This window comes from Streptomyces sp. NPDC033136, from assembly GCF_055578235.1.
Genome location: NZ_JBVIPD010000018.1, coordinates 1 through 57,671, shown reverse-complemented (window position 1 = coordinate 57,671; position 57,671 = coordinate 1). Strand labels below are relative to the sequence as shown.

Annotated in this window: 38 protein-coding genes and 2 pseudogenes (1 of these 40 running past the window's edge); 22 read left to right on the top strand and 18 right to left on the bottom strand. The window is 71.3% G+C overall.

Translation table 11 applies throughout. The features are described from left to right. Window positions 1-648 carry the 3' portion of a hypothetical protein gene (locus ACZ5TL_RS28105; RefSeq protein ID WP_468593232.1) on the top strand. 54 nt of this gene lie to the left of the window's left edge, so the window shows 648 of its 702 coding nt (coding positions 55-702); its start codon lies beyond the left edge, outside the window; the stop codon is at window positions 646-648. On the opposite strand, the gene ACZ5TL_RS28100 is transcribed toward ACZ5TL_RS28105, so the two are convergent. Together ACZ5TL_RS28100 and ACZ5TL_RS28095 are read right to left on the bottom strand one after the other, a co-directional pair. Next, complete coding sequence (locus ACZ5TL_RS28100; RefSeq protein ID WP_468593351.1) at window positions 627-1,775, bottom strand: glycosyltransferase; 1,149 nt, start codon at window positions 1,773-1,775, stop codon at window positions 627-629. The genes ACZ5TL_RS28105 and ACZ5TL_RS28100 overlap by 22 nt on opposite strands. A gap of 211 nt (window positions 1,776-1,986) precedes the next feature. Continuing rightward, complete coding sequence (locus ACZ5TL_RS28095; RefSeq protein ID WP_468593231.1) at window positions 1,987-2,526, bottom strand: WcaF family extracellular polysaccharide biosynthesis acetyltransferase; 540 nt, start codon at window positions 2,524-2,526, stop codon at window positions 1,987-1,989. Window positions 2,527-2,859: 333 nt separating this feature from the next. On the opposite strand from ACZ5TL_RS28095, the gene ACZ5TL_RS28090 reads away from it, so the two are divergent. Then, a complete protein-coding gene (locus ACZ5TL_RS28090) occupies window positions 2,860-4,353 on the top strand; it encodes a hypothetical protein (RefSeq protein WP_468593350.1) in 1,494 nt (497 codons plus the stop codon). 746 nt (window positions 4,354-5,099) lie between these two features. Here the strand turns inward: ACZ5TL_RS28090 and ACZ5TL_RS28085 are convergent. Genes ACZ5TL_RS28085 through ACZ5TL_RS28075 form a run of 3 tightly spaced genes read right to left on the bottom strand, consistent with a single transcriptional unit; the run spans window position 5,100 to window position 9,438 of the window. Further along, window positions 5,100-6,359 (bottom strand): MATE family efflux transporter, encoded by a 1,260-nt coding sequence (locus ACZ5TL_RS28085; RefSeq protein ID WP_468593349.1) that lies wholly within the window; start codon window positions 6,357-6,359, stop codon window positions 5,100-5,102. Window positions 6,360-6,400: 41 nt separating this feature from the next. Continuing rightward, window positions 6,401-8,158, bottom strand: coding sequence for a lipopolysaccharide biosynthesis protein (locus ACZ5TL_RS28080; RefSeq protein ID WP_468593230.1), 1,758 nt, complete (start codon window positions 8,156-8,158; stop codon window positions 6,401-6,403). Further along, window positions 8,155-9,438 carry a glycosyltransferase gene (locus tag ACZ5TL_RS28075; RefSeq protein ID WP_468593229.1) on the bottom strand — a complete coding sequence of 428 codons (1,284 nt, stop codon included), beginning with the start codon at window positions 9,436-9,438 and terminating at the stop codon, window positions 8,155-8,157. The genes ACZ5TL_RS28080 and ACZ5TL_RS28075 overlap by 4 nt, the downstream gene beginning before the upstream one ends. Before the next feature lie 126 nt (window positions 9,439-9,564). On the opposite strand from ACZ5TL_RS28075, the gene ACZ5TL_RS28070 reads away from it, so the two are divergent. Next, complete coding sequence (locus tag ACZ5TL_RS28070; RefSeq protein WP_468593228.1) at window positions 9,565-10,071, top strand: FAD synthase family protein; 507 nt, start codon at window positions 9,565-9,567, stop codon at window positions 10,069-10,071. Between the two features lie 14 nt (window positions 10,072-10,085). Here ACZ5TL_RS28070 and ACZ5TL_RS28065 read toward each other — a convergent pair whose 3' ends face one another. From ACZ5TL_RS28065 to ACZ5TL_RS28055, 3 genes are all read right to left on the bottom strand, one after another. Beyond that, entirely contained in the window at window positions 10,086-10,865 is a 780-nt protein-coding gene (locus ACZ5TL_RS28065) for a CDP-alcohol phosphatidyltransferase family protein (RefSeq protein WP_468593227.1), read from the bottom strand. Between the two features lie 84 nt (window positions 10,866-10,949). Next, window positions 10,950-12,044 (bottom strand): LCP family protein, encoded by a 1,095-nt coding sequence (locus ACZ5TL_RS28060; RefSeq protein WP_468593348.1) that lies wholly within the window; start codon window positions 12,042-12,044, stop codon window positions 10,950-10,952. Between the two features lie 1,260 nt (window positions 12,045-13,304). Then, on the bottom strand, window positions 13,305-14,489 hold the full coding sequence (locus ACZ5TL_RS28055) for a DUF6183 family protein (protein WP_468593226.1): 1,185 nt from the start codon (window positions 14,487-14,489) through the stop codon (window positions 13,305-13,307). Between the two features lie 82 nt (window positions 14,490-14,571). On the opposite strand from ACZ5TL_RS28055, the pseudogene ACZ5TL_RS28050 reads away from it, so the two are divergent. The 5 genes and pseudogenes from ACZ5TL_RS28050 to ACZ5TL_RS28030 all read left to right on the top strand — a co-directional run. Next, a pseudogene (locus ACZ5TL_RS28050) lies at window positions 14,572-14,805 on the top strand (putative T7SS-secreted protein); the annotation flags it as partial. Window positions 14,806-14,833: 28 nt separating this feature from the next. Beyond that, window positions 14,834-15,173, top strand: a pseudogene (locus tag ACZ5TL_RS28045) (RHS repeat-associated core domain-containing protein); the annotation flags it as partial. A 448-nt stretch (window positions 15,174-15,621) separates the two neighbouring features. Further along, complete coding sequence (locus ACZ5TL_RS28040) at window positions 15,622-16,995, top strand: serine/threonine-protein kinase (RefSeq protein ID WP_468593225.1); 1,374 nt, start codon at window positions 15,622-15,624, stop codon at window positions 16,993-16,995. An 86-nt stretch (window positions 16,996-17,081) separates the two neighbouring features. Further along, window positions 17,082-20,078: a DEAD/DEAH box helicase gene (locus ACZ5TL_RS28035; RefSeq protein WP_468593223.1), complete on the top strand. Its 2,997-nt coding sequence runs from the start codon at window positions 17,082-17,084 to the stop codon at window positions 20,076-20,078. A 13-nt stretch (window positions 20,079-20,091) separates the two neighbouring features. Then, window positions 20,092-25,245: a DNA methyltransferase family protein gene (locus tag ACZ5TL_RS28030; RefSeq protein ID WP_468593222.1), complete on the top strand. Its 5,154-nt coding sequence runs from the start codon at window positions 20,092-20,094 to the stop codon at window positions 25,243-25,245. Window positions 25,246-25,307: 62 nt separating this feature from the next. Here ACZ5TL_RS28030 and ACZ5TL_RS28025 read toward each other — a convergent pair whose 3' ends face one another. Beyond that, the gene (locus tag ACZ5TL_RS28025; RefSeq protein ID WP_468593221.1) at window positions 25,308-25,493 is read right to left on the bottom strand and encodes a DUF397 domain-containing protein; all 186 of its coding nucleotides are present in this window, start codon (window positions 25,491-25,493) and stop codon (window positions 25,308-25,310) included. Next, complete coding sequence (locus ACZ5TL_RS28020; RefSeq protein ID WP_468593219.1) at window positions 25,490-26,353, bottom strand: helix-turn-helix domain-containing protein; 864 nt, start codon at window positions 26,351-26,353, stop codon at window positions 25,490-25,492. Before ACZ5TL_RS28020 ends, ACZ5TL_RS28025 begins: the two co-directional genes overlap by 4 nt. Window positions 26,354-26,500: 147 nt before the next feature. Here ACZ5TL_RS28020 and ACZ5TL_RS28015 point away from each other — a divergent pair, with 147 nt between their 5' ends. The 3 genes from ACZ5TL_RS28015 (at window position 26,501) to ACZ5TL_RS28005 (ending at window position 31,470) form a co-directional block, all read left to right on the top strand. Beyond that, complete coding sequence (locus ACZ5TL_RS28015; protein ID WP_468593218.1) at window positions 26,501-27,013, top strand: ATP-binding protein; 513 nt, start codon at window positions 26,501-26,503, stop codon at window positions 27,011-27,013. A gap of 98 nt (window positions 27,014-27,111) precedes the next feature. Continuing rightward, entirely contained in the window at window positions 27,112-27,543 is a 432-nt protein-coding gene (locus tag ACZ5TL_RS28010; protein WP_468593216.1) for an effector-associated constant component EACC1, read from the top strand. A gap of 6 nt (window positions 27,544-27,549) precedes the next feature. Then, on the top strand, window positions 27,550-31,470 hold the full coding sequence (locus ACZ5TL_RS28005) for a caspase, EACC1-associated type (protein ID WP_468593214.1): 3,921 nt from the start codon (window positions 27,550-27,552) through the stop codon (window positions 31,468-31,470). A 29-nt stretch (window positions 31,471-31,499) separates the two neighbouring features. On the opposite strand, the gene ACZ5TL_RS28000 is transcribed toward ACZ5TL_RS28005, so the two are convergent. Continuing rightward, window positions 31,500-32,561 (bottom strand): beta family protein, encoded by a 1,062-nt coding sequence (locus ACZ5TL_RS28000; protein ID WP_468593213.1) that lies wholly within the window; start codon window positions 32,559-32,561, stop codon window positions 31,500-31,502. A 322-nt stretch (window positions 32,562-32,883) separates the two neighbouring features. Here ACZ5TL_RS28000 and ACZ5TL_RS27995 point away from each other — a divergent pair, with 322 nt between their 5' ends. From ACZ5TL_RS27995 to ACZ5TL_RS27975, 5 genes are all read left to right on the top strand, one after another. After that, a complete protein-coding gene (locus tag ACZ5TL_RS27995) occupies window positions 32,884-34,074 on the top strand; it encodes an AAA family ATPase (RefSeq protein ID WP_468593212.1) in 1,191 nt (396 codons plus the stop codon). Further along, complete coding sequence (locus ACZ5TL_RS27990; RefSeq protein WP_468593211.1) at window positions 34,071-34,703, top strand: hypothetical protein; 633 nt, start codon at window positions 34,071-34,073, stop codon at window positions 34,701-34,703. The genes ACZ5TL_RS27995 and ACZ5TL_RS27990 overlap by 4 nt, the downstream gene beginning before the upstream one ends. An 87-nt stretch (window positions 34,704-34,790) precedes the next feature. Further along, entirely contained in the window at window positions 34,791-41,753 is a 6,963-nt protein-coding gene (locus ACZ5TL_RS27985) for a DEAD/DEAH box helicase (RefSeq protein WP_468593209.1), read from the top strand. Next, window positions 41,750-44,032 (top strand): UvrD-helicase domain-containing protein, encoded by a 2,283-nt coding sequence (locus ACZ5TL_RS27980; protein WP_468593208.1) that lies wholly within the window; start codon window positions 41,750-41,752, stop codon window positions 44,030-44,032. Before ACZ5TL_RS27985 ends, ACZ5TL_RS27980 begins: the two co-directional genes overlap by 4 nt. Before the next feature lie 35 nt (window positions 44,033-44,067). Beyond that, window positions 44,068-44,622, top strand: coding sequence for a DUF488 domain-containing protein (locus ACZ5TL_RS27975; protein ID WP_468593207.1), 555 nt, complete (start codon window positions 44,068-44,070; stop codon window positions 44,620-44,622). 5 nt (window positions 44,623-44,627) lie between these two features. Here ACZ5TL_RS27975 and ACZ5TL_RS27970 read toward each other — a convergent pair whose 3' ends face one another. Next, complete coding sequence (locus tag ACZ5TL_RS27970) at window positions 44,628-45,260, bottom strand: hypothetical protein (protein ID WP_468593206.1); 633 nt, start codon at window positions 45,258-45,260, stop codon at window positions 44,628-44,630. A gap of 440 nt (window positions 45,261-45,700) precedes the next feature. On the opposite strand from ACZ5TL_RS27970, the gene ACZ5TL_RS27965 reads away from it, so the two are divergent. The 6 genes from ACZ5TL_RS27965 (at window position 45,701) to ACZ5TL_RS27940 (ending at window position 51,483) form a co-directional block, all read left to right on the top strand. After that, window positions 45,701-47,167: a Y4yA family PLP-dependent enzyme gene (locus ACZ5TL_RS27965; protein WP_468593205.1), complete on the top strand. Its 1,467-nt coding sequence runs from the start codon at window positions 45,701-45,703 to the stop codon at window positions 47,165-47,167. Beyond that, the gene (locus ACZ5TL_RS27960; protein ID WP_468593204.1) at window positions 47,164-48,483 is read left to right on the top strand and encodes a pyridoxal-phosphate dependent enzyme; all 1,320 of its coding nucleotides are present in this window, start codon (window positions 47,164-47,166) and stop codon (window positions 48,481-48,483) included. Before ACZ5TL_RS27965 ends, ACZ5TL_RS27960 begins: the two co-directional genes overlap by 4 nt. A 5-nt stretch (window positions 48,484-48,488) precedes the next feature. Then, a complete protein-coding gene (locus tag ACZ5TL_RS27955) occupies window positions 48,489-49,685 on the top strand; it encodes an aminotransferase class V-fold PLP-dependent enzyme (RefSeq protein ID WP_468593203.1) in 1,197 nt (398 codons plus the stop codon). Window positions 49,686-49,776: 91 nt separating this feature from the next. Continuing rightward, window positions 49,777-50,541: a class I SAM-dependent methyltransferase gene (locus tag ACZ5TL_RS27950; protein ID WP_468593201.1), complete on the top strand. Its 765-nt coding sequence runs from the start codon at window positions 49,777-49,779 to the stop codon at window positions 50,539-50,541. 265 nt (window positions 50,542-50,806) lie between these two features. Beyond that, complete coding sequence (locus ACZ5TL_RS27945; RefSeq protein ID WP_468593199.1) at window positions 50,807-51,106, top strand: hypothetical protein; 300 nt, start codon at window positions 50,807-50,809, stop codon at window positions 51,104-51,106. Window positions 51,107-51,171: 65 nt separating this feature from the next. Continuing rightward, window positions 51,172-51,483, top strand: coding sequence for an ArsR/SmtB family transcription factor (locus tag ACZ5TL_RS27940; protein ID WP_468593198.1), 312 nt, complete (start codon window positions 51,172-51,174; stop codon window positions 51,481-51,483). A 19-nt stretch (window positions 51,484-51,502) separates the two neighbouring features. On the opposite strand, the gene ACZ5TL_RS27935 is transcribed toward ACZ5TL_RS27940, so the two are convergent. From ACZ5TL_RS27935 to ACZ5TL_RS27910, 6 genes are all read right to left on the bottom strand, one after another. After that, window positions 51,503-52,156, bottom strand: a complete 654-nt coding sequence (locus tag ACZ5TL_RS27935; RefSeq protein ID WP_468593196.1) for an ABC transporter ATP-binding protein — start codon at window positions 52,154-52,156, stop codon at window positions 51,503-51,505. After that, entirely contained in the window at window positions 52,149-53,075 is a 927-nt protein-coding gene (locus ACZ5TL_RS27930; protein WP_468593347.1) for an ABC transporter ATP-binding protein, read from the bottom strand. The genes ACZ5TL_RS27935 and ACZ5TL_RS27930 overlap by 8 nt, the downstream gene beginning before the upstream one ends. 305 nt (window positions 53,076-53,380) lie before the next feature. Further along, a complete protein-coding gene (locus ACZ5TL_RS27925) occupies window positions 53,381-54,280 on the bottom strand; it encodes an ABC transporter permease (RefSeq protein ID WP_468593195.1) in 900 nt (299 codons plus the stop codon). Continuing rightward, complete coding sequence (locus ACZ5TL_RS27920; RefSeq protein ID WP_468593194.1) at window positions 54,270-55,238, bottom strand: ABC transporter permease; 969 nt, start codon at window positions 55,236-55,238, stop codon at window positions 54,270-54,272. Before ACZ5TL_RS27920 ends, ACZ5TL_RS27925 begins: the two co-directional genes overlap by 11 nt. 20 nt (window positions 55,239-55,258) lie before the next feature. Next, the gene (locus tag ACZ5TL_RS27915) at window positions 55,259-56,848 is read right to left on the bottom strand and encodes an ABC transporter substrate-binding protein (RefSeq protein WP_468593193.1); all 1,590 of its coding nucleotides are present in this window, start codon (window positions 56,846-56,848) and stop codon (window positions 55,259-55,261) included. 168 nt (window positions 56,849-57,016) lie between these two features. Next, window positions 57,017-57,454, bottom strand: coding sequence for a DUF6299 family protein (locus ACZ5TL_RS27910; protein ID WP_468593192.1), 438 nt, complete (start codon window positions 57,452-57,454; stop codon window positions 57,017-57,019). Between the last annotated feature and the right edge of the window lie 217 nt (window positions 57,455-57,671).

Below are 57,671 nucleotides of genomic sequence, written 5' to 3'. Positions count from 1 at the left end.
CTGGCCGTGGCGGGCTGCTCGTCGTCCGGGCCTGCGGGCAAGGACACCCCGTCCGTCTCCAGCCCCACGAGATCGCTCTCGGCGGCCGAGCGGCTCGCCGGGGAGCAGGACTCGGCGGGCGACGGCAGCAGCTCCGCACCCGCACGGTCCGCCTCCACCGGGCCCGTACGTCCCGACTCGGAACTGAAGCCCGCCACCGGCTCGTTCACCAAGAAGGAGAAGAAGTACCTGAGCGGGCGCGTGCCCGAATCGGTCGAACCCGCCGCCGTGCTGGAGGTCGGCCAGGAGGCGTGCCAGCGGATCGAGCGCACCGCGAAGCGCGACAAGGACGTGGCCGCGGCCGCCGTCGTCTCCGGGGAGATCCGGGACGCCGCCGACGCCATCACCCACCTCTGCCCCGAGCAGCGGCCGGTGCTGGACGCGGCCGAGGGCGGGTACCCGGACGGCACCCACACCGACCCGGAGCCCGGCCGCTACCGGACCGTTTCGGCAGTCCCCGACTGCCTCTGGGGGATCATGGATGCCAAGGGCAAGGAGCTGGATGCGGGCTCCGGGACGGGTGACGGCGAGGACCAGAGCACCCTGAACATCCCTGCCGACGCGGCGGAGTTCGTCTCCACCGGTTGCTACGCCTGGCTGCGGGCCTGAGCCACGGCCCGTCCGTAGACCCCCAGCAGTTCCTCCACCACGGCGTCCATCGAGAAGGCGTCGGCGGCCAGCGCACAGGCGGCCGCCGACGCCTTCTCCGCCTTGCCCGGCTCCAGCAGTTCCAGGACGGCCGGAGCGAGCCCTGCGGCGTCCGCGACGGCCCGGCCCGCGCCCGCCTCCCGGACTGCGGCGGCGAGTCCGTTCGACTCGGTCACCACGGCCGGTGTGCCGACGGACAGCGACTCCAGCACCGACATCGGGAAGGGCTCGTCCACGGACGGCAGGACGTAGACGTGCGCGCGGCGCAGTTCGTCCAGCACCCCCGCCGGGCTGAGCGGCCCGACACAGTCGAAGCGGTCGTGCAGCCCCAGGCTGTCGATCAGTTCCCGTACGGCGGCCAGTTCGCCCTCGTCGGGCCCCGCGACGACGAAGCGGGCATCGGAGTGGTGCCGGAGGATCTCCGGGGCCGCCGCCACGAAGTCACGGGGCCGCTTGCGTGCCTGGAGGCGGGCCGCGTACAGGATCCTGGGCGGACCCTCCGGGACCGGGCGCGCCCCCTGCCGGGACACCGCTGCCTGCCGGGGCACCCCGTTCACCAGTCGTACCGCGTTGCCCAGCGGAGCGCCCAGCACGTCGTCGAGGCCGCGGCGTTCGTGCGCCGTCAGGTGCAGGACGGCCGAGGCGCCGCGCAGCAGCCGCCGTACGGCCAGCGCGTCGAGCACCTTGGCCAAAAGCCTCTCGCTGGGGTCGACCATGCCGTGGGTCTGCAGCACCAGCGGGACACCGGCCCGCAGCGCGGCCAGGGCCACGGGCAGGGTCACCAGGTCGCGGGCCAGGTGGACGTGAACCACGTCCACGGCGCGCACCAGCCGGCCGGCCCCGGCCAGCAGCGCGGGTGAGGTGATGCCGCTGAAGCCGAGCGGCAGCAGCCGCCGGGCAGGCAGCAGCCGCGCGGGGATCCCCTCCACGTCGGTGGGCGGCGCCGTACCGAACCCGTCGGCCAGGGCCAGCAGCCGGGGCGCGTGACCGCGCTCGCGCAGCGCGTGCGACAGGTTGAGGGCGACCCGGACCGGGCCCCCGAAGGCACCGGTCGGGGAATGCAGGGTGACGACGTGCAGCACCCGCAGACCCGGCGTGCTCATCCCGTCCCGCTCCGGACGCGCCGTACTCATCCCCGCCCCTTCTGGAAGCGCCGCGCTCATCGCGGCCCTCTCCGGACCCGGTGTACTCATCGCGGCCCCCTCCGGACCCGGCGCACGCCCGCCTTCCACGGGCTGCGCGCCCCCGTCGCATCGCACACCCGGCACGCCCCGGCGCCGTCTCCCAGGCCCGACGCGCTCACATCGGTTCCTTGACGGGGCGACGGTCGCCGTCGGCGGTGTGCAGGGTGAGTTCGGGCAGGTCGCGGTGGAGGACCGAACCGGCGCCGACCACGGCGTGCCGTCCCACGCGGGTTCCGGCTAGCACCGTGGCGCGAGCGGCGATCCACGCCCCGTCCTCCACCGTGATGGGCGCGTTGCGGTAGCGGAAGTCGGCCGCCCGGTGGTCGTGGCTGCCGGTGCACAGCAGTGCCTCCTGCGAGACGCACACCTGGGCGCCGATGGTGATGGGCTCCAGGTTGAGCAGCCAGGCGCCCTCCCCGATCCAGGAGTGGTCACCCACCGTCAGCTTCCACGGCCACAGCACCCGGACCCGGTGCCGGATCAGCACGTGGTCACCGATGGTGGCGCCGAACGCGCGCAGCAGCGCGACCCGCAACCGGGCCGGACACCACCAGGGGGCGAACACCAAGTTCTGCACGGCGAACCACAGCGCCTGGGTCAGCCTGCCGCGCCCCTTGTCGTACCCGGTCAGCGTGAACGCCGAGAGATCGCGCATGGCGCCGGACTCCCCCCCTGTGCCAGGTCGTGGCGCGCGGTGCGGCCGCGCGACGGGGCCCAGGTTAGCGCCTGTCGCACCGTCACCACACGTCCCCGACCCGGGACCTGGGCCCCCGGGACCTCGCATCGCCAGGCGTGGGGCTCGTTAGACTGGCGGGACCGGGCGCCGACCGAAGACCGCCGGGAAGACCCGGAGAACCATGGGAAACCCCCGGGTGATGAGGGGTAGGGGCAGCCCCCGGGGGCGATAGGGGTATATGGAGTGGCGGCCGACAGCACAGCACCGGAGAAGCACGACTCGACGGCTGGTACCACGCACGGCGCCGTCTCGCTGCCACCCCCGTTCGCAGCCCGCACGCTGCTCTCCCGGGCGCTGGCCGTGCCGCTGGTGCTGGGGCTGTCGTGCTTCCTGCCGCTGGTGGTCGTCTCCCAGTCCGGCCAGGGCCCCCGCGACGCGGCTTTCCATCTCCAGTTCGTCCTCACCGTCTACTGCGGGGTGCGGCTGTCCGCCATGGTCCTGGCCGCCCGCCGCAAGCTGCTCCAGGCCTCCTTCTGGATGTTCTGCTACATGGCGATGGGGGTGGCCCCCCTCGCCCAGGCGGTCCTCGGCCGGGTGCCCACGCCGGTCGTCGGGCCCCGCGAGGATCTCGTCCAGGCCGTCTCCCTGGTGCTGCTCGGCTGCTTCGCCTTCGACGTGGGAGCGCTGCTCGCCCAGTACCGCCCGCCGTGGCGCCGCCGCGGACACACACGCGGAGGGTCGGCGTACGACGGTGCCGCGACAGGGAGCGGTGCCTCCGCGGACACCCGGCCGCTGCTGATCCACCGCAGGCGCCTGTCCCTGCTGGCACTGCTCGCCTTCGCCGCCGGCGCTCTCCTCATCGTCAAACTCGGCGGCCTCGTGGTCTTTTTCAGCAGCCGCCAGGAGATCATCGCGAGCGTCGAGGAGGCGGGGCTCTCCGGCGACGGCTCTCAGGCGGGCCAGGCCCTGCTGCGCGGCTTCGGCACCGTGCTGCCGCTGGTCGCCCTGCTCGTCTACACCCGCTGGCTGGTCACGTCCCGGCGGGCCCGCAGGACCTGGTCGGTGATCGCGACGTTCGGCGCGCTCGTCGTCCTCAACGCCATCGTCAACAACCCGATCTCCAACCCCCGCTACTGGTTCCTCACAGTGATGTTCGCGTTGCTGTTCACGGTGTTCCCGGTGAGCGCCGCGATGTACCGGACGTCCCTGAGCCTCGGCGTGGTGGTCGCCCTGCTGGTCTTCCCGTTCGCCGACCGGTTCCGGTACGACGAGAAGAACACCCGGCAGGTCGAGACGACGTCGTTCCTGGAGCCGCTGGCGCTCAAGGACTACGACCAGGTCGGCATGTTCGCCAACACGATCACCTATGCGGAGTCCGGGCCCGGCCACTCCTACGGATACCAGCTGGCGGGCTCGCTGCTGTTCGCCGTACCGCGCTCGGTCTGGCCGGACAAGCCGACCGACACGGGTGTTCTGGTGGGCGAGTGGATGGGCACGGTCAACACGAATCTGTCCTCACCGGTGTGGGCGGAGCTATGGCTCGACTTCGGGCCGGTCGGCATGACTGCCGGCCTGGCCGCCATCGGGTACGCGGCGGCCCGCGTCGACCGACGGCTCGCCCGCCGGGCCGTCCGCCGCGCTCCCCCCGGCAGCCTGCTGCTGATCGCCGTCCCGCTGCTCGCGGGCTACTCGTTCATCCTCATCCGCGGCCCGCTGCTCCAGGCCACGGGCCGGGTCGCGATCGCGGTACTGTGCCTCGTGCTGATCGCCACGTACCGGCGGGAGCGGGGGGTTTGGCTGGGCTGAGGGCTCGGTGTGGCCCGGAGGGCAGCACTGGACGACTCGGAACGACCCGCGGCCAGCTCCTGGCCGTCAGGGACGGCATTGACTACCGACTTGAACTGCAACACGGCCGTGAAATGTGTCGCACCTGCTGATTCGGCTGCCTGGGCGCGGTCGCAGTACCACGCCCGTGGACGTGACCCGACGGACGGCTTCATCCCTCTGACGCACCTCACGAGAATGGGCACGACACAGGCCCAGCCGCCGGCTGCTCCCACAGGCCGCGCGCACGGGCCGTCAGCAAGTCACCGGTCGCAAGGAGCGGGAGGACGACGCTTTCGTAAGCGTCGAAGGCGCCCAAAGCCCCCTTCAGGCAGCCGCGTGAGCATCAAGCATGTGACGGCCATGGCTCCCTCGTGGCTGTCTGCAAGCACCGATCTTCTGAGCCCAACCGGGGTACACGCCCTCCACGCCGCCCCCATCGGCCGCCTCTCTGCGCGACCTCCGGCTTGCCCCGTTCGCAAGTTCGAGCGCGGCGTGCGTGGCGTCAGCGACCGCGTGACGCTGATCGACCGCTGACGCCGTACGAGCGATGGGCCCGGCGGTCCTTGGACCGTCGGGCCACACGCGTTTCACCCGTCCCCACGTACGAGCCTGGCCACCAGCTCGGTGTCCCGCAGGTCCGCGAGGGCGACGTCTGCACCAGTGTCTCGCAGCGTGCTCTCGCAGCCCCCGGGCGGCTCACACCCCGGTACCGTCGCTCGTCCGACTCACCGTCCCACCGCCTCGACGTCCGTTACGGGCGGCTGCGGGGAGGAGCCGCCGTCGACGCCCGCCTGAGACCGTCGACGCACCCCGAGCACCCGCAGCCACGCGGCCAGCGCCTTCGCCCCTGACCCGGCGGCCAGGCCCCAGGCCGCGCCCAGCGCTCCGGCCCAGGCGTAGCCTGCGTACAACAGCCCTACCGAGAGCAGCGAGAAGGCCACCTGGACGGGGAGGGTCTCGCGGGGGCTGAGCACCCGGAGGGTGAGCAGGGCGCTCACGCCGAGGCCCATCAGCGTGTACTGCGTGCCGGTCGCCGGCAGCAGTTCCGCGACCGCGGGCCAGGTGTCGCCGAGGACCTGGCGGCCCCAGTGGTCCGGGAGGTGCCACCATGCCGTCCCCCATGCCGCGCCGACGGCGGCCAGGGCTGCGCCCAGCAGGACGGTGGCCCGGACCACGGCCCGGCCTCCGCCGAGCCGGTTCAGCAGGGGCGGGCCGAAGCCCTGGGCGGCGCCGAAGAACACGTTCAGCGGGCCGAAGAGCGCGGAGGCGCCGCGCAGCGCCCCGGCCGCCAGCGGGCTGCCCAGTGCGCCCAGTCCCAGCACCGCGAGCTGGCTGGAGCCGTTGCCGACGGCGAACTCGACGGCGAAGCGCTGCCCCAGGTGGCCGCGGACGGCGTACTGGCCCAGATCCGTGCCGGCTCCGGTCAGCGTCCGCCGCAGCAACAGGGCGGCGAGCGCGAGGCTCGGCAGGGCGGCGAGGCCCCACGCCAGCACCAGCCGGGCCGGGGAGGCCCCGTCGGGCTGCAGGGCCAGGACCGTCACGGTGGAGGCGAGCCGCAGCCCGTCCGCCGCCAGCGCGTGGTGGGGGCGGCCCAGCAGCGAGAAGCAGTACCGTGCGGCGTCCTGGAGCAGGACGACCGGCAGGACCGCGCCGAGCGTCGTGAGCGCCCGCCCGGGGGCGGGAGCCGCCCAGCCGGCGGCGGCGAGAGCCGCCCCGACGGCGCACGCCGACACCGCGGTGAACGCCAGCGCCGAGCGACAGGCCGTCGCCACGCGGCCGGCGTCGCCGCGTACCAGCACCAGCGCCTGCCCGACGTAGGACATGAACAGGCCGAGGACCACGGTGAACACCAGGTACACCATGGAGAACCGCGCGAACCCGGATGCTGTCGACAGCCGTGCGGCCAGGACGAGCACCAGGATGTTGGTCAGTCCGGCGGCGCCCTGGTCGAGTACCGAGGCGAGGGCCGCGGTACGCGTCCGCAGTGCGCCGTTTCCGGCGCTCACGTCGGCGCTCGTTCCGGCGCTCACGAGCGATCGGGCGGTACGACGACCCCCAGCGCCATCGTCGTCGAGGCGTCGCCGAGCTCGGCTTCCTCCGCCCCGCGGCCCCGGTCGTCGCGGTAGTGGTCCGCGACGGACCAGGACGGGTCCACGGAACGGTGTCCGGCCGCCGGCTCGCTGGCGGAACCCTCGGTGGAGCCGCGCCGCTTGCCCCGCTTGCTCTTCTGCTCCTGCCCGGTCCTGCCCTGCTGTCCCCGGTGCATGACCGTGCCCAGCACGGTGCCTCCCGCACCAGTGATGAGGTCCCGCAGCCGGGCCAGCTGGGAGCGGTGCACGCCGCGCGGATCGCACACCACCAGCACTCCGTCGACCCGGTCGACCAGCGCCAGCGCGTCGGCGTAGGCGAACACCGGCGGAGTCAGCACGATCACGGTCACCTTCGGGTCGTCCGCCTCCTCCACCAGCCGGGACATCTCCGGCGAGGTCAGCGCCCGCGCCACGTTGCGGACCCGGGTCCCGGGCACCAGGGCGAAGCTGCCCGACTCGCCCGCGTCCACGGTCAGCCTCCGCCGCCCCGGCCAGTCGTCGGACTCCGCACCGTGCCCCCAGCGCGGACCGCTGATCTCACGGGCGCGCAACTGCCCCTCCAGGGACGGCCGGCGCAGCTCGGCCTCGACGATCAGCACGCGTTTGCCGGTCTCGGCGAACGACGCGGCCAGATTGACGGCCACGGCGGCCGCCGTACGGCTGGAGCCGCGCGGCGCGGCCACCAGGAGCCGTCGCCGGTCGGCGAACCGCCGGTCGTAGGCGAGCCGGTAGGCGATCGAGCGGTACTCCTCGGCCAGCGGGGAGTCCTGGCGGTCCTCGGTCAGCAGCGGATCGGTGTCCCGGGTGCGCGGCAGCGCACCGAGGACCGGGGCGCGCAGCGCGCGGGCCACGTCCCCCTCCGAGCGTGCCGCCGGGTCGAAGACCAGCCGCGCCCACGCGATGAGCAGGCCGAGCGCGATGCCGACGGCGCCGCCCAGCCCCAGCGACAGCGCCCACCCGGGGCCGTCGGAGGCGGTGGGCACCGTCGCCTCCTTGATCACCTTGCCGGGTGTCGTGTCGAGCGACCGCAGGTCGCTGATCCGGTTGCCGAGCTCCGTGATGCGGCCCAGCAGGTTGGCCTTGACGGTGTAGTCCGCCTCGGTGCCGACGCCGTTCTCCAGCTTCGCGGCGAGCTCGTCGTGCTGCTTGGAGACCGGATCGAGCTGCTGCTGCAGCCCTTCGAGCATGGCGTCCCGGGTGCGGTCGGTGTCCTGTTCGCGGTCGTCGAGATACGCCTTGACCAGAGCGTTGGCGTGCCGCGCCGACACCTGGGGGTCCTGGGAGGTGTAGCTGAAGCTCAGCACCTGCGACTGCGGCGGGTTGGTCACCTGCAGGCCCTCCAGCAACGTCTCCGCGTCCCCGCGGAAGCCGAGCGCGTCCGCTGCGAGTTTCGCCGTTCTCCTGCTCGTGGCGGCTTGCCGCTCGGTGTTCATGTCGAGGATCTTGTCGGCCGCGACGCTCGGATTGAACGGGTTCTCGATCGCGGCGCGCACCACCACGTCGCTGGTGGCCACATAGGTGTCGGATGTGCTGTAGCCGAGCCAGGCACCGCCCAGCAGACCGAGCAGCACCCCGCCGACGATCAGCCTGGGATACCTCAACAGCTGCCGGAACTGGTCCCGCAACAGGTCCGGTTCGTCGTCCGCCCCGGTCACCGGCGCCGTGTCCGCCGTACCTTCATGTGACTGCGTCATGTCGCCGATCCCCTCACCGCCGGGCGCTGTCCTGACAGCACTTCGTCGAGAAGCGCGTCGTAGCGGGCCAGTCCCCCCGCCCGGCTCAGATGGGCCGCCACGTGGCGTGGCCCCGCGGCTCCCAGCCGCGCGGCCGCCGCCGGGTCGGCGGCCAGATCACGTACCGCCGTCAGCAGGGCGGCCGGGTCCTCCGGCGGCACCAGGACACCGGCGCCGGAGCGCCGTACCTCCCAGGCGGTGCCGCCGCCGTCCGCGACCGACGCGACGACCGGCCGGCCGGCCGCGAAGTACGACGTCAGCTTGGACGGCACGCTCATGTCGAGCACCGAGGCCCGCTGGGTCACGGCCAGCACATCGGCCGCCGCGAGCATGTCCGGGAAGTCGCCCTCCGGGGCCGACTGCAGGAACTCCAGGTTGGGCACGCCGTCCGCGAACCGCCGAAGGGTCTCGCGCTGGTTGCCGTCCCCCATGAGCACCACGCGGACGGCCGGGTCCAGACGCGCCGTCTCCACCAGCACTTCCAGGCCCTGCTTGAGGCCCATGTTCCCGGAGTGCAGGACGACGGTGTCCGAGGGAGCCCAGCCGAGTCGGCGCCGGATCTCCTCGCGCGGCCCGGCCGGGGCGGCCACATGGGACCAGTTCGGCAGGGTCCGGATCCTGTCGGGGGCCACGCCGAGGGCGGTGACCTTGGCGGTGAACGTGTCGTGGATGACGCCGACGAGGTCGGCCCGCCGTAACACGTACGCCTCGACGCGCGCCGCCGCGGCCGACGCCCGGTCCCCGCCCTCGATGCCGCTCTGCGCGGCGGCGGCTCCCATCAGATCCTGGACGACGGGCACGTAGGGCACCCGCCAGCGGGCCGCGAGCCGTGCCCCGGCCACACCACCCGCGAGGCTGGGCAGTTGGGCGATGACGGCGTCCGGCCGCGGCATCCGCGGTGGAGCGGTGAGCTTGTGCGCCAGCAGCGAGCCCTCGAACAGGGCTCGCCGCACCGCCGTCTGCCGGCGTGGGACGGTGTGCCGCCTGCGGTGCACCGTCACTCCCTCGCGGATTTCGGTGTGCCGCCACCTTCCCCGGTACTCCGGGTCCACCGACCACGACGGGTAGTGCGGCATGCCGGCCAGCACGTGGGTCTCGTGGCCCTGTGCCGCCCAGTGCTCGGCGATCTGGGCGGCGTAGGGACCTATGCCGGTGTGTTCCGGCGCGTAGTTGGTCGACACCAGAAGCAGCCGTCTGTGCCGCCCGGCGCCGGGCGGTCCGGCCGACCCGGATTCGCTCATCGTGTGCCCCCCTCGTGACGAACGATTACTCAGGTACCTTAATCGTTCACACGTCCCTCGCTTGTGTGCACGATAGTGTCAGCCCGACATGCGGGGGGGAGGAACTGCTTCAGGGGGCAAGTCGTCATGGCAGAAGGCAAGTTGTACCGGGTGGGGTATGCCCCCGGCGCCTACGACCTCTTTCACATCGGGCACTTGAACATCCTGCGCCACGCGCGGGAGCGCTGTGACTACCTGGTGGCAGGGGTGGTGTCGGACGAGATGGCCGAACTCGCCAAGGGCAGGCGCCCGGTGATCCCGCTCATCGAACGCCTGGAGATCGTCCGGAACATCAAGTACGTGGACGCGGCCTTCGTGGAAACCGTCCCCGACAAACTGGAGACCTGGCAACAGGTCCGCTTCGACGTCCTGTTCAAGGGGGACGACTGGCGCGGGACCCCCAAGGGGGAGCGGCTGGAGCGCGACTTCGCCGCGGTGGGCGTCGACGTCGTCTACTTCCCGTACACCGTGCACACCTCCAGCACCCAGCTGCGCCGGGCACTCGACGCCCTGACACACGGGAAGGGGCACCCGGCGGATCAGGCCGGGGCCGGGGACCGTCAGGGACTTTCGCAACAGGCCCTGCGGCCGTAGGCCCTGTCGCTACGTCACTTTCCCGTCCGCCCCTCGGCGGCTGCGGCCGGGCGGCTGAGCTCCCGGAACCACTTGGCCAGGAACAGCGGCAGGTAGAGCACCGCCGCCACGCCCAGCAGGCCGTACCCCCACAGGAACAGCTCTCCCCCGCCCAGCAGCAGGAACACCAGGCAGAAGACGCCGTGGTCGACCGGGAGCAGCGCCACCGCACGCAGGGTCGACGGCGGCGCGGGGGCGCTGCCCGGGGCGGGCTTCGGCTTCAGCTGTTCGGTGAGCAGACCGCCGAAGAACGTGACGATCGCGGCGAAGAGGAACCCCAGGGGGAGTGCCAGCCACGCGTCGGAGCCTGCGCCGAAGTGTCCTGGGTGGCGGTAGAGGGTGAGCAGTACGGCGGTGTGCAGGGCCGTGATCTTGGCGCAGTCCACCACGTGGTCCAGCCACTCGCCCGCCGGGCTTCCGCCGCCCCGCAGCCGTGCCAGCTGCCCGTCCGCGGAGTCGAAGGCGAACCCGACAGCCAGCGCCAGCCACACCACCAAGCCCGTCCCCCACGACGGCTCGGCGAAGGCGAGCACCGCCACGCCGGCGAAGCTGAACCCGGCGCTGATCAGCGTCACCTGGTTGGGAGTCAGTCCGGCGACGTACGAGCCGGCCGCCAGCAACCGGCCCGTGGGGCGATTGACGAACCTCGAGTACAGCGACACCCCGCCGGCCCGCTTCTGCGCTCCCCGCAGCCGTCCGAGCGCCTCGCCCAACGACATCGCCACTCCGGCGGCTCTGTCGCTCACCTCCGTCATCGGCACCCCCTGTGCTTTCCAAGCGCGCGTGCGTGTGTCCATGATGACAGCACCCTTGGTGCCGCCGCCTCGGGGCTCGGCGGTTCAGCCCGCGGACGCCGGAGACTTCTTCGCCGAGGCCGGGATCGCCTCGTCCTGCCGAATGGCCTCCCACAGCGCGGAAGCCCGCGGCTCGGCCGCCACGACTCGGTTGGGATCGGCCTTGTCGTACTTCACCGGCAGCATGACGGTCTCCAGGGAGCCGGGGTCGATGCCGTTCATGCTGCGCCCGAAGTCGACCAGTGCGGTCAGCGAGGCGAGTTCGGAGTCCGTGGTCAGCGCCTTGGTCATGGACTGGGCGATCTGGTAGGACTTCACGGGGTTGCCCAGCAGGTCCTGCTTCTTCACCTCGCTGAGCAGGGCCGTCAAAAACTGCTGCTGGAGGCCGATCCGCCCCAGGTCGGTGCCGTCGCGGTAGCCGTAGCGGGTGCGGACGAACTTCAGGGAGTCGGCGCCGTTCAGACGGTGGGTTCCGGCGTCCAGGGTGAAACCGCCCTTGGTGTCGTGAATGGGTTCACGGACGTCGACCGTCACGCCGCCTATGTCGTCGACCAGTTCCTTGAAGCCGACGAAGTCGATCTCCAGGAGGTGGTCGATCCGCACCCCGGACATCTGCTCCACGGTCTTCACCACACAGGCGGAACCGGCAGCGGAGTAGACCGAGTTGAACATCACGCGGGTGGCCGGACCCAGTTCGGTGCCGTTCGCCCTGGTGCAGGACGGGCGGTCGACGAGGGTGTCGCGGGGAATGCTGACCGCGACGGCCTCGGAGCGGTTCTCGGAGACGTGCAGCACCAGCGCCGTGTCCGAACGGGCACCGCTCACCGCGCCGCTGTCCAGTTCCGCGTTGTCACCCGCGCGGGAGTCCGACCCCAGCACCAGGATGTCGGTCGCCTGTAGCGCGGCGGGAGCCTTCTCCGGACGGTTGTCCCCCAGGGCCCGGTCGATGTCCACGCCCTTGATGTTGCTGTCCAGGCCGCGGTACATCCACCATCCGGTCCCTGCGGCGCCGAGGAGGACGACGGCGCACCCGATGCCGAGGATGCGCAGCGTCCGGCGACGGGCCGACGTACGGCGGGGGGCGGGCACGGGGCCGGGAGAGGAGGAAACCGCCCGCCCGTCCTCGTCGGCCGATGACATCGCCTCTGCCATTGCCCCGTTTCCCCTTCCCATGCCTGTTTCCGCACCTGACCCGAGATGCCGGCGCGTGGTCATGCGACCGCGGAGCCTGAGTGGCGTGGAGGGGGAAGGGGCACTCCGCACGGACGGCCGCGGTCGTCGGTGAACTATAAACGACCGCGAACGCATAGTGAGGCGTTCCGCACAGCTTGCTGTCACGGGCCGGGGGGCGGGGGGACCGGGCCGGCGGCCCGCGCGACGCGCGGGCGCTGGAAGATGCCGCCACTCGGCGACCTCTTCGTGATCAGGATCGGCGACACGCACACGCCCCTCCGCGAGCAGCCGCTGGACCAAGTCGATCGCCTTCGCCCGTCGGGCGCGAGCGACCGGGCGCTCGCTGTACGGCGCGGGGCCGCGTCGACGCCCATCCGGCCTGCTGGCCTGCACTTGTGTGTCGCCTTCCGACGACGCCGGGGCCCCGGGACGGCAACCACGCCGAAGGGAGAACTGTCCGGCCTCCGTGACCTCCGCGCGCACGTCCCTGCCGCTGCGCCGGACCGTCAGCAGACCACGGTCACGCAGCGCGTATGCCGACCGCCAGTCCCCCGGTGCCCACCCTGCGGCATCCTCCCCGGACGCAAGCCGTCCGAGAAGCGCGCGTTGCCGTTCGTTCGGGGCAGACCATCGATCCACAATCCCTATAGCCCACACGTGCCCGCACGCCCTGCACAGAGCCGAAAGTGCGGCTCCTGCCAGTGGGAGTGCTCTGGGACTTTCCTGGGACTTCCGGCTGCATCAGCCGGTACGAGCGTGAAACAGCCGAAAGGCCATTCATGCAGGTCAACGATGCGAGATGGCCAGACGGGGCAGGTCAGGGCGTTGGCTGGTCTCTTCCGGGACATCTGAAGGGTCCGAGGAAAAGCAGCGCGAAACCCCTCCTGACCTGCACAGATGCGGGGCAGGGGGGACTCGCAGTTGCCCCTGGGACTTCTCTGGGACATGCACGTCACGTGTTCGTTCATCGAGAACGGTTCTCACCAGGGGCCAGGTGATACAGCCGCAGGCCAGCGCGAGTAGGCCGAGGCTCCGAGCGCCTCACCCGAAGACCCCCAAGCGTCACGTCCGGCCAGAGCAGCGTGGTCTCCGAACCCCTGCGGCCGGAATCCGGCGGCGGTTCCGCAGCACGGTGCTGGTGACGCCCACGTCCTTCTTCACAGGGCCGGAAGGATCTCGGCCCATTCTGACGACAAAGGCGAAGAAGGTGCCAGGGACGACTTCCCGCTATCCGAGAGCATCGCGGTGGACATCGGTATCGGTCGCCGCCAGCACCACGACCCGAGTCCGGGTGGGATCGAGCACGGCGAAAGCCAGGTCCGAGGTGTCGTGGTGGAACCAGTCCGTGAACGCCATGAACCGCAACCACCGGTGATCCGCCGCGCGCCGCACCGCTTCCAAGAGGGGTACGCAGGTGGGCAACCCCATGAGCGCGTAGAGACTCTCCCAGGCATACAGCCGCGCGTACGCACCGCCCTGCCCCTGGCCGTTCACTCCGCCGACGTACGAAGCCGAGAACAGTTCGTTGAGCACATCGTCGGGTGTCGTCACGCGGGCGAGCGCGCTCCCCCGGCGGCTGCCCTCACCCGCCAGACAGCGCAAGGGCAGTTCCTTGATGAAGGAGATGCCGAAGTCGTCGGGGCTGAGCGGGCTCGGCAGCGTGAAGAACCGTGCCTCGGGCTCACGGGCCCAGCCGCCGGCCGTGAACGGTCGGGCGGCCGCGTTCGCCCGACCGTCGTCCCGGGCGTCCTCGGCCCCGCGGCCGACGACGGCGCCGCCGTCGGTCGAGGGAGCCTCCGGGAAACGCGACCGTAGCTGCTTCGCGGTCTTGATCGACCCCAGCCCCCGGACACGAACGGCGAAACGGTGCTCGATGTCCAGTCGCGCCCCTGGCAGCCGAGCCAGCGGATGCCCCAGCTCACGCAGCTTCTCGGCGTACGCCTCCAGGGAGCGGCGACCGGCCCCCGAGCCGATCAGCGCCAGCTCGCCCAGGAGACAGGCCCGTAGCTCGACCGCCGGATCCGGAATCCCGTCCGGCACCTCACCGAACAGAGGCTCGATGTCGCGCAGATGCTGAGTCTTGACCAGCTTCGCGGCCACGGAACGCAGGAGCCGATCGCCTTCGCCGGGAGGCATGGCCCCTTCGGACAGCAGCCGGTTCACGAGGTCCACAGCGAACGTCACACTGTCCCGGGAACGCGTGTCGGCCAGAGTCTCGGCGATCCGCCCGACAGCTCGCGCCGCCGAGGCTTCAAGGGGGCCGTCGCCGGTCGTCGTCCGGCACAGCTTCTCCGCCGCTTCGTACATTCCCCTTGGTCCGAGCTCAGCCAGATGCTGCGACTCCCGCCCGGGCCGCTCCCCTTGTTGTCCGTCGGAAGCGCCGACGCCGGGTGTCTCTTCGTTGTGGCTCACGCCCCGAGTCTAAGAGCTGGAGATCAAGTAACTTTGCTGAGCCATACGTGCCTTGACTGGAGCCGTGCGACGGGGGAAGAACGTGGGAAACCGGCCAACGGACTGGCATGTCCTTGATCTGGACAAGGACCCGACCCCCGGCGATCCGCAACGAGTGCGCAGGCTGGCGAAAGTCCTGCACGACTTCGCCGACGACGTGTCCGACGCCCTGCGCCTGGTCAAGAACATGGCGGGCGAGAGCACACTTGCGGAGTGGGCGGGCAAGTCGGCCACGGTCTTCAAGGAGGAGTTCTCGGGCGTCCCGAACACCTCCCGGTACCGACCGTGCGCTACTGCAGATCGACCAGGACGAGGTCGACCGCCGCTTCTACGCCATCGTCACCGACCTGGTCGGCACCCCCACCGAGCTGGTCGACGAGGAGGGCCGGGTCGCCTGGCGGGCACGCACGACGCTGTGGGGCACGCCGGTGGGCGGTCCCGCCGGCCCGGTCGACTGCCCTCTGCGCTTCCCGGGCCAGTACCACGACCCGGAAACCGGCCTCCATTACAACTTCCGGCGCTACTACGACCCCGAGAACGCCCGCTACATCAGCCCGGACCCCCTGGGCCTCGCTCCCGCGCCGAACCACCACGCCTACGTCCTCGACCCCCTTCGCTGGACCGACCCGTGGGGGCTGGTGAGCTGCGAGAGCAGCAGGCACGGCATCACGGAGGAACGCGAGGCCCACATCGAGGGACAGCACGGCCCGGGCGCCCAGGACCGCGTGCGGGACAATGCCGACCCCACCGGGCCGGAACCCTCACTGCCAGGTGAGTTCTACGAGGACTTCTTCTGGGAGGGCGACGACTTCGTCCTGGGCCGACGGCTCCGCGAGGGCGTCGACGGCACCCCCGCCACCCCCAACCCGCGCGCCAGGGCCGGGCAGGACACCCACCTGCACCGCTTCGAACACGGCGAGCCCGTGGGCATCAACGGCAGCGGGCGGGAGACCAGGGACGTGGAAGTCGTCATCCGCGACGGCCATATCCATACGGCGTATCCGGTCTGAGAGACCGACCTGCCCGGCACGGACTGGTCTAACGTGCCGGTGAACACCTGCCCCGGCAGCCAGTCCCGATTGTGAGGACCCACGTGCACATCGCGCCCCTCAGCCCCGACGATCCCGCCGAGCTGGGCGGATACGAGCTGCTCGGGCGGATCGGGCAGGGCGGCATGGGCCAGGTGTATCTGGGGGAGTCGCCGGGTGGGGAACCGGCCGCCGTGAAGGTGATCAAGCCGTCCGTCGTGGACTCCGAGACCCGGCTGCGGTTCGCGCAGGAGGTGGAGATCCTCAAGACGGTGTGGGGCGCCAGGATCGCCGCCCTCCTGGACGCCGACCCGGAGGCGGACCCGCCGTGGCTGGCGACCGAGTACGTCGAGGGGCTGGACCTCAGCAGGCATGTGGCCGCTCACGGACCGCTGGACGCCCTGCTCACCGCCTCGCTGGGCGCGACGCTCGCGGAGGCACTGGCCACGGTGCACAAGCAGGGGCTGCTGCACCGTGATCTCAAGCCGGCCAACGTGCTCCTCGGGCCCAACGGACCGAAGGTGATCGACTTCGGCCTCGCGGTGTTCGCGGAGTCAAGCGTGTCGCTGACCGCCGCCAACACGGTCGTCGGCACGCCCTCCTGCATGCCGCCCGAACAGGCGAACGGTGAGAAGCCGCTGACCCCCGCGGTCGACGTGTACGCGCTGGGTGCCGTGCTGCTGTTCGCCTGCTCGGGCCATGCTCCCTATCGGGCCGACAACATCCATCTCCTGTTCCACCAGGTCGTCGATCCCGCGACCGCGCCGGACCTCTCGGGCGCCCCGGAGGAGCTCGCGCCGCTGCTGACGGCGATGCTGGCCCACCGTCCGGAGGACCGGCCCGCGCTCGACGACGTCGTTCGGCAGTGCCGGGCCTTGATCGAGGCGCAGGGCCTGAAGGTCGCCCAGGCGCGGCGCAGGCTCACGAACTACACGGCCGCTCCGGCCCACGTCCTCGACGACCTGCTCGCCGTGAGCCGCCCGGCCACGGAAGGGCCGGCGACCCGCGCGCGAGCCACGGCGGACGGCCCGGTAGCCGCTCCATCCCCTCGGCAGGAACCGGGCAGCTCTACGCCTCGGCCGGCCCGGCAGGAGCCGAGCGGGTTCCGGACCGGCCGCCGGGCTCCCGAGGTGCCCTCGCCCGCGCCGCCGAAGCCGCCGGCCCAGACGCCGCCCACGGATCCGCGACTGCTCTTCGCCCGTGTCGACACCCCCACACCCCCACCGGCCGACGACGCGCCCGCCTCCCCGGTGGCAGGGCAGCCGCCGGCGGACAGAAAGGCGGAGCGGGACAGCGAGCGGCCCTCGCTCCCCTCTGCGGGCCGGGGCACCCTGGGCGGCGACGGCAGCGTGCGACGGCGCTCCGTGCGGCATTCCGCGCAGGCCCGGATCACCGCGCAGCGGTTGCGTGAGGCATACGCGGCCAGTACCCCCTTCTGACCCGTACGCCCCTGCGACCCGCGATAATGGCCGGGCCCTGATGGGGCCCTGACCATGTACGACCGAACCGCCTCAGGAGGCCACGAGTGACCGCCGTCCAGACAAGTGCGGAGCAGAGCGGCGTCACGACCGGCCAGGATCAGTACCCGGCCGGTGCGCAGGTGGTCGTGCGGGACGAGGAGTGGCTGGTCAGGAGCTCGATGCCGACGGAGGACGACGGTACCCGGATCGAGGTCGTCGGGGTGTCGGAGTTCGTCCGCGACCAGGAGGCCGTGTTCTTCTCCGGCCTGGACCGCATCGAGTTGCTCGACCCCCGTGAGACGACTCTCGTCATGGACGACTCCCCGAACTACCAGCGCTCCCGGCTGTTCCTGGAGGCGGTCCTGCGACGCACCGCGCTGCCCCAGTCGGAACGTCGGCTCGCGCTGGCCGACTCGTTCCTGATGGACCCGCTGCCGTACCAGCGGCGCCCCGCCGAGCTGGCCCTGTCCGGCGCCAACCTCCGCCCGCGCCTGCTGATCGCGGACGTGGTGGGCCTCGGCAAAACCCTGGAGATCGGTCTGACGCTGGCCGAGCTGATCCGCCGCGGCCGGGGCGAGCGCATCCTGGTCGTCACCCCGCAGCATGTGCTGGAGCAGTTCCAGCACGAGCTGTGGACGCGGTTCGCGATCCCGCTGGTGCGGCTGGACTCGGTCGGCATCGAGCGGATCCAGCGGGAGATCCCGGCCGGCCGCAACCCCTTCACCTCGTTCAAGCGGGTCATCGTCTCCATCGACACCCTGAAGAACACCGCCCAGTACCAGCATCATCTGGAGCAGATCCGCTGGGACGCGGTCGTCATCGACGAGTCGCACAACCTGATCAACCGCGGCTCCCTGCGCAACCAGCTCGCACGCACCCTCGCCCCCCGCACCGACGCCCTGATCCTCGCGTCGGCGACCCCGCACAACGGCGACGCGAAGTCGTTCGCGGAGCTGATCGGCCTGCTGGACCCGGTGGCGATCCGGGACCCGGAGAACTACCGCGCGGCCGACATCGAGCACCTCTTCATCCGCCGGACGAAGATCAGCCCCGAGGTGCGGGAGCAGATGAAGGGCCAGTGGGCGGACCGCGGCCCCTCCCGCTCCGTGCACTGCCCCGCCACCCCCGCCGAGGAGAAGATCTTCGAGGAGCTGGCGGCCGTCTGGCTGCCCGGTGACGGCGGCACCTCGGTGAGTTCGGTGCCCCTCTTCCCGTACACGCTGCTGAAGTCGTTCCTGTCCTCCCACGCGGCGCTGCGGGCCACGGTCTCCGCGCGGATCAAGACCCTGGAGAAGAAGGACGACCCGCAGGGCACCGCGGCCGAACTGGCGGCCCTCCACCGGCTGTCGGAACTGGCCGCCGGCCTCACCGAGGCGGACTCGGCGAAGTTCGCCGCGCTCGTCCGTCAGCTGCGCGAGGAGATCGGTGTCGGGCCCTCTTCCGACGAACGGGTCGTGGTGTTCTCCGAACGCGTGCAGACCCTGGAGTGGCTGGCCGAGGAACTGCCCGCGGCACTGGGCTTCAAGGGCCGGGCCGCCAGGGACTGCGTCCGGATCATGCACGGCGGTCTCTCCGACGAGCAGCAGATGGCCTGTGTCGAGGAGTTCGGCCTGGCCGACACGCCCGTACGAGTCCTGGTGACCGGTGATGTGGCCTCCGAGGGTGTCAACCTGCACCGGCAGTGTCACCAGTTGGTGCACTACGACGTGCCGTGGTCGCTCATCCGTATCGAGCAGCGCAACGGCCGTATCGACCGCTACGGGCAGGCCAGGCCCCCGGAGTTCCGCGCGCTGATCCTGACCAGCGAGGTCGAGGGGGCCAAGGACGACACGGTGGTCGCCGAACGGCTGCTGGAACGCGAGGACCAGGCCCACCGTTCCCTGGGAACGGCGGAGGCGGTGACCGGTCTGTACCGGGCGGAGGCGGAGGAGAAGTCCCTCATCCAGGACCTGCTGCGCGGCCGGACCGTGGACGAGTCCCTGGACGCCCGCCGCTCCGGCGAGGAGGTTCAGGACGCGGGTCTGGACGACTTCCTCGCGGACTTCTTCGGCCCGGTCGGCGAGGAGGCGCCACCGGCGCAGCCAACGGAAAGCGGCGGCGCCGCTCCCGTTGCCGCCCCGTCTGCCGCTGTCGGTACGGAGTCGTCGGGCGGCCGGGCCGTCGCGAGCCCCGTGCTCCCCCGGCTCTTCGACTCGACCGCGCAGTTCCTGGACGACGCGCTGCGCGAGGTGTACCCGGACGCCCGTGAGCGGCTGGACCTGGACCGCGACCAGCAGTCGGGACTGCTCTCGTTCCGCCCCCCGACGGAACTCGTCCACCGCCTCAAGGCGCTCCCGAGCGACTACCTGCGCGAGCAGCGGCTGCGCGAGCGCATGCTCGTGACGTTCAACCGCCGCCTCGCCGAACACTCCCTCCAGCGCGCCCGGGAGTCGTCGACGTCGAGCTGGCCGGAGATCTCGCTCCTCACGGACCTGCACCCGGTCGTCGAGTGGCTCACCGACAAGGTCCTCGTCGGGATGGGCCGCCAGGAGGCCCCGATGATCACGGCGAACGTGGCGGAGCCCATCTATCTCGTCCAGGGCGTGTACTCGAACAAGCTGGGCAGGCCCACGGTGGTGAAGTGGATGGGGGTCACCTGGCGGAAGGCGAGCAGGGAAGGCCTGGTCGACGACGACATGGTGGCGCTGCTGCGCCGCTGCGGTGTGGGCCCCACCATGGCGAACAAGCGCCGCTACCGCGATCCGGCGCCTCTGTGCGAGGCCCTCCCCGATGTCCTGGACATGGCCGAGGCGTTCCTCAACACGCACCGCGACGCCTGGGACGAACCGCTGCGCGAACCCATCGAGCAGTACAAGCGGCGGCTCGGCACCTGGCGCCAGCCCACTCTTGCCGGGGAGCGTACGAAGGAGCGCCTCGCCGATCTCGCCGACTCCCTGCTGACGACGGGCCGGCCACTGCTGCGGGTCCTCGCGGTGCTCGTGCCGGACCCGGACCGCGAGGACGACGACGGCCCGCCGCCCGTCTCCCTCACCGCCCCGGCCGCGTCCCCGTCCCGGTTCTGAGAGAAGCCCTGCCATGACGTACGACTCCCTCGTCAACCGCGGCGACTACTTCTCGGCCCACTATCTGGCCGAGGTGCTCCCGAAGGACCTCAAGTCGGGCCTGTTGCAGGCGTGGAAGGACCGCGAGGAGGCGGCGAAGCCGCCCGCCGGAGGTGCCGCCGCCACGGAGGCCGACGCACTCGACGCGTCGACGCCCGGCGCCGACGGGCTGCCCGTGACCCCCCGCGCGGGGCTGCGGGCGCTGCGCCGCGACTACTTCCGGGCCCGGTCGTTCTTCGCCCTCCCCGAGGACGAGGACGGCATCCGCGTGGTACGGGAACGCGACGAGGAAGAGGTGACCTACGGCGACTCGACGTGGCGGGAGCGGGTACGGGCGCTCAACGCCGAGGTGTTGCGCGCTCTCGGCTACGACGCCAAGCCGCGCACGCTCACCGTGGTGCGCGCCGGGCAGACCCATGAGATCCCGGTCGCCCATGCCGAGAAGGGCCTGGTCGCGGTGGACTGCGGCTGGGCTGCCGAACCGGATGCCGCCCTGGACAAGAACGGCCGGGGCCGGCTGCTGGAGCCGGTGCCACTCGACGGTCTTCCTTCGCTGGAGACCGGCGACAAGCTGGCGAGGTTCCTGTTCGCCTGCGAGGAGCCGCCCCGGTACGTGCTGCTGCTGTGTGGCGGGGTGATCGTCCTCGCCGACCGGGTGGTGTGGGGCGAGGGCCGCTCTCTCGGCGTCTCCCTGGACATCGCGCTCCAGCGCAACGACACCAGAGTGGGCGGCGAACTCGACACGGTGGCCGCGCTCTTCGGCGCGGACTCGCTGCGCACACCGGAGGAGGGCGGCGAGAACCCGCTCGCGGAACTCGTCGGCAAGTCCGCGAAGCACGCGGTGGGTGTCTCCAGCGAACTGCGCGACGGCCTGCGCAAGAGCGTCGAACTCATCGCCAACGAAGTACTGGAGCGACTGCGCGAGCAGGACCTGCGCCCCGAGGACATCGGCGAACTCTCGGAACTGGGTCGGCAGTTGACGCGCGAGTCGCTGCGCTACCTCTACCGGATCCTGTTCCTCCTCTACGCCGAGGCCCGCCCCGACCTGGGCATCCTGCCGGCCGACTACCCCGAGTACCAGCAGGGGTACGGCCTCGGCCGCCTCGCCGAACTGATCGCCGACCGGGAACCGATCAGCGACACCGCCCGCAAGGGTTTCTACCTCTACGAGTCCCTGGACCTGCTCTTCGGCAAGGTGCAGGACGGCTACCGCCCGCGCCGCACCCACGGCGTGGAGGCGACGGTCGACGGCATCGACGCCAAGACCAGCGAGGACGTCGGCCTGCGCTTCGAACCGCTGCACAGCAAGCTCTTCGAGCGTGACGCCATCCGGCTGATCGGCGACGACAGCCTCCCCGACCCGCGCTTCGACTCCGACGAGGCCCTGGCCCGGGGCGAGTCCGTGCGCTACCTCGACACCCGGCTGCGCAACGCCACGCTCCACCAGGTGCTGCACCACCTGATGATCACGCGGGGCAAGCGGGGCGAACGCGGCGGCTTCATCTCCTACGCCCAGCTCGGCATCAACCAGCTCGGCGCGGTGTACGAGGGCCTGATGTCGTACAGCGGCTTCATCGCGGGCGAGGAGCTGTACGAGGTCGCCAAGGGCGGCGACCGGAAGGACGGCTCCTGGCTGGTCCCCAAGTCGAAGATCGGCGAGTACGACGACTCGGTGTTCGTACGTCGCCGGGACCGGCACACGGGCGAGGACGTCCGGGTGCGGTACCCCCCGGGCTCCTTCGTGTACCGCCTCTCCGGCCGCGACCGGCAGACCTCCGCCTCGTACTACACACCGGAGTCGCTGACGAAGGTCACCGTGCAGCTGGCCCTCCAGCAGCTGCTCACCGAGGAGACCGAGGCGAAGGAGCTGCTGAACTGGCGGATCTGCGAGCCGGCGCTCGGCTCGGGCGCGTTCCTCAACGAGGCGATCAACCAGGTCGCCGCCGAGTATCTGCGGCGCAGGCAGAGCGAGCTGGGCCGGTCGATCGACACCGAGCAGTACGCCGTCGAACTCCAGAAGGCCAAGGCGTACATCGCCCTGCACAACTCCTACGGGGTCGACCTCAACGAGACGGCCGTGGAGCTGGCCGAGGTGTCGCTGTGGCTCAACACGATGCACCCCGGTATGGAAGCGCCCTGGTTCGGTCTGCACCTGCGGCGCGGCAACTCGCTGATCGGCGGGCGGCGGGAGCTGTACGCCGCCGACCGCCTGAAGAAGGGCGGCTGGCTGGGGACCACTCCGGAGCGGTTCGCGCTGGCGGACGCGGTGGGGGGTGCGACCCTGCCGGAGGGCTCGGTGCACCACTTCCTGCTTCCGGCGAAGGAGTGGGGCGCGGTCGCCGCCGAGAAGGAGGCGCGCGCGCTCGCCCCGGAGGCGGCGAAGGCGCTGGGCGCGTGGCGGAAGGCGATCACCAAGTCACCGACGGCCCGGCAGACCGCCCGGCTTCAGGGGCTCGCCCGGCGGGCCGAGTACCTGTGGGGGCTGGTCGTGCGGCGCCTGGAGCTGTCCGAGCGGGACATCTCGCGGCGCATCGGAGTCTGGGGCGCGGAGGACGACTGGCTGCGGCGGCCGGAGGTCGCGGTGCAGCGGGACGAGGTGCTGGCCGACCTCCATGCCGAGGACACGCCGTACTGGCGGCTCAAGACGCTCATGGACGCGTGGTGTGCGCTGTGGTTCTGGCCGGTGCAGGGCGCTGCGCTGCTGGACGGTACGGACGAACGGTATGCGCGGGCCGAGGCGTTGGCGGAGCGGGCGGCGGAGTTCGAGGCGGCCGGGGTATCGGCTGCGGCTGGTGAGGAGGACTCCGGAGTTCTGATGGCCTGGGAGGCGGACGCGCTGCCGGGTTTCTCGGCTGAGCCTCAGCAGATGACTCTGACGCGCGATTCGGTGTCGCGCCGCCGTAAGGGGCGTCGCGAGGAGCGGGTCAAGGGGCAGCGGCGAGAGGTCATTCCGCTGGCGGGGCTGGACGACTGGCTCGACTTCGCCGAGGCGTTGCTTGGGACGCAGGACGTGCCGAGTGAGTCGCTGGTGTCGGCGTTCGAGACGCTGGACGATCTGTCGGTGTACGAGGGCGAGTTGCCCGAGTGGATGGGCATGGAGCGGTTCCACAGGCTCGGGGATCGGTTCCTGTGGGCGGCCATGGCGAGGGATGTGGCTAAGGCGCAGGGGTTCTTCCACTGGGAGTTGGAGTTCGCGCAGGTGTTCGCGCGGGGTGGGTTTGATTTGCAGGTGGGGAATCCGCCTTGGGTGCAGCCGCATTGGCATGAGGACCAGGTGTTGGCCGAGCTGGAGCCGTGGTTTGTACTAGCAGAGAAGCCAGGTGCGGCAGAGCGGCGTTTGCGCAAGGAAGAAGCATTGACTGCTTCCGGAAGCAGGTACTACCTCGGAGAGTTGGCCACGAACGCTGCTGTTTCAGCCGCGATGAGCAGTCCGGCTACATATCCGCTGCTAGCAGGAACGAAGAGTGACCTCTACCGGGCTTTCATGGCACAGGTCTGGCGCCATATCGCAGAGCATGGCAGCGCAGGACTGATCCATCCAGACACACACTTCGGCGGTGTACGCGAGGGATCCATCCGAGCCGCCACTTACCGGCACCTCCGCGTACACGCTCACTTTGTGAACTCATCCAGATGGGCGTTCGAAGATCTGAATTGGTCCCAGGAATTTGGGATGCACATCTACGGCACACCACGAGAACCCGATTTCCTGCACCTCAGCGAGCTACGCGGGGCCGACGTTCTCCCTGCATCCTTGGCGCACGACGGAAGCGGTCCGACACCCGGCATCAAGCACAACGGCTCATGGGACATCCGACCGCATCGTGACCGCGTGATGCGTGTGGACAGCAGACTGCTTGCCAACTGGCAAGCTTTGACTGGTTCGACGGGTTCGGCTGCCGAGACTCCTCTGCTCTACCCGGTCCTGCGCGGCGAGCAAGGGGCTATCGATGCACTTGCGGCTTACCCAAACAGCCTCGCCAGTTACGCTCCGTTGATTACAACGGGATACGATGAAGGCGCCGCAAAGCGAGATGGCTTGATTCGCTGGGGCAACCAGGAAACGTCCGATTTCCGGGATGTAATTCTCCAAGGTCCACACTTCGCGTCGGGTCTCCCCTTCTCAAAGAAGCCGCGAATTCCATGCCGAAGCAACAGGGACTGGGATTTGCTCACGCCGACACAATTGCCAGAGGCTTACGTCCCCGTGACCAACTATGTGCGGGCCACCGACGAGGCGACGTACCTGGCAGCCCAGAATTCCTGGCACGGAAGGCCGTCCAGCACATTCTTCCGCCTGGCTTGGCGAAGGATGATTCCCTTTGACAGTAGCCGCTGCCTCCACGCTGCCGTTATCCCACCCGGCCCTGCACACATCGACAGTGTTTCCTCGATGGCCTTGACCGACAATCGGCTGACCACCCTCAACTCGGGTTTCTGGGCTGCGCTTCCATTGGACTACCTACTGCGAATCACTGGCCGCCGCCACCTCCAGACCAGCGAAGCGCGCAAGATGCCCGCCCCCGATCCCAAGCATCCACTTGCCCCAGCCCTCCTCCTCCGTACGCTTCGCCTGAACGCCCTCACCAGTCACTACGCTCCCCTTTGGGCGGAGCTATTCGATCCCCGCTGGGCGGGCTACGAGGACTGGGCTAATCCCCACTGGCCCCACCTGAAGCCCCTCGCGGCAGGCCTCAAGCCGACCTGGGAGTACAGCACTCCACTCCGCAGCGAGCACGAACGCCGGGCCGCGCTCGTCGAGCTCGACGCCCTGGTAGCTGTCTGGCTCGGCATTACCGCCGACCAGCTCGCCGCGATCTTCAAGTCCCGCTACCCGCAGCTATACGCCTACGAATCGGTGACCTACTTCGACGTCAATGACCGAAAGATCGCAGGTGACTTCAACGTCTTCGGCAGCGGCCAGACCAAGCAGGACTACCTCGATCTCCTTGCCCACCTGGAGGACCCGGAGCGCACCCCTCCCCCGGAGGGCTTTCAGGCCCCCTTCTACAAGGCCGACCGAGAGGCCGAGATGAGGGCTGCGCACGCGCACTTCCAGGCCCGGCTGGACGCGGAGATCGCCGCCGGACGCTGCACACCACCCGGCCGCGAAGCCGTACAGGCGTAGTCGGCGAGCCTGGCCAGACACAGGTCTGCCCCTGACACAGTGCCAGGGGCAGACTCAGCGCCCTATCGGCCGGCGAAGCCGACGAACGCGTCCCAGACCGCCGCTTCGACCGCAAGGCCAGGGCGGGCTATGTCCTTCGAGTCGCGTACGTGGACGATGTGAGGGCGGACGGCGACCTCGACACACTCGCCTCCGTCGCCGGTGCTGTAGCTGCTCTTGAACCAGGCCAGTTCGGGCTCAACGCTCATGTCTCTCCCAGCAACTTCTCTACGTATGCCAGTGACTCACTCGGCGTGAGGGCCTGTGCTCTGAGAATCCCGTAACGGGCCTCAAGCTCCCGGACCTTCGACTGCCCTGAGTAGAGGCGGCTGTCGCCTTGCACCTCCGCATAGGCGATCCTCCGCCCTTCAGGTGTATCGATCAAGGTGAACGGGCCACCCAGTGCGCCGTGGTCCTCGCGACTCACCGGCATGACCTGGATCTCGACGTTCCGCTTATGGCCGATGAGCAGTACCTGCTCCAACTGGCCCCGCAGAACGTCCTTACCCCCGAGAGGCCTCTGGAGCACGCACTCTTCCAGGACAAAGCTCACCAGCGGCGCGGGCTTGCGCGCGAAGATCTCCTGCCTCGCCAGACGTGCGCTCAGCCCTTGCTCGATCCGATCCTCGTCAAGTAGTGGGCGGCGGACGGAGAACACTGCTCGGGCGTACTCCTCGGTCTGCAACAGGCCCGGGACGGCGTACATCGCGTATACATGCAACCCAACCGCCTCCCCCTCCAACCTGGCCGCATCCCGAAAGAACGCCGGAAACTGCGCCCGCGCAACCTCCTCCTTCATCTCCTGGAGGACCCCACCCGCGTCCAAGACCTCGTCCGCCTGGTCGATGAACCTCGGCGGCGGCACCCGACGCCCCTGCTCGTACGCGGCGATGGTCGACACGGAGTAGCCCGTCATCGACCCGAACTCGGCCCGCTCCAGCCCCGCCCGTAACCGGAACCGCTTCAACTGGCGCCCGAAGACCCGCAGAATGCCGGACCCCGCCCCCGACTCCCGCTCCTCCCCCTCCGCCCCGGGCTCCTCCTCGGTCAACCCAGCCACCTCGCTCATGCTCCGCACCACCTCCCCGGCCAACGCGGCCCCGCGCCGACCGTCACGCACCGCCCCGCCTACACACACCGACACCTCACGTACAGCTATCGCCCGTGTGCACGTCGTATCTCGTCACGGTAAAACCGGCACGTCAGCGTGGACCACATGAACAACGAAACTTCCCCCGCACCGGGGGCGGCGGCACTCAGCCCTGTCCGCCGCGAGTTCGCGATGCGCTTCACCTCGTCCACCCGCGGCGCACGCCTCGCCCGGCGCCTCGTCTCCCACCGGCTGGACTCCTGGGGCCACCCGTACACCGGGAACGCCAACGAGACGCTGTCCCTGATCACGTCGGAGCTGGCCGCCAACGCCGTACGGCACGGGCATGTCGCCGGGCGGGACTTCCACCTGCGACTGGCCGAGACCGCCGGCGGCCCGCGCACTCTGCGCGTCGAGGTCACCGACACCCGCACCGAACACGTACCGCCGCTCACGGCGCAGGAGCCGCCCGGGGACCAGGAGTCGGGGCGGGGCCTGCTCATCGTCGGCCAGTTGGCCACCCGTTGGGCCGTCACCCCACGCGCCGACGGCCCCGGCAAGACCGTGTGGGCGGAGCTATGGCTACCCGGAGAGGCCCCCGCACCGTCTCCCGTCGGCCACTTTCCCGCCAACGCCTGACGGGTTTTCGGAAACCGTGGCACCCGCTGTCAGACCCGCCAACTATCGTCGTCCGCTCACGCCTCCACCAGGCACACCGCAGATCGAGGGGACGCGCTGTGACCACCACGCCCGAGGAACGGACCGGGTTCCGGATCTCCATCGTCGACGAGGACCCGTTGCGTGCGCGCAAGGAAGCACGGGAGCTGCTCACGCAGATCGCCGACGCCGATCCGGAGGCGGCGCTGGACGTTCCCCGGCGGGGCGCGGGCGCGCCGGTCGACGGGTCGCTCAAGGGCGGGCTCACGGCCGACACGATCGGCGTGCTGATCAGCGCCGGGTCACTGGTCGCCGCCGGGGTGCAGATCTGGCTGGCCCGGGTGCCGCAGCGGACGGTCGTCGTGACGCGGCCGGACGGGGCGACCCTGCACATCACCGGGAAGGAGGCCCGCGAGGACGACGAGCGGATCGAACGGTTCCTCGCGGGCGGCGGTGAGACGCCCCGCCGCACGGAGCTCGACGGTCCCGGCGACAGCCCCGCGGCGGGCTGAGCGCGGATGACCGACAACGACCGGTTCGCCATGCTCGTGGGCGTGTCCACGTACGACAGTGACGCGTACCCGGACCTGCCGCCCGTGCGCGCCGACCTGCACTACATGCGGGCGGTGCTGGAGAACACCGAGATCGGCATGTACAACGACTGCGCGATGGTCGCCGAACCGACCCGCGCGGAGATGCTGCACGCCGTCGAGACGTACCTGAACGCGCGGCAGCCCAGCGAGACGGCGCTGCTGTACTTCAGCGGGCACGGCGAGTTCTGCGAGGACGACAACCAGCTGTACTTCCTGACCCGGGACACCGACCCGGCCGATCTGCCGGGTACGGCGGTCCCGGCGGAGTTCCTGGAGCGGATGCTCCAGTCGTGCCGGGCCGCCTCGAAGCTGGTGCTGCTGGACTGCTGCTCCAGCGGCTCCGTCGTCCAGGGCTGGACCGCGAAGGGGCCGGCGGAGGGGCCCGCGCGGCCCGCGCCGAGCACGCTGCTGCGGCCCACGGGCGTGTACTTCATCACCGCGTCCGACGCCCTCCAGTCCGCGTCCGCCATGGCGCCGGAGGGGTCGAGCCTCGGTACGTCCCGGTTCACCGGGGAGATCGTGGAGGGGCTGCGCAACGGGCGGATCAAGGAGGGCGGCTGGATCACGCCGGACGACCTCTTCGAGTACCTCACCGCGCAGATGAGGCGCGACGGCGTACCGGAGGAGCAGCGCCCCACCAAGTCCACGATCAGGGCCACGAACCAGCTTCCCTTCGCCCGGTCGGTGGCCCGCCCGGTGCACCTTCCGGTGCCGCCGCGCGACGCGTCCGAGGCGGCCCGGCGGTCGCCCGCCCTGCTGAAGGCCCGGGAACTGGCCGCGCTGGACGCGCGGGACGGCGTCGACTGGGAGCGACTGCTGCGGTACTACGCGCACTGCCTCACCGCTCAGTCGGCGGCCGGGATGCGGCCCGACCGGGACAGCGGGCGCGGCTCGAAGTACTTCCTGCTGGGCCAGGGCGAGGAGACCATCCAGTCCGGTCGGGGCGCCGTCTTTCCCGCCCCCGGGACGCTGCCCAGGCCGCAGGGGAGGCCGGCCGGTGCGAGCGGCGGTGACACGGGGGCGCAGCAGGAGTACTGGTACGGCTATCCCGCGATCACCCTGCCCGTGCGCGACGGCGGTGCCCGGGGACGCCGTACCGCGGTGGAGCTGGCGCCGCTGCTCATCCAGCAGATGGAACTGGCCCCGGACGAGGAGGGCCGGGACGTGCTCCGGCCCAGCGGTGTCCCCTCCCTGCACACTGGTGTCGTCTCGGAGCTGCTGGACGCGGGTGACGCGGCCGACCTCATCGCACACTGGCAGCCCTCCTGGCAGGAGGGCAACGACGCGCAGATGCTGCGCGCCGTACGGGAGTTGCTGGAGACGCTGGGGCTGCCGGAGCTGGAACCGCTCGACCCGTCCGCGCTCAGCGAGCGGACGGTGATGCAGGCGCTGCGGCCGGGCGCGCACAACGCGGCCGTCCTGCTGGTGCCCTCGGGTGTGGAGGCCAAGGCCACCGAGGCACTGGTGGACAACCTGCTGCAGATGTCGGCCCGGACCGGGCAGATCCCCGGCACCGCCCTGGACGCGCTGCTGAGCGGCGGCGAGGGTGCGGCGCGGGGCGCGTCCGTCGCCGTGGTGGCTCCGGGGCCGTGCAACGAGAGCCAGGAGTCGGTCATCTCCTCGGCGATGACGCGGCCCCTGACGGTGGCGACCGGGCCGCCCGGCACCGGCAAGAGCGAGGTCGTCACCGCCGTCGTCACCACCTGTGTCGCCGCCGGGCAGTCCGTGCTGGTCGCCTCGACGAACAACGAGGCCGTGAACGTCGTCGCCGAACGCTGCGACGACATCGCGCCCGGGCTGCTGATGCGGACGGGCAACACAGAGGCGCTGGTGCGGGAAGCCGCCAAGCTGGAAGGGCTGCTGGGCGAGCCCGCCCGGGCGCCGCGACGCGGATCGGCCACCGTGGGTGGGCAGTTGCGCAGTGCGCGCAAAACGGCCGACGGGCTGCGGGCACAGGCCGCGCGACACGTCGCCGAGGAAGGGCGCCTGCTGGAGCTGCTCCAGGAGCGGGCGGAACGGGCACAAGCGCTGGAACTGCCGCTGCCGCTCCTGGAACGTGTGTGGGCTGCGGCGGGCGACGACGGTTCGGCCGCTCTGGGTCACTGGGAGGGGCGGGCGCGGAAGGTGGCCGGTGCTCCCTGGTGGCTGCTCGGCCCATGGCGTCGGGGACGGGCCCTTGCCGCACTCGTGGCGGCGGCGACCGATGACGCGCAGGAGGACCGCCCGGACGTACCGGCCCGGCCGGATCTGCCCTCGTGGCCGGAGTGGGCGACCGGGAGGCCGGTGCCGGCGGAGTTGCTGGAGTCGCTGGCGGACACCGTGGCCGTGGAACAACAGGTGCGGGCGCTCGTCCCCCGGCAGACGGGATGGGACGAGGACGGGCTGCGGCGGTCACGGCTGGAGGCGGCGGGCACGCTCTCCGAACTGTCTTCGGAACTGTCGCGGGCGCTGTCCGCCGAGGCGCTGACGCGGGGGCGGGCACTCATGCAGCAGCGGCTCCAGGCACTGCGGAGCCGCTCGGGTTTCCAGCGCAGCCAGAAGAACCTGATGGCGCACATCAAGGGATGGGCCGTCAGCACTCACTCGGTGCGGCAGCTGGAACTGACCCCGAAGCTGTTCGACCTCGTCGTCATCGACGAGGCGAGCCAGTGCTCCATCCCGTCGGTGCTGCCCCTGCTGTTCCGGGCCCGCCGGGCACTGATCATCGGCGATCCGATGCAGCTGGGGCACATCCCCGGCGTGTCACCGCAGCAGGAACAACAGGCTCGGGTCCGGGCCGGGCTGAGCGCGGCGCAGCTGGAGCACCACCGGCTCACCTACCACGTCTACTCCTCCTACCACGCGGCCGAGCAGCACGGTGACTCCGCGCTGCTCCTCGACGAGCACTACCGTTGCCACCCCCGGATCGCCGACGTCGTCAACGGCTACTGCTACGCGGGCCAGTTGCAGGTCCTCACCGACGTACGGGGGCAGGTCCCGGCCGCCGACCCGGTGGGGGCGGCCGATCCGGCGCCGGCGCTGGGCTGGGTCGACGTACCGCGCGGAGAGTCGGCGCGGGGCGGCGACGGGCGCTCCTGGCGCAACCTCGCGGAGGCGGAGGCCGTACGGGGGATGGTGGACGAACTGCTGGAGCGGCTGCCGCCCGAGGCCACGGTGGGTGTGGTCACCCCCTTCCGGGCACAGAAGGAGGCGTTGGCGCGGGTGTGGCGCGACGACGACCGCGTCCGGGTCGGCACGGTGCACGCCTTCCAGGGCGGGCAGCGCGACGTGATGGTGCTGAGCCCCGTGGCCACGCACAACACCCCGCCGAGGACGACGCATTGGGTCGCGAGCCAGGTCAACCTGTGGAACGTGGCGGTGACCCGGGCGAAGTCCCAGCTGATCACCGTGGGCGCGCACGGGTTCTGGCAGGGGCAGAGCGGACTGCCGACCCTGCTCGCGGACCGCTCGACGCTCCTGGGGGCCGACACCGACGAGGCCGAGGGGCCGGTGGCGACGGCCACGCCGGCGACCGGGTTCCGCGAGGAACTCGCCGACCGGCTCCAGCAGTACCTCGCCGAGCGCGGGATCACCGACCTGGAGCGGGCGGCGGTGGTCGGCGGCCACCCGGTGGACCTGCTGTTCACCGAGGCCGGGCAGAACACGGCGGTCCTGATCGACCTCGGCCCGCCGCCCGGCATCGACCCGGCACGGCACCTGAGGCTGACCCACGCGCGGGGCGACCTCCTGACCGGGCTGCCGTCAGGGGGCTACGGGGCGAAGACCTGCCCGGTCGGCCGCACGGTGCGGGTCCCGGCGTGGCGCATCCTGGCGGGCGAGGAGATCCTGGCGCCGGTCTTCGACTGACCGTGAAGGGCCCGGCACCAGAGATCCGTTCAGGTGCCGGGCAGGGACCGGACGACGTGCGTCATGTGCTGGACGCTGCCTGCCCAGAGCCACTGGGTGTGGGTGCCGGTGCCCTCGCTGTCCGTCACGGGCCCCTCGGCGCAGTCGCGCAGCCAGGTCTCCCCGGCGCTCGCGACCGCTGTGCGGAAGTCGGGCAGATCGCGGATCCGGCGGGCGGCGGCCCGGATGCCCACCGTTCGGTCCGGCCCTCCGTTCAGCACCTTGCACAGCACGAACGAGCGGTCGGTGGTGTAGCGGAGGACTCCCCAGGGCGGGCCTCCGCCTCCCGGCTCCGTGGCCAGGGCCGCGGGGGGCTGCACTCCGTAGTCGCCGTATCTCAGCCGCGAGAGGCGCTCCCGGCGGGCGGCCCGTACCTCGTGCCACATGTCCCAGTCGGCGCGGGGCTCCTCGTGCGGCTCGCCGAACCGCGCCATGTCGTCGGTGACGTGGGGGAACGCCCCGCCGAGCACGGCGACGGTCCGCCACTCGCCGGCCAGTGGCTCGAGGGCGTCCAGAGCGCGCAGCGCCTCCTTTCCCGCGTCGGGGCGGCCGGGCAGGACGGCGCCCAGGTCCAGCAGCAGATCGACGGGCACCTCCCGGTCCACTCGGGCCAGCAGCGCGCCGACGGCCTCGGCGACGGCTCCGTCCCACTCCCCCTGCATACGGACGCGGACCCCGACTCCGCAGCCGCAGCGACGGGCGGTCTCCAGCGCGGCAGTCTGCTGGGCCTCGCCCCGCTCCGGACCGGTCACCGGGCGAAGCAGGTGGTTGAGTGCGCTGTACTCGGCCAGGATCGCGGCGAGTGCGGGTGTCTGCCCCGCCTCGGCGAACGAGGCGTCGATCCAGCCCGGATGGCGCCGGTGCACGCCTCTCACCCGGCGCAGTTCCTTCTGCCAGTGGGTCTTCCTGAGTTGCGCAGGGGTCGTACCTGGAGAGGGCGGGAGGTTCCAGAGGGGCGCGACCGCCGCCTGGATGTCGGGCCGGAGGCGCTCGTAAGCCATCCGGGCATGCTGGCGGACCGGCAGAACGGGAACGTAGAGCGGTTCGGACATCGCGGCTCCCCCTCGGCACTGCCCGCGCGCTTTCCCTCACCGTCAGGGTCCGCGTCAGTCACGGACGTTGAAAAGAGAGCCCTTTCAGTCTGAATGGCTGAAGTGCGCAAGTACCTGGTGACGGTGTGACGCAAGTTGTACGCTTCGTGATGCTCGGTGGTCGGACGCACCAAGTGGACGACTCACGTGGGGAGCTGAGCGGCACTCAGGCCTGCCTCGGGGACCGTCCGCCGTGCGCCGACCAGTTCGATGCCCGGGTTGTCGTCGCCCGGCCGTTCCACGATGGGCGCGAGGCTTGAACCACCGCATACTCGGTCTCACAGTGCGCAACTTCCGCACCCTGACCGACACGAAGCTGCCGCTCGGGCCTCTGACTGTGATGGTCGGCCCCAACGCTGCGGGCAAGTCGAACGTGTTTCACGCTCTGGAGTTTCTGCGCAGCGTGTCCCACGACGGGATCGTGTCGGCGCTGGAGGAGCGGGGCGGCTTCGAGATCGTGGCCTTTCGAGGCGGTCCGAAACCGGTGTCCCGGATCACGATCGGCATCGAGGGCATTTGGTCCGAATTCGCCTCGAAGGAACACCCGGACAGCTACGAGCTGAGTGTCAACCGGCGTCGCAAGTCGTCGCTCGCCCCTGTGCTGTACAGGCAGGAGCGGTTCACGCAGCACCCGCGACAGAACACCGCGACCTCCATCGAGCTGAAGAGCGCGACTGTTGAGGTCAACAGCACCTTGGCAAGCGACGGCCTGGAAGGCACCGAGGGTATCGGCCGGATGACGTCCGCCCTTCACCAACCACTGCCTTGGACCGCGGACAGCGCGACCGCTCACGCCGTGGAGGAGATCAAGCAGCACCTTTCCGAGATCAGGGTCTTCGACCCGGATGTGCGGGCTGCACGGAAACCTTCACCGATCACCAGTTCCGGGCGCCATCTGGAAGACGACGCCTCCAACCTCGCGGACTTCCTCAAGACCCTCCGGGCGATAAGGGACAAGGAAGGCCGCAGGTACGTCTGGGAGGCCCTGTTGAACGACGTCAGAGCGGTGATCCCCCACATCCGTGACGTGCACATCGTGGACACTCCAGGGACGTATGACCACCTCTCGATCGAACTGGAGGAGGAGGGCCTTCGGGGACGCACCCGGCTGGAAGACGCCTCCTTCGGAACGGTGCGAGTCCTCTGCCTCCTGTCGATCTTCCACGACCCCGAGCCGCCGGCTCTCACCTGTATCGAGGAGATCGACCACGGCATCCATCCGCATGCGCTGGAACTCCTCGCGGGGCGGCTGCGGGAGGCGAGCCGCCGGGCGCAGTTCCTGGTCACCACTCATTCTCCGGTTTTCGTCAGCGAACTGACCCCGGACGAATTCGTGGTCTGTGAGCGGGGCACGGACGGAGCATCGCACATCCCGGCGCTCACGCCGGATGAGGTCCAAGAAGTCATCGACGCATCCGAAGGCATGCCCATCGGGGAGTTGTGGTTCGCCAACACCCTGGGGGGTGGGCTGTGAAGGGCAAGGACAAGAGTTCCAGGAGGAAGGACTCCGTCATAGTCGTCGCGGGGGAGGGTGACTTCGACAGAAAGGTCCTTTGGCACCTCATTCGAGCTTTCCGCCCGGATACGAAGATCGTCAATATCAAGGACAAGACCTCGCTCAGGGAGGCGGACAAGGAACTCACACCGCGCATCGACAGACTGCGCAAGCTCGCCCAGGCGGCCTCCGTCAGGTCAGAGCTGGCAGGGATCGTGGTCCACGTCGATCTCGACCTCGTGAACGCTGAGGAATACGAAAAGGTTCGCAGACGAATCAGCGCCGAGCTGCGGAAGAACTTTGCGTGTCCGTCCGCTGTGGCTCTGGCGGCCTTTGAGATGGAGGCGTGGCTCATGCAGTTCCCCGCCGCATTCGCCAAGGTCAACAACGGCTGGATCCTAAAGGCCAAGTATCAGAAGGGATGTGATCTCACGAAGATTCACAAACCCAAGGAACGCCTGAAGGAGCATGCCTGGACACCGCCATATCTGGAGTCGGACGCGCCACGCATCATGGAGAAGGCCTTCGGCAAAGACGGCAAGCTCATGCAACCCGACGGGAAGAACCGTTCGTACGAGGAGTTCATCACCGAGCTGGCCGGCTGGTAGCCGCAGGACCGATGGCCTGGGCATCTGTGTAGCTCGTATTACGGTGGTCCCGATCATCAGGGCACCGGCATCGCAAGGGGGACCGTCGTGAAGCCCACCATGGCCGCCGCGCAGCTCCGCGGCAGTCTGACGCAGTACCTCACGACGACGTACGCCCTCGCCGACGAAGACACCCGCAGCGCGCTCGAACGCTTCCTCGGGCATCCCGAGACCGGTATCTTCCGCGGGCCCTACCTGCGGATCAGGACACCGTTCCACCTCGCCGACGACGGCTGGCAGCGGGAGCTGGAGTGGTCGGCCGGTTTCCCGGGGTTCGCACCCTGGCGGCACCAGGCCAAGGCATGGGCGCGGCTGTCCACGCTGCACGGGCCCGCCCGCCCGACGCTGGTGACCACCGGCACCGGGTCCGGCAAGACCGAGTCGTTCCTGATCCCCGTCCTGGACCACTGCCGGCGGCAGAAGACCGAGGGGCGGGCCGGGATCAAGGCCGTGCTGCTGTACCCGATGAACGCGCTCGCCACCGACCAGGCCGGGCGTATCGGGGAGTACCTGGCACGGCCGGAGCTGGCCCAGGTCACGGCAGGGCTGTACATCGGCGACCGGCCCGACACCGACTTCCGGCGGGTGATGACGCGACGCGAGGAGATGCGCGTCTCACCGCCCGACGTGCTGATCACCAACTACAAGATGCTCGACCTGCTGTTGCAGCGGGGCGAGGACCGCAGCCTGTGGGAGGGCGCCGAGCCCGCGTACGTCGTACTCGACGAGTTCCACACGTACGACGGCGCCCAGGGCACCGACGTGGCCATGCTGCTGCGCCGGCTGGCCGCCGCCACCGGCGCGGCCCGGCCCGGCAGACCGCTGGGGTCGATCTGCCCGGTGGCGACCTCGGCGACGTTGGGTGAGGGTGCACCGGGCAAGGAGGCCGACGAGGCCGGGGGCGTCCTCGACGTGGCGGCGCGGGTGTTCGGGATGCCGTTCCCCGCGGACGCGGTCATCGGCGAGGAGCGGATGACCGCCGACGAGTTCACCGGCGCCGTCGACTACGAACTGCCGGAACCGCCGAGCCCTCAGGAGGTCGTGGCGGTGTCCGGCGGACCGGCCGTGGAGGCCCGCCCCGACCTGCTGGACCTGGACGCGCTCGCCGCCCGGCTGCTGGGCCGCTCCGGCCTGAACGCCTTCCGCGTCGGGCGGCTCCTCAAACGGCACGACTTCACCCACGGTGCGCTGTCGCTGCTCAGCGGGGAGCCGGTGGACGAGTGGTCGCTGCGGGACCGGCTCGCCCGGTTCGGATACTCCTGGGGCCGCACGGCGCGGGAGAACCCGAGACTGGTGCTCCAGGCGCTGTCCCGGTTCGTGGCGCTGCTGTCGGCCGCCCGCGACCCCGACTCCGACGAGCGCCGGCCCCGGCCGCTGCTGCACATCGAGGCACACCTGTGGGTGCGGCCCGTGACCCGGGTACTGCGCGGAGTGGGCCGGACCCCCGAGTTCCGCTGGTACGAGGACGACCGCACGGCCGCCCGCCGGGCCGCCCTGAACGCCGCGCCGCCCGGTGACGAGGACCCGGACGCCTCGTCCGGCGGCTATCCGTCGTCCGCGAGCGGACAGCCACTGCCGGGCACCGACACCGCGCCGCGCCCGGCCCAGGTGCACCTGCCCGCCGTGTACTGCCGTAACTGCGGGCGATCGGGGTGGGCCGCCCTGTCCCCGGAAGCCGACCCGCAGCAGCTGGTGACGGCCCAGGACCGGATCTGGCGCGCCGGGGTGGGCCGGGACAAGCGGCGCCTGCGCTACTTCATCTCCGCCACCGCCCGGGAGCGACGGCAGGCCCTCGACGCACTGACCGGCGCACGGCCCTCGGACGGTGGCGTCGACCCGTTGTCGGTGGTGGTGCTGGACGGCGGGCAGGGCACCTACCGCATGCCGACCACCGGGGACGACGGAGATCTCGTCGACGCCTGGTTCACGTTGGCGGTGCTCGACAAGAAGACCGCCGACCGGGCCGCCAAGGACGACCGGTGCCCGGCCTGCCACACCGACAACAGCATCCGCTTCCTCGGCACGGCCCGGGCGGCCCTCGCCTCCGCGACGGTCACCCAGTTGTTCACCGGCGGCGACATCGCTCTCGTCCCTGAGGAACGCAAGACGCTGCTGTTCAACGACTCCACGCAGGACGCGGCACACCGGGCGGGATACGTCGCCAACGCCTCGTACAAGTTCTCGCTCCGCTCACTGCTCGCCCACAACCTGGACGAGTCCGGTGCGCCGACCGCGCTGAACGACCTGATCGGCCATGTGCTGGACTCGGTGGACGACCCGGAGGCGCTGGCCGCCGTCGTTCCCCCCGATCTGCATGACGAACCGGGCGTCGACCGGCTGCTGTCCGGCCGCGGCACCGGCGACGCGCGGACCTGGCGGCTGATCGGTGAACGGCTGGCGTTCGCGACGGTGATGGAGTTCGGGCTGCGCAGCCGCACGGGCCGGACCCTGGAGCTGACCCGGACCGCCGCCGCCGAGGTCGCCGTGACGGACCCCGAGCGGGTCACGGACCTGGCGCGGGACCTGCACCTGGCCCTGCCCGGCCAGTTGCTGGCGGTCGGCGGGTTGCCCACCCCCGAGCGGTATCTCGCCTACGTCCGGGGTCTGCTGGAGCGGCTGCGGCTGCGTGGCGCGGTGCGGCACCGGTGGCTCGACACGTGGATCAAGGAAGCCGGTGCCGACCGCTACCTCATCTCCGGACGCAGGCCCGATGGCATGCCCGCCTTCCCCGAAGGAGTCGCCCCGCCGAGGTTCCTGCTGGACGGGCAGAAGGACAGGACCGAGTTCGACTCGCTCACCGGACGCCTGGGGTGGTACCAGGACTGGACCCGCAGATGCCTCGACCTGGACGCCGCCGGGGCCACCGAGTACCTGCGCAGGCTGCTGCCCGCCCTCGCCGACGCGGGCGTCCTCTCGGTGCGGACCGCCCGAGACCGCCAGACCCGGGTCTACGGGCTGCAGCCCGGCCACATCGAGGTGCGGCTGCTCGACGACGCCGTCGTCAACAAGGCCTTCGTCACCTGCGAGGACTGCCGCTGGCAGCAGGTCGTGACACCTGAGCGCCGCACCCGCTGGTACGGGCATCCGTGTCCCCGCTACCGGTGCAGGGGCCGGCTGACCGCGCCCCAGACCGACCGGTCCGCCGCCGAGACCGAGGTGTCCCGCTTTGACTCGGGCCCCCTCGTACCGGAACGGGACTACACCCGCGACTACTACCGCCGCCTCTACCTGACGGGCGGCACGTTCCGCGTGGTGACCGCCGAGCACACGGGCATGCTCAGCCGCCCCGAACGGGAGCGCGTGGAGCGCGCGTTCAAGGCGGGTACGCACTACACCGACCCCAACGTGCTGTCGTGCACGCCGACCCTGGAACTCGGCATCGACATCGGCGACCTGTCCGCCGTACTCCTCGGCTCCCTGCCCGCCGGTCCCGCCAACTACGTGCAGCGGGCCGGACGCGCCGGACGCCGCACGGGCAACGCGCTGGTCGTCGCGTTCGGCGGACGCAAGGCACGCGACCTGTACTACCTGGACGAGCCGCGCGAGATGATCGCCGGGGCCATCCTGCCGCCGGGCTGCTACCTGTCGGCGGTCGAGATCCTGCGCCGCCAGTACACGGCACGGCTGCTGGACCTGGCGGCCCGTGGCGAGCTGCGGACCTCCGACGGCGAGACGCTGGCGCCGCTCCCTCGGCTGTCCTCCGCCCTGTTCGGCACCAGCGGGTGGTGCGAGGACCTCGCGGACGCCGCGCGAACACACGGGGCGGCACTCGCAGAGGAGTTCCTCGCCCTGTTCCCCGGCGACAGCGACGTGCGGGACCCCGACAGCCCTGACGGGGCGGGCGTCTCCGCGCACGCGGCGGAGCAACTCAGGGCGTACGCCACCAGCGGGATAGCGCGGGCGTTGCAGGAGGCCGAGGAGGACTGGACGGGGCGGCGCGAGGAGCTGCGCCGCAGGATCGCGGCGATCGACGAGGCCGCGGAGCAACTGGCACAGTCCGACGAGTCGCAGGCCCGGGAGCGGCGCGAACTGCTCGCCGAGCGGCGGGGTGCCGGCGACCTGCTGCGGGAGCTGAGCCAGTCGAGCGCCCACGCCACCTTGGTGGACCTCGGACTGCTGCCCAACTACAGCCTGACGGACACCACCACTCGGCTGGAAGCGACGCTGTACTGGACGGAGACCCCGGGCGAGGAGGACGACACCGGCGGGGCGGGAGCCGCCGAGCAGGGCGCCGTCCGCAAGGTGTACCGCAGTGAGACGCGGGACTACGAGCGGTCCCGCAAGCTGGCCCTCACCGAACTCGCCCCCGGCAACAGCTTTTACGTCAACGGTTACCGTCACGTGGTGCGCGCCCTGGACGTCGGCAGTCCCGAGCGCCGCGCCTGGTCGGTGTGGCGGCTCTGCCCCGCCTGCGGATATGTCCGCACCGAGGAGCAGAACGCGGAGCGGAACACCGATCCGTGCCCGCGCTGTCACGGCCGGGAGATCGCCGACGCGGGGTGCGTCCAGCGCGTACTGCGGCCCAGGCGGGTCCTGTCCCGCGACAAACGCGACGACGCCCGGGTCCTCGACGACCACGACGAACGGGACCGCAGGCGCTACTCGGTCCTCACCACCGTCGACATCGACCCCGACCGTCTGGCGCCCGGTTCCTGGCGGCACGACAGCGCCGTGTTCGGCGTGGACTTCACCCGCCACGCCACGATCCGGACACTCAACCTGGGGCTGGACCGCGAGGACGGCAGCAGCACGGTACCGCTGGCCGGCCAGGACGTACGGCTCAACCCGTTCTACGTCTGCACCGAGTGCGGCGGCGCCACGGCCGACGGCCGGCCGGTGGTGGACGTGCCGCAGCACGCGCTCACCGAGTCGGGCGCGGCGAGCACCCCGGCCGCCCAGCACCATCAGCTGTGGTGCCCGCGCCGCCGTGTCCGAAAGCCCGTCACCGGCGCGGGCGGACAACAGGGCAAGGGCCAGGACGTGCCGCTGCTGCTCGCCCACGAACTGACCACCGAGGCCGTGCGCATTCTGCTGCCCGCGTCAGTGGCACGCGTCAAGGAGCGGCTCGCGTCGTTCACCGCCGCCCTGTTCGTGGGGATCGCGGCTCGCTACGGCGGCGACCCCGACCACATCGACATCGCCGAGGCGACCATGCCCGACAACGCCGGCGACCTGGACGCGGACTGGCCGAGGCGCTTCCTCGTCGTCTACGACCGGCTGCCGGGCGGCACGGGCTACCTGCACCGGCTGTCCTCCGCCGACGGTTTCCGGGAGGTACTGCTCAAGGCACGGGACGTCATCGAGCGCTGCCCCTGCCGCGAGAAGGGGCTCGACGGCTGCCACCAGTGCCTGCTGCGGCGCGTGCCGGCCGCTGACTACGACAAGGTCAGCCGGGGCGAGGTCCGCCAGATGCTGGACGAACTGCTGGGCGCCGACGGTGAGGAATGGCGCACCTCACCGGTGGCGACGACCCGCCACATCCCGCTGCAACGACAGGCCGAGAGCGACCTGGAGATCCTTTTCATCGACACCCTTCAGGAGTGGGCGAAACTGGCCGAGTCGAGGGCCGCGGCGGACACGTACACGACCTCCGCCGGTACGTACGCCCTCGACCTGCGGCTCACAGCGCCCGACGGGGCCACCGTGAGCTGGCGCGTCTCCCAGCAGCGCGCCCTGGACGGCACCCGGCCCGACATACTCCTCGAACGGCTGGACACCCCCGGTCCGCGCGTCGCCCTGTACCTCGACGGCTACGCGTACCACGCCACCCGTGAGCACAACCGGCTGGCGGACGACGCGATGAAGCGCACCCGGCTCCGGGCGGACGGCCTTCGCGTGTTCCAGCTGACCTACCACGACGTGAAGGAGTGGCGTCAGCGGATCAAGGACACCGGGTACGCGGGAGCCGACCCCGCCGATCCTGTCTGGGTGCCGTACGGCGCGGCCGGACAGCAGCGCGCCCGCGACTACTACGACCGCGTGGGCCGGGGCCTGCCCGGTGAACTCGCCGAGACGGTGTGGGTCAACCCGGCCCGGCTGCTGCTGGCCTATCTGCGCTCTCCCGACCCGGAGCGCTGGAGGCGGCGAGCGGAGGCGGCTGCCGCCGGACTCAGCGGGGCGGACGGGGTCCGCGCCGTGGCGCTCACCGGCGAAGGGGCCGGAGAGGGGCTCAGAGCAGCGCTGGGCGGCGCCATGCCCTCCGGGGGCGCCGGACCCGTACGCCTGCTCTCGGGTCGCGACGGGTCGGGTTGCCGTCTGCTGCTGGCCGCGGACGGCAGACGCACTCCTCCCGTATGGACGGGACTCACCGTCCTGGACGACGGTGACGCGGCCCTCGCCGACGAGCCGGCCCACAAGCGACGCTGGCGTGCCTGGCTGTACTGGAGCAACGTGCTGCAGTTCCTGGAGCACGGCGGTGGAGACAGCGCCCAGCTGACGACGAGCATGCTCGACGGCTTCACTCTCGAGGTCCTCACCCTGACCGGTGGGGAGGGCTGGCTGACGTCGACGCGTACGCCGATGCCCTCGCCCACCGACGAACTCGCGTCCGTCGGGGTCGTTCCCGTGCCCGCAGTGCCCGCGGTGGGCAGGGATGAGGCGGCCGCGCCGAGGCCCTCCGTGGATGAGCCACGAGGCGGCGACGCATCGGGGCGGGACCCCGGCTGGGACCGGGTCATCGAGTACCTCGACCCGGAGGAGCCGGGACTCACGGATCTCGCCCACGCACTGGCCGACGCTGCGGTGCCCGCGCCCCAGGACGGCTACGAGCTGGACGGCCACGGCTGGCAGGCCGAACTGGCGTGGCCCACAGCCCGGATCGGAGTGGTCCTCGGCCCTCGCGCGGACGGCGACGAGCCGGACTACGAGGCCCAGGACCGGGACAAGGCATTCTCGGCGGCAGGCTGGACGGTCCGCACCGCCGCCGCATGGGACCCGGCGGCGATGATCGCCCGGCTCACAGAACGACAGCACGACAGCGACACCATCAGGGACGGGGAGCCGAAGCGATGAACACCTCCGGCGTCACACTGCGCCTGCTCGACAAGGCGGACAAGGAGATCCTCAAGCTCCCCCGCACGGTCAAGGGCGCGTTCTTCGACTTCCAGCACAAGTTCCGGAGCAACCCCCACACCACCGGGCTGAAACTCCAGCAGCTCAAGGGGGACAGCAGGCTCTGGTCGGCGCGCGTCAACGACGAGTACCGGGCGCTGCTGCTGCGGCTCGCCGACGACGACTGGCTGATCGTCTCCGTCAAGCACCGCAAGGACGTCTACAACCGGCTGTCGTACGGCGTCAACCAGGTCACCGGCGGCATCGAGTACGTGGACCTGGAGGTGGTCGAGGACAGTGTCCTGCGCCGCCTCCCCGCCCCGCCCGCACAAACCCGTGCGAGCACCGAGCCGTCCACGCCGGCACAGCCCGAACCGCCCCGGTCCCTGTTCGCCGACTGGTCCGACGAGCAGCTGTCGGACCTCGGTGTCGCCGAACCCCTGCTGCCCGTCATCCGTACCCTCGCCACCGAGGACCAGTTGCTCGGCCTCGTCGAGTACGCGCCGCAGCTCACCGGTGAAGTGCTCCTCGCCCTGTTCGACGGCGCGCCGTACGACGACGTCCTCGACCAGGTGACCCGGCCGGTGGCCACCACCGAGCCGGTCGACCCGGACGACTTCGAAGCCGCGGCGCAGCGGCCGGCGACGGTCGTCACCACCACCGACGATGCCCTCAAGGAGGCACTGGAGAGCGGCGACTTCGGCCGCTGGAAGGTCTTCCTCCACCCCACCCAGGCGCGACTGGTCGAACGGCACTACAACGGCCCCGCCCGGGTGGGCGGCGGCCCCGGAACCGGCAAGACCATCGTCGCCCTGCATCGGGTACGGCATCTCGTACGGCAGCTTCCCCCAGGCCGGGACAAGCCCGTCCTCCTCACCACGTACAACAAGAACCTCGCCGCCGACCTGCGCGCTCGGCTCCTGGAGCTGGGGGGCGAGGAACTGCTGAGCCGGGTCGAGGTGAGCCACGTCGACCAGCTGGCCCTGCGCATCGTCCGCGAGGCGGAACCGGGCAGCGGCAAGCAGACCATCGACGACAGCCAGGCGGTGCGCGAATGGCGCGGGCTGCTGGACGAGTTGGGAGAGGACGGCTGGGACGCGGAGTTCCTGCACGACGAGTGGACGCAGGTCATCCTCGGCCAGGCCGTCGGCACCCGCACCGACTACTTCAGGGCCCGGCGCGCCGGACGCGGCAGGAACATCGGCCGTGCCGAGCGGGCCGAGATCTGGCAGCTCGCCGAGCGCTTCACCCAAAGGCTGGACCGACTCGGGCGGCAGACCTGGGACCAGGTGGCAGAACGCGCCGCACGGTTGGAGATCGGCCGCGAACAGCGCATCCAGAACATCACCCGGCAGCGGGAGGAGGCGGGCGGACTCGACAACATCCACCTCCAGGACGGCTCAGGGGGCTGGCTCCGTCACCGGTACCGGCACATCGTGGTGGACGAGGCGCAGGATCTGCGCCCCGCCCACTGGAAGATGCTGCGTGCGATGGCCCCTCGGGGCGCCGACGACCTGTTCCTGGTCGGTGACACCCACCAGCGCATCTACAAGAACCAGGTGACGCTCGGCAGCCTCGGTGTCAACATCCGGGGCCGGTCCTCCAAGCTGGGCCTCAGTTACCGTACGACGCGGCAGATCCTTCGCTCCGCCCTCGGGGTGCTGGGCGAGACCAAGTACGACGACCTCGACGGCAGCGAGGAAACGCTCGCCGGCTACAGGTCGGTGCTCAGTGGAGGGCTTCCAGCCGGGCACGCCTTCCCGGACTGGACCTCCGAACGGGAAGGCGTGGCCGCGCTCATCGAGGAGTGGGACGCCGACGCGGACACGGCCATTCCGCACGAGCAGATCGCGATCTGCGTGCCGACGAATCAGATGGCGGCCGAGATGGCCTACACGCTCAAACTGCACGGCATCGACTCGGTGGAGATCCGCTCCGACGGGCCGAACGGCTCCACCGGTGTGCACATCGGCACGATGTTCCGGTTCAAAGGGCTCGAGTACCAGCGCATGGTCATCGCGGGGGTGACGGACGGACTTGTGCCACGCGAGACCGTCAACAGCCTGCGCCACAGGGACCCCGTCCGTTACCGGCACGAGATCCAGCGCGCCCGGTCTCTGCTCTTCGTGGCGGCGACACGGGCCCGCGACAGTGTGGACGTCTTCTGGCACGGAAAGCCGAGCCCGTTCCTCGACGACTCGTGGGTCGCCTCGTCATCTGATACGCGGAGGCGCGGCTGAGGTGTGCGTCCGCCGAAACGGGAAAGTCCGGCACCGTGGACGCGTTTCTGCTGACCTTCGGGCACAGCACCGCCGGCCGGGAGCGGATCGCCGAGCTGCTGCGCGACGCCGGTGTCACGGCCGTCGTGGACGTACGGACCGCTCCCGGCAGCCGTCGCGATCCCGACCTGTCGCGGGAGCGGCTCGCCGGGTGGCTGCCGGACAACGGCATCGGCTACCGGTGGGAACCAGACCTCGGAGGGTTCCGCTCCCCGCCCCCGGACAGCCCGGACGTGGTCTGGCGCAACGCCTCGTTCCGCGGGTACGCCGCCCACACCCGCTCCCCCGGGTTCGTCGCCGCGATGGACCGCCTGCTGCGGGACGCCTCGGACGTCCGCACCGCGGTGATGTGCAGCGAGGCCGTCTGGTGGCGCTGTCACCGCAGGCTGATCGCCGACTTCGCGGTGCTCGCCCGCGGTGTACCGGCCCGCCACCTCATGCACGACGGGCGGCTGAGCGCCCACACGCCGACACCCGGAGCCCGCCTGCGCGACGACGGGCTCCTCGTGTACGACGGTTACGACGGGGGCGCCGGGCGGGCCGGCGCCTGAGTCCGTCAGTACAGCTTGTTGACCGCCTTGACGGTGGTGGCCTTGAAGTCCGCCACCTGGGCGTGCTGGAAATCGCCTATCTGGCCCCACAGGACGACCGTCACGGTGCGTCCGTCACGGCCGACCGAGAAGAGGCCGATGTCGGAGGAGCCCCAGGCCGAGGCGGTGTGGAGGCCGTAGACGTGAGCGCCCTCCTCGACGTTGAGGCGGCCGTAGTACTTCTGGGTCACCGTCAGGTCGGGGTTCTGCTCCATCAGCTTCTTCGCGCAGCCGGCAAGGTCCTTGCGCAGCAGCGCCGCGAAGTCCTTGGCGCGGCTCACGTTCCGCTCCACGACCGTGATCTGCTGGGCGCTGGTGTCGAGCTCGGTCCCGTACGAGCGGTGGGTCGCGGTGGACGGGAGCGCCTCGCCGACGCAGACCGGCAGCGGGTCCGGCTGACCGGCGGTGACCGGGCCGGCGTACCAGGGCGAGGTGGGGTGCGGCGGCAGATCGGCCGGTTCCAGGAACCGGGGTGTGGCGGGGTGCGGCGTGGTGGCTGCTGTGGCCGGGACAGCGACTGCGGCGACACCGGCCACGGCCGCCAGCACGGCCACGGTGGTACGGATGCCTCGGGCACGGATCTGCATGGTCTCCCCCATGGTTTCCCCTGTCGGATGCGCGGGCTTCAGCCCTTGCACCCGGTATGACACGCCACCGCCGCCATCCGTTGCCCTGTCCGTCCGCTACGGATCCGTCCCGGATGTCACCGGCGTGCCACTGCGGACCGGCACCTGCCGGGGCCGTGCTCCGCTCTCCGCCGCCGCGAAGGCCCGCCGCCCCGGCCGAGCGGCCCCGGCACGCCAGGCCGGCCTGCCGCCCGAGGGGCCCCTGTAAGCGCCGATCGACGGATGCCACCCCCTCGCGCCCGGCGCGCGCCGCAGGTGCGGCCCGTGATCCGCTTCACGTCGGCGACGTTACAGGCCCGGGCCTTACGGGGCGTAAAGCGACCGAAGAATGGATAGGGGCTATACGGCGAAACGCGGGGAGTGTCCGACGTGCCCGGATGCCGGGCGCAGCGGCTTCAAGGGAGGGAGCGCGCATGGACGGCCGGCCCTTGTATCTCGAACCGCGGCTGGAACCACGGCTGAGGTCGCTGGTGGCGGCGCACGGCATGCTGCGCTCGCTCACCGACGCGCTCGGCTCACCGCTGCACGTCGTGGTGCCGGACCAGATCGCCGAGAACCTGGAGCGGTTCCGGTCCGTGTACCGCCGTCACCACCTGTCGGGCCAGGTCTTCTACGCGCACAAGGCCAACCGGTCCAGCGCGCTGCTGCGGCGGCTCGCGGCGACGGACGCGGGTGTGGACGTCGCGTCGCTGGGCGAGTTGCAGCACGCGCTGGGGGCCGGTTTCGCCCCGGACCGGATCACCGCCACGGGGCCGAAGAACCCGGAGTTCCTGTGGCTGGCGGCCCGTACGGGCGTCACGGTCAGCGTCGACGCCGCCGCGGAGCTGGACCAGCTGGCCGTGCTGGTGCGCAAGCACGCGCTCGCCCCGGCGCGGGTGCTGCTGCGGCTGTCGGGGTTCGAGACCTCGGGGGTTCGGGTGCTGAGCCGGCGCAGCCGGTTCGGCACTCCCGTAAGGGAGTTGGAGCCGCTTCTGGAGGCGGTCGAGAGGCAGGGTGACGCGGTGAGCCTGTCCGGGGTGGCCTTCCATCTGGACACGACGAGTGTCGCGGAGAAGGCGACCGCCTTCGAAGGCTGCCTGACGGCCCTGGAGTTGTGCAGGAGCCGGGGGTTGCGGCCCCGGGCCGTGGACGTGGGGGGCGGGTTCGGCGTCAGCTATCTCGCCGAGCGGGAGCAGTGGGACACGTACACCAGCGAGCTCACGGCCGCCGTCCTGGGCCGCCGCCCGCCCCTGACCTGGGGCGGGCACGGCTACGGGCTGCGCGAGGAGTCCGGCACCCTGCGCGGCACGCTCGGCCTCTACCCCGCCCACCGGTCCGTCGCGGGCGCCGCCTATCTGGACGAGCTGCTCGGCCGGCCCGCCGTCTCCCTGGACGGCCGCCCTCTGGCCGCGCTGCTGCTGGAGCACCTGTACGACCTGCACACCGAGCCCGGCCGGGCGCTGCTGGACCAGTGCGGGCTGACGCTGGCGAAGGTGCTGGAGGTCCGCACGCAGGACACGGGAGGCGAGCTGCTCGTACGGCTGGCCGCGAAGGCGGACGACATCGCCCTGGAGGACCACGGAGTGCTGATGGACCCGGTCGTCATTCCCAGAAGCGGAGGCGGGCCCGGGGAGGGGCCCGTCGCCGTCCACCTCTTCGGCAGCCTGTGCCTGGAGACCGACCTGATCACCCGGCGCACCGTGTTCCTGCCGCGCCGGCCCGAACCGGGCGACCTGCTGGCCTTCGCCAACACCGCCGGGTACGCCACGGACTTCCACGCCACCGGTGCCCAGCACCAGCCCGCCGCCCGCAAGGTCGCCGCCTGGCAGGACGGCGACGCCTGGCGGTGGTGCCTCGACGACCAGTTCTGGCCGATCACGCCCTCGGGGGGAGTCCAGTGAGGTACGACAGCATCACCGAGGCGATAGGCAACACCCCGCTGGTGCGGATCGACCCGGCCGTGCACGGCCTGCGGAACATCGACCTGTACGCCAAGCTGGAGATGCTCAACCCGTTCGGCTCGGTCAAGGACCGGGCCGCCTGGAACATGGCGAGGCCCCTGCTCGCCGAGGCGGTCGAACACGGCAGCCAGGTCGTGGAGTTGTCGAGCGGCAACACGGCGAAGGCCCTGGCGGTCGTCGCGGGCATGCACGGCCTGGGCTTCAAGAGCGTCACCAACCGGATGCGGGTCCCGGAGATCAAGGACCTTCTGCTGCTGCTCGGTGCGGAGATCGAGGAACTTCCGGGCCAGAGCGAGTGTCTGGACCCGACCGCGACGGACGACCCGCTGACCCTGTTCCACCGGACGCTGTCCGCCTCCGGCCGTGCCTATCTGCACACCGACCAGTACTTCAACGCGCGCAACACCGAGGCGCATCTCACCGGTACCGGCCCGGAGATCGTCAAGGACCTGGACGGCCGGGTCCCGGACTGGTTCGTCGCCTGTGTGGGCACGGCCGGCTCCTCCACTGGTGTCGCCCGGGCGTTGCGGGAGGAGGACCCGTCCGTGCGGGTGGTCGGGCTGGTCGCGGCCAAGTCCGACTTCATCCCGGGCATCCGCACCATCGACGAGGTGCAGGAGGTCGGCCTGTTCGACCCGGAGACGTACGACACGATGGAGTCGGTCAGCGCCGACGAGGCGATCGAGGGGATGCTCACCCTGAACCGCCGCTGCGGCATCCTGGGCGGCCCCACCGGCGGGGCCGCCTATTTCGGCGCCGTGCGGCATCTGCGCGCTCTGGACGAGGAGCTGACCGAGCGGCGGACGACGGTGTTCATCGTCTGCGACCGGGTGGAGAGCTATCTGAGCTACGTCCGGCAGCGGCGGCCCGATCTGCTGGGGCGGCCGCCCCGGAAGAACTCGGCGGCCGATCTGTCCGACGCCGAGGTCGGCGGGGCGCCGTCGATCGGCGTGGCCGACGCGCGGCGCTGGATCGAGACCGACCGGCCGCTCGTGGTCGACCTGCGCAGCTCCTTCGCCTATGCGGCACTGCACATCGAGGGGTCGGTCAACATCGTGGACGAGCTGTTCGCCGAACTCGTCCGGGGCGGGCTGCCGTTCAGCCGGCGTCAGCCGGTACTGCTGGCCTGCCCGGTGGGTGAGCAGTCCGCCCGGTACGCGGCGCTGCTCACGCGGATGGGCCACCCGGACGTGCGCAGCCTGGCCGGCGGCATCATCGCCTGGCGGGACGCGGGCGCGCCCCTGGTGAGGGACTGACCGCCATGAACGCACCCGCGATCCATGACGACCTGCGCCCGTGGCAGCGGGCACTGCGCGCCCAGTTCCCCATCGTCACCGGGCACCCGGAGCTGGCGTACCTGGACAGCGCGGCCACGGCACAGAAGCCGCAGGCCGTGCTGGACGCCGTGCAGAGGTACCTGACCATGTCCAACGCCAACTCCGCGCGCGGCACCTACACCTGGGCCAACCGGACCACGGAGCTGGTCGAGCGCACCCGCGAGCGCGTCGCCCGGTTCCTCGGGGACACCCGGCCGGAGCGCTCCGCCGTGCACTTCACCGGCGGCACCACCGAGGGGCTGCGCACGATCGCCCGCGACTGGCTGCCGGGGTTCCTGCGCGACGGCGACGAGATCGTCGTACCGGACGCCGACCACCAGGCCAACATCGCGCCCTGGCGGGAGGCCCAGCGGCAACTCGCCCGCGAGGGCGTGCACGTGCGGGTGGTGCCGATGCCGTACCAGAGCGGTTCCGGTGACTACGACCACCGCGCGCTGGCCGAACGGGCGGGGCCGCGCACCCGGTTCGTCGCCACCACCCATGTGCATCACGTGTACGGCGGGGACATGAACGTGCACCGCGTCCGCCGGGCGGTCGGCCCGGACGCGGTGATCTGTCTGGACGCGGCCCAGAGCGTCGGTCATCTGCCGGTGACCGTGGCGGAGCTGGACGTGGACTTCGTGGTCTTCTCCGGGCACAAGGCACTGGCCCTGCCCGGGACCGGGGCGGTGTGGGCGCGGCAGGCGCGCGGGCCGGTGTTCACGCCCGGCGGGTGGAGCGGCACGCCGAACACGGTGGGCATCGCCTCGTTGGAAGCGGCCCTGGACTGGCTGGAGGCCGCCGGCCTGGAGCGCGTCGAGCGCTGGACGGTCGCCTTGGCCGCCCGGCTCACCGACGAGCTGCGCCGGCTCGACGCCTACGAGATCCTCGGCTGTCCGCTCAGCCTGGCCTCCGACTCGACCGTGCAGCGGCGCCAGGGAATCGTCACCCTGCGGCACCGCGCCATCGACTCGGGCGACCTGGGCTTCATCCTCTTCAGCCACGGGTTCATGGTCCGCTCGGACCACCACTGCCAGGGGGACGCGGGCGAGAAGACCGGTTCGGTGCGGGTGAGTCTGCATGTGTACAACACCGTTGAGGAGATCGACCGGCTGCTGTCCGTTCTCGCGTCACTCGAGTGACTCCGCCAACTGGTCGTAATGGGAACCGTTTCCACCTGTAGGCTCGGGCCGGCAAGAGTCAAGGTGCGAGACGGCAAGGTGGCGCGACGGGATGGGGCTGAGTCTGGCGACGGCGGAGCGCTGGGTGGAGCGCTGGGAGCTCCAGCAGCAGCGGTACGCCGTCGACCGCGAGGAGCGGTTCACGGTGATCGCCGATGTCGTCGAGCACGCCACGGCGGGGTGCGCCACCCCGCCGCTCGTCGTCGACCTGGGCTGCGGGCCCGGCTCGCTGGCGGCCCGGCTGATCCGGCGGCTGCCGGCCGCGGAGATCGTGGCCGTGGACCGGGACCCCCTCCTGCTGGAACTGGGCCGCACCCATCACCCGGACGCGGCCCGCTACGTCGACGCGGAGATCGGCGCGCCCGGCTGGGTGTGGGCGCTGGACCTGGACCGGCCCCTGGACGCGGCCGTCTCCACCACGGCCCTGCACTACCTCGACCGTGACACCCTGCTCGGCACCTACCGGCAGCTCGCGGCGCTGCTGCGGCCCGGCGGCGTCCTCGTCAACGGCGACCACCTCCCCCAGGGTGACTCGGGTCCGGCCCGCGTCGCCGCCCATGTCGGGCAGTGCCGGGCGGACCGGCAGCGGGCGTTCGCCCATGAGGACTGGGGCTCCTGGTGGGCCGCCGTCGCGCACGACCCGGAGCTGGTCGACCTCCTCGCCGAGCGCCGCCGCCGTGAGGCCTCTCCCGGCACCGGCCGGCCCGCCGAACTCCCCCTCTCCGCCCACCTGGACCTGCTGCGGAAGGCGGGCTTCAGCAAGGTGGGCCCGGTCTGGCAGTACGGCGACAGCTGCGTGGTCGTGGCGGTGCGCTAGGTCCGGAAGCCCTGGGGGCCGAGGCCCGTATAGCCCTCAGGCCCGTAACCCGGGGACCCGGGGCCCGGGGGCCTGGCCCGGGGGCCGGGGGCCTGGCCCGGGGGCCGGGGGCCGGGGCCTGGAGGTCACCCTTCCGCACCCCGTCGGGTGGTGGACGATGACCGGCCGCCGGACAATGCATGCAGGAATCGCTATATGTTAATGTCGGCATGCCTGTCCGGAAGAAGAGCCGGGCAGCCGCAAGCACACGCAAGGAGCTCTCCCCATGACCACCGCCCAGCACATCACCCACCAGGACCACGCGCACACCCACGGCGACGACTGCGGCCACGTCGCCTTCACCCACGGCGACCACACCGACTACGCCCACGACGGCCACATCCACCGGGTGCACGACGGCCACGTCGACGAGTGCGCGAACGGCGACCACGCGGTGCACCAGAACCACGACCACCAGCACGGCGACAACTGCGGCCACCTGGCCGTACGGCACGACGACCACACCGACTACGTGCACGACGGCCACCGGCACGCCGCCCACGAGGGACACTGGGACGACCACTGACGCAGCCCCCGGGTGCCACAAGGGCGGGCATATTGGAAATCGTTGCCATATGCTAATGTGCGCATATGACAACGACGTCCTCTTCCGCCCCGGACGAGCCGGACCAGACCTTGCAGGCGGCCAGTGAACTGCTGCGCGCCCTGGCCTCGCCCGTACGGCTGGGCATCGTGCGGGAACTGTCCGGCGGCGGGAAGTACGTCCATGAGCTGGTGACCGCGCTGGGTGTGAGCCAGCCGCTGGTCTCCCAGCACCTGCGGGTGCTGCGCACGTCCCGGATCGTCATCGCCCGGCGTCAGGCCCGCGAGACGCGCTACACGCTGACCGACGACCATGTGGCCCACATCGTGCTGGACGCCATCCGGCACGCGCAGGAGTAGCGCGTCTCAGACCGGGCTGTCAGGCCAGGCTGTCCCAGTGGACGGTGCGGTCGCACCAGCGCTCGAGCAGCGTGCGGTCGTGGCCGACAGCCAGCAAGGCGGCGCCGGTGGCGGCCCGGTAGTCCTCGACGGCGGCGACCAGAGCGGCGGCGGCGGAGGCGTCGAGCATCGCCGTCATCTCGTCGCACACCAGCAGACGCGGGCGCAGGACGAGGGCCCGGGCCAGGCAGGCGCGTTGCAGCTGTCCGTCGCTGACCTCGTGCGGCCGCCGGGTCAGCAGGTCGGGGGTGAGGCCGACGGCCGGGGTCAACTCGGCTACCCGGGCGGGGACTTCGCCGCTCCGGCCGGTGGCCCGCAAGGGTTCTGCGATCAGGTCGGTGAGCGCCATCCGGGGGTCGGCGGACAGCCGGGGCTGCTGGAAGACGACTCCGAAGGCGGTGCGCTGGGCGCGCGGGGCGCGGTGGCGCCACTGCCGTACGGGTTCGCCGTAGAGGACCAGGGTGCCGGAGTCGGGGCGGTGCAGCAGCGCCGCGACCCGGGCCAGAGTGGACTTGCCGCAGCCGCTCGGGCCGAGCAGGCCGACCGCCTCCCCCGGTGCCACCGTCAGGGAGACGTCCCGGACGACCGGTACGTTCGTGGTGTATCCGGCGGTGATGGAGCGCAGCTCAAGCACGGACGTCCTCCGGCACGTGCGGGTGGTGGCAGGCGACCGTGCCCAAGGGCGGCGGGGCGGCGCAGGTGTCGGTGGCCCGGTCGCAGCGGGCGGCGAAGGCACAGCCGTCGGGGAGGTCGCCGAGTTCGGGCGGCATGCCGGGGATGGGGGTGAAGTCGCGGTCGGGCAGGGCCCGGAGCAGGCCGCGGCTGTAGGGGTGGCGAGGGCCGGGCTCGCCGAAGAAGGCAGTGGCGTCTGCGAGTTCGACGATCCGGCCCGCGTACATGACCGCGACCCGGTCGGCGATGCGCTCCGCCGCCGACAGGTCGTGGGTGATCATCAGCAGGGCCCGTCCGCCGGGGCTCGTCGCGCTCGGTTCGTCGACGTGCCGGCGGAGTTCGTCGACCGTACGGTCCACCAGGTTGCGGTCGAGCCCTGTGGTCGGTTCGTCGGCGAGCAGCAGGGGCGCGCCGCCGACCAGCGCGAGGGCCGTCGCGGCGCGCTGGGCGATACCTCCGGAGAGCTCGTGGGGGTGCCGGTCGAGGTGGTCCGCGGGGAACGCGGCCCGTTCGGCGGCGGCTTCGGCGGCGGCGCGCAGGGCGGCACGGCCCCGGAGCGCGGTCAGCGCGGCGATCGTCTCCTCCAACTGGGAGCGGACGGTGCGCACGGGCGTGAGATGCGCGGCCGGGCTCTGCGGTACGAGGCCGATGAGCCGGCCCCGTACGGTACGGGCGAGGGTCCGCTCACCGGCCGTGAGCAGGTCCAGGTCGCCCAGGAGGGCCGAACCGGCGGTCTGCGCGTTACCGGGGAGCAGTCCGAGCAGGGCGGAGGCCAGCACGGATTTGCCGCAGCCGCTCTCCCCGATCAGGGCCAGGCACTCCCCGGCCGCCATCTCGAACCGGGCATCGGTGACGGCTGCGACACACCGCCCGCCAGGCATGAGGAACCGCACGGAGAGCCCACGCACCGCCAGCACGGTCTCGCCTGCGGCCCGCACGGAACAACCTCCGCCCGGCGCAGGGCCGCCTCCGCCCGGCACAAGATCACCCCCACCCGCTACAAGACCGCCCCCGACTCGCGGGCCATCACCTCGCCCCGGCACAGGACCAGCTCCGGCCCGCGCGCGATCACCGCCACCGGGCACGGGACCGTCTCCGCCCGGCTCAGAAGCACCCCCGCCGGACACAGGACCGGCTCCGCCCCTCCGGGGACCGACTCCCCCCGACCCGGGCCCAACTCCGGTGCTCACAGCATCAGCTCCGATCGGTGGCGGGGATTGATCCGCTCCCGCCAGGCACCGGCGAAGCCGGCGATGGCGAGGGTGGGGACGATGAGGAAAAGGCCCGGGAAGAGGGTCGGCCACCACTGGCCGGCGAGGAGGGAACCGCGGGCCGTCTGGATCAGGGTGCCGAGGCTCGCCGTGTGGGTGGGCAGGCCGAGTCCGAGGAAGGACAGGGCCGACTCGTGCCACATGGCGTGCGGCACCATCAGTACGGCGGCGAGGGCGGCTTGGGGAAGGACGGCCGGCAGCAGATGCCGTACGGCCACCCGCCACCGGGACGCCCCGCCCGAGACGGCCGCATCGATGTACGGCCGCGCCCGCAGGGACAGAACCTCGGCGCGGACGATCCGGGCGGTGGACAGCCAGTGCGTGAGCGCGACCGAGATCACCACCGGCCAGACACCGGGCCGGAACATGGCGACGATGAAGATGCCGAGCAGCAGGTGCGGCACGGACGAGAACGTGTCGACCACCCGCATCAGCGCACGGTCGGCCCAGCCGCCCAGCGCCCCGGCCGCCGCGCCCACGGCCGTGCCGACCACGGTCGCCGTCAGGGCCGCCGCGACCCCGACGAGCAGCGAGACGCGCAGGCCGTAGACGCAGCGCAGCAGCAGGTCGCGGCCGACGTCGTCGGTGCCGAAGGGGTGGGCCCAGGAGGGCGGTCGGAGTTCGGCGGCCAGATCGACGGCCTGCTGGTCGAGCTGGACCAGCGGCGGCACTAGCAGCACGGCGAGGACGGTTCCGGCCACCAGCAGGGCGGAGGTGCGGACGCGCAGGGCGCGGGTGGAGCGGCGCTTCGGGCCGTGCGACCGCCACTCGGTCCCGGCCGGGGAACCGGCGGGCGCCGGTGCATCACATGTCACTGAGCTTCACCCTCGGGTCGAACAGTCCATAGAGCAGGTCGGCGAGCAGGTTGCCGGCGAGCACGGCGGCGGTGGCCAGGGTCGTCAGGGCGGCGAGCAGCGGGAAGTCGACGGCGGTGGCCGCCTCGACGGTGGCCGCGGCGATGCCCGGCCAGCTGAAGACGCTCTCCACCAGCAGCGCCCCGGTGATGAGTTCCGGTACGCGGGAGCCGATCAGGGTGAGCACCGGCAGCAGTCCGGAGCGCAGGGCGTGCCCGAGCAGGACGGTGCGCTCGCTCAGGCCGCGGGCGCGGGCGCCGCGTACGGGGTCCTCCGCCAGGGCGTCGCCGACGCCCTGGCGTACGTACAGGGTGAACCACGGCAGTTGGGACACCGCGAGGACACCGGCGGGCAGGACGAGATGGCTCGTGACCTGCCCGGGCGTGACCTGATCGCTGCCGGCGTCGGTCAGGCCGCCCGCCGGCAGGACATCCCACTGAAGGGAGAACAGCCAGACGGCGAGCAGCGCGATCCAGAAGACCGGAGCCGCCTCCAGCGTGTAGGCGAGGGAGGTGACGGCCCGGTCGGCGGCCGAGCCGGGGCTACGGGCGGCGAGCACGCCGAGGAGCGTGCCCACCAGCAGGGCGGCTGCGAAAGCGACCGCGCAGAGCAGCGCGGACCACACGAGCCGTTCGCCGATCACCTGAGCAACCGGCTGCCGCATCACGCTGGAATGGCCGAGGTCGCCGGTGAGCGCGGAGGTCAGCCAGTGCCACCAGCGGGCGGCGAAGGGCTCGTCGACGCCGAGGTTCTCGCGCAGCCGGTCCAGGGTCTGCTGGTCGGCGCCGAGCGCGGCGGTGCCGGCGTAGGCCTTGACGGGGTCGAACGGGGAGGCGGCGGCGATGGCGAACACGCCGAAGGTGACGACCAGCAGGACGGGGACGGCGAGCAGGGCCCGCCGCCCCGCCAGCCGTGCCATCGCTGTCCAGGGTGGGCGGGTCACTTCTTCGGCTGCCAGTCCTCGATGTTCCACCAGGGTCCGCTGGCGAAGCCGTGCTCGTGCGGCTCGAGTTGGGTGCTCAGGCCGTCCCAGCGGTCCGCCAGGACGTAGAGGTGGTCGATGTGGGTGAGGAAGGTGTAGCCGGGGTCCTGCACCAAGGCGCGCTGCACCTTGTCGTAGGCCGACTTGCGCTCGGCCGGGTCCTGGTTGCGGCGGGCGTCGTCGAGGGCGCGGTCCACGGCGGGGTTGTCGTAGCGGGCCATGTTGTTGAAGCCGTCGCCGGCGAGGGAGGAGTGCAGCAGGGTGTAGAGGCCGAAGTCGGGGTCGCCGGTGCTGCCAAAGCCCGCCAGGACGGCGTCGTCCTTCATGCGCGGCTCGATGACCTCCCAGGTGGCGCTCTCCGCCTTCACCTCGATGCCGGCCTTCTTGGCGTCGGAGGCGTAGGCGAGGGCGTGGTCCTGGCGGACCTTGTCGCCGGAGGGGTAGAGCAGGGTGAAGGACGCCCGCTGTCCGTCCTTGGCGCGGATGCCGTCCTGGCCGGGCTCCCAGCCGGCCTCGTCCAGGATCCTCGCGGCCTTGCCGAGGTCCTTGGTGCGCTCGATGTCCTGGGTGAAGGCGGGGTCGTCGACGGGCAGCGGCCCGTACGCCGGGCGGCCCGCGCCGTCGAGGATCGTGTCGACGATAGCCCGGCGGTCCACGGCGGCGTCGAGGGCCCGGCGGATCGCACGGTCGCCGGTGACCTTGTTCGCGCTGGGGAGGGCGACGGCCCGGAAGTCGTAGGACCTGGCCTGGTGGGTGCGCTTGCCGTCGTCGTTCTTGAAGGTGGCCGCGAGGTTGGGCGGCAGGACCGCGCCGTCGAGGTCGCCGGAGCGCAGCCGGGTCGCGCGGACGTTGTCGTCGGCGATGATCGCCATGGTGAGGGTCTTCACCTTCGGCTCGCCGCCCCAATAACGGGGGTTGGCCTTGAAGGTGAGCTTCTCGCCCTTGCTCCACTTGGTGAGGACGTATGGTCCGGTGCCGACCGGCTTGGTGTTGAAGGAGCCGGTGTTGGGGTCCTGCGCGCCGGCGATGTGCTCGGGGACGATGGGCAGGACCGTGCGGGCGGCGAAGGGGGCGTAGGGGTACTTGAGCGTGAAGACGACCTTGTCGGCGCCGCTCGCCCGGACCTCCTTGACGGCGTCCAGCTCGCTCTTGAAGGTGTTGTTGGTCTTCGGATCGAGGGCGGTCCGGTACGTGTAGACGACGTCGTCGGCCGTGAGCGGTCCGCCGTCGCTGAACTCGACCCCGTCGCGCAGGGTGTAGGTGTAGGTGCGGCCACCGTCGGTGATGTCGGGCAGTCCGGCTGCCAGAGCGGGCTTCAGCTCCAGGCCGACGTCGTGGGCGAGGAGCCCGTCGAAGAGCTTGGAGTTGCCGTCCTTGCCGTAGCCGAGCAGGGGGCTGAGGGTGTCGGGCTCGGAGGCCACTCCGATGACGACGGACCCGGCGGAGGAGCCGTCACCCGGGTCACCACTGCCGGGAGCCGAGCAGGCGGTGACCGCCGCGGCCAGCGCCGCCGTGACGGCGGCCCCTCGTATCCGACGGGTCGACATGTGACCTCACATCCTTGCTGCGCGAGTCAGGTTATTGCATAGAGCTCGCAATTAAACAGTCAAGGAGGGTGGTCGCGCACTATCGCGGTGCGGGAGGCGCGGTTCGCGACGGAGGCCCGGACCGGCGGGGCCCGCAACCGGGGCCGCCCGCCGGTCCGCCGGCGGTCGTCAGCCCCGGGTGAGGGTGATCGCCTGGCTCGAGGTCGCGTGGAAGCCGGGCAGCGGCAGGCCGCTGAAGGTGCGCAACTCCATCAGGGTGGCCTCGACGTGGGCCGCGCCGGGCACGAGCGCGCCCTGCGAGGGCCGGCCACTGTTCACCCAGCGATGCTCCGCGCCGTCGCAGACGGCCCGGGTGCCGCCGATGCCGTGGCGGGTGGTGGAGGCGCCCTGGCTGACGGAGGAGCTGACGAAGACCGGGCCGCTGGAGCTCGCGCAGCGGTAGGTGCCGGACAGGGTGACGGTGCCGTCGGCGGCGATCCGGCCCACCGCGTCGACCGTGACGAGGTCGGACAGGGCGGCCGACGCGGTCGCGGGCGCCGCGCCGGCACCGGTGAGCAGGAGCAGCGCGGCACCGGCTGCCGCGCCGAGCAGGGGACGTACACGCATGGGGGGGGGAACCTCCCGAAAGGAGTGGAATTGCGGCTTCCACTCGTACCGGCCCTCCGGGCCGGCGCCCGTGACCCTCACCCCTTCGGTGGCAAGTCCGCCTCTGGGGTGCCGCTGCGCGAGGGGGGTGAAAGCTGCTACGCGTTTTCTAGTCATTCATAGTCGTTGCTAGTCGTGTATCTCGAATATCTTGGTCTTGTGAAGCTTTCGGAGTGGG

Bases quoted from the DNA above. Each gene is read 5' to 3' on its own strand.
- ACZ5TL_RS28095 (WP_468593231.1), bottom strand. From the start codon at position 2,526: ATGCGCGATCTCTCGGCGTTCACGCTGACCGGGTACGACAAGGGGCGC.
- ACZ5TL_RS28080 (WP_468593230.1), bottom strand. From the start codon at position 8,158: ATGACGCAGTCACATGAAGGTACGGCGGACACGGCGCCGGTGACCGGG.
- ACZ5TL_RS28075 (WP_468593229.1), bottom strand. From the start codon at position 9,438: ATGAGCGAATCCGGGTCGGCCGGACCGCCCGGCGCCGGGCGGCACAGA.
- ACZ5TL_RS28070 (WP_468593228.1), top strand. From the start codon at position 9,565: ATGGCAGAAGGCAAGTTGTACCGGGTGGGGTATGCCCCCGGCGCCTAC.
- ACZ5TL_RS28065 (WP_468593227.1), bottom strand. From the start codon at position 10,865: ATGACGGAGGTGAGCGACAGAGCCGCCGGAGTGGCGATGTCGTTGGGC.
- ACZ5TL_RS28060 (WP_468593348.1), bottom strand. From the start codon at position 12,044: ATGTCATCGGCCGACGAGGACGGGCGGGCGGTTTCCTCCTCTCCCGGC.
- ACZ5TL_RS28030 (WP_468593222.1), top strand. From the start codon at position 20,092: ATGACGTACGACTCCCTCGTCAACCGCGGCGACTACTTCTCGGCCCAC.
- ACZ5TL_RS28025 (WP_468593221.1), bottom strand. From the start codon at position 25,493: ATGAGCGTTGAGCCCGAACTGGCCTGGTTCAAGAGCAGCTACAGCACC.
- ACZ5TL_RS28020 (WP_468593219.1), bottom strand. From the start codon at position 26,353: ATGAGCGAGGTGGCTGGGTTGACCGAGGAGGAGCCCGGGGCGGAGGGG.
- ACZ5TL_RS28015 (WP_468593218.1), top strand. From the start codon at position 26,501: ATGAACAACGAAACTTCCCCCGCACCGGGGGCGGCGGCACTCAGCCCT.
- ACZ5TL_RS28005 (WP_468593214.1), top strand. From the start codon at position 27,550: ATGACCGACAACGACCGGTTCGCCATGCTCGTGGGCGTGTCCACGTAC.
- ACZ5TL_RS28000 (WP_468593213.1), bottom strand. From the start codon at position 32,561: ATGTCCGAACCGCTCTACGTTCCCGTTCTGCCGGTCCGCCAGCATGCC.
- ACZ5TL_RS27980 (WP_468593208.1), top strand. From the start codon at position 41,750: ATGAACACCTCCGGCGTCACACTGCGCCTGCTCGACAAGGCGGACAAG.
- ACZ5TL_RS27970 (WP_468593206.1), bottom strand. From the start codon at position 45,260: ATGGGGGAGACCATGCAGATCCGTGCCCGAGGCATCCGTACCACCGTG.
- ACZ5TL_RS27965 (WP_468593205.1), top strand. From the start codon at position 45,701: ATGGACGGCCGGCCCTTGTATCTCGAACCGCGGCTGGAACCACGGCTG.
- ACZ5TL_RS27955 (WP_468593203.1), top strand. From the start codon at position 48,489: ATGAACGCACCCGCGATCCATGACGACCTGCGCCCGTGGCAGCGGGCA.
- ACZ5TL_RS27950 (WP_468593201.1), top strand. From the start codon at position 49,777: ATGGGGCTGAGTCTGGCGACGGCGGAGCGCTGGGTGGAGCGCTGGGAG.
- ACZ5TL_RS27945 (WP_468593199.1), top strand. From the start codon at position 50,807: ATGACCACCGCCCAGCACATCACCCACCAGGACCACGCGCACACCCAC.
- ACZ5TL_RS27940 (WP_468593198.1), top strand. From the start codon at position 51,172: ATGACAACGACGTCCTCTTCCGCCCCGGACGAGCCGGACCAGACCTTG.
- ACZ5TL_RS27930 (WP_468593347.1), bottom strand. From the start codon at position 53,075: ATGCCTGGCGGGCGGTGTGTCGCAGCCGTCACCGATGCCCGGTTCGAG.
- ACZ5TL_RS27920 (WP_468593194.1), bottom strand. From the start codon at position 55,238: ATGGCACGGCTGGCGGGGCGGCGGGCCCTGCTCGCCGTCCCCGTCCTG.
- ACZ5TL_RS27915 (WP_468593193.1), bottom strand. From the start codon at position 56,848: ATGTCGACCCGTCGGATACGAGGGGCCGCCGTCACGGCGGCGCTGGCC.
- ACZ5TL_RS27910 (WP_468593192.1), bottom strand. From the start codon at position 57,454: ATGCGTGTACGTCCCCTGCTCGGCGCGGCAGCCGGTGCCGCGCTGCTC.